The following is a 57,671-nucleotide window of genomic DNA, read 5'->3' on the forward strand; positions in this document are numbered from 1 at the left end:
TAACCTTACAACACCGAAGGTGTTTTAGAGACGAAGATATTCAGCTGGTTCCGAGATTGGTTCTGATGGCTTTACGTGAAGTGAAGCGGTTGGAATGAAACAGAATTTGCCTGGCGGCAATAGCGCGGTGGTCCCACCTGACCCCATGCCGAACTCAGAAGTGAAACGCCGTAGCGCCGATGGTAGTGTGGGGTCTCCCCATGCGAGAGTAGGACACTGCCAGGCATCAAATTAGTGTGCTGATATGGCTCAGTTGGTAGAGCGCACCCTTGGTAAGGGTGAGGTCCCCAGTTCGACTCTGGGTATCAGCACCACTTTATTTAAGTGGGTTGAGAAGTTCGGCAGAAAAAGAATTTGCTTGGCGGCAATAGCGCGGTGGTCCCACCTGACCCCATGCCGAACTCAGAAGTGAAACGCCGTAGCGCCGATGGTAGTGTGGGGTCTCCCCATGCGAGAGTAGGACACTGCCAGGCATCAAATAAAGCAACAAGCCCTACGTGAAAACGTAGGGCTTTTTGTTTTGTCTGTCAGTTGCTGTGCCGCCCAAGTATGGTATCCGTCTGGAACGGATGGGAACGCCGTAGGGGAGAATCTTCGCATGAAACGAATATTGCAGGACACGGGCAGGCATCCATTTCAACAGCCCCATGCGACAGCATGGGGCTTTTTCATATCTTTTTCCCGATATCTTATCGATTGACCTGTTCTATTTGCCTGTCTTTTGGTGTTTTACCGGTGGTTTGACCTTTATAGCCCACAGAGCGAGGAATTGAGTACAATTGCTGCTATTCCCTTAGGTATTTCAGGAGTAACTAATGAAACTAGGCAATATATTCACCGGCTGCGCCACCGTTCTGGCCCTGACTTGCAGTGTGCCCGCGGTGGCTGATTCGGGGTTGTTTTGCTATGGTGCGCAGGATGAACAACCGCAAGATACGGCACAACTGGCTGAAACAATAGTCAAAAGCGTCTTCTATGAATACCGCTATCCAAGCGATTGGAATGATAACCCCAACTTAGAAAATGGTCATTTCCAGCAAGGGCGTAATTACCTGGTGCCGGGCGATCGCTTGGTCGTCGGGCCAGAACAGCGGGGATATCGCTGTGGTTATTACATTAGCGCCAAAGGAATACAAACGGCGAATTGGATAAAGGCTGATTCGGTACGGTTATTGGACAATGTAGCGCCCACAGGCTGGCAGGGATCCTGGTCAAGCAATGATAGCCGGCGGCGGTTGATAGTGACCAAAACGCGGGCTGAATATCAGTTTGTCGGAGGGGGGCAAGATCCGAACCGTATCAGTTTTACCTTCCCGTTTACTGAGCCGGCAATGAACCAGGACGCGCGCTTAGTGGCCCAGCAACCGACGGATACCCCTTGTGAGCTTAAGCTGCATCGATTAGGTGAATACATGATCATTACCAATGGTGAAAGCTGCGGTATGGTAAATGCCAATCCAGACGGCGTACTGCGTAAGCGTTGATTTAGGCGTTGTCCGTGCCGGTAATGAAACATTTTCACCTTTCGGTTACAGGCTCGACATTACGCAGAAAAAACGTTATCTTCGGGCATCTAGAAGTCTAAACGTATAAACGGATGTGTGAGGGGTAAGTAATGCCGATTCGTGTTCCTGATGAGCTGCCTGCGGTAAGTTTCTTGCGAAATGAGAATGTCTTTGTCATGGCATCCTCACGAGCAAAAACACAGGAAATCAGGCCATTGAAAGTGCTGATCCTTAACCTGATGCCGAAAAAGATCGAGACGGAAAACCAGTTCCTGCGGCTGCTGTCCAATTCTCCGCTGCAAATCGACATTCAGTTGCTGCGTATCGACAGCCGCGAATCAAAGAACACCCCGGCCGAGCACCTGAATAACTTCTATTGTGATTTTGAAGACATACAAAACGAAAACTTTGACGGCCTGATCGTGACCGGCGCGCCATTAGGTCTGGTTGATTTCTGTGACGTCGCCTACTGGCCTCAGATTGAACGCGTTATCGATTGGGCGAAGAATCACGTGACCTCGACGCTGTTCGTGTGCTGGGCGGTACAGGCTGCGCTAAATATCCTGTACGGCATCCCCAAGATGACGCGCGATGTAAAGTTGTCCGGGGTGTACCAGCATCAAACGCTGCAACCGCACGCGTTATTGACCCGTGGTTTTGACGAAACCTTTTTGGCGCCGCACTCGCGTTATGCCGACTTCCCCACCGATATCATCCGTCAATATACCGATCTCGATATCTTGGCCGAGTCGGAGCAAACCGGCGCCTATCTGTTTGCCAGCAAAGACAAACGACTGGCGTTTGTTACCGGTCATCCAGAATACGATGCGTTGACGCTGGCGGGAGAGTATTGTCGGGATTATGATGCCGGCCTTAACCCCTCGGTTCCACTGAATTACTTCCCTGATGACAATCCTCAACTCGCACCAAAAGCTACCTGGCGCAGCCATGGCCATCTGCTGTTTACCAATTGGCTGAACTATTTTGTTTATCAGATCACCCCGTTCGATCTGCGCCATATGAATCCGACCCTCGAATAATCTTTCTCTGGTTTTGGCGGCTGAATCGAGGCCGCCCCGATGCTGATGTTCGTCTCCCCCGTTCCGCTCCTGCTTGTTTTAATCGTTAAAATCCTTCTATTACAACCTATTAGCTACAATTCCATATTAATATGGAAGCGCTTTCCTTATGTGCTTTATGCAATAACCTTGTTAACTACTTGATAAAAAACAACTAATAAAATATTTATTTTAAAAATGGAAATCGTTTTTGATTTTTAAATTTACTTGGTTATTCTTAGATCACGCGGAACCAGATCTGACCAGTTGGCGATGGTTTATATCCGCCCTGAAGCGCACGCATTTTGGTGCATGGGTACCGGCCGATTGCCAATGGCAAAGCGGCAAGATGGGAAGGAGCACGGTAATGACACAGCAGATGGTAGGCACGGAGTTAACCTTTACACAGGCTTTTGGCGCCGCTGAGCGCCAGGTTCTGACGGATGATGCGGTTGAGTTTTTGACAGAATTGGTCAGTAAATTTACCCCACAGCGTAACAAACTCTTGGCGGCGCGCAGCGCCTGGCAGGCAGATATCGATCGCGGTGCGCTGCCAGGATTTATTTCGGAAACCAGTTCCATTCGTGAAAGTGAATGGGTTATCCGTGGCATTCCGGCTGATTTACGTGACCGTCGGGTAGAAATTACCGGGCCGGTTGAGCGCAAAATGGTGATCAATGCGCTGAACGCCAACGTCAAGGTATTCATGGCCGACTTTGAAGATTCGCTGGCACCGAGCTGGGAAAAGGTCATCGATGGGCAAATCAATCTGCACGATGCGGTTAACGGCACCATTTCCTATACCAATGAAGCCGGTAAAATTTATCAACTGAAGCCCAATCCGGCGGTGCTGATTGCTCGCGTTCGTGGGCTGCATCTGCCGGAAAAACACGTGCAGTGGCATGGCGAAGCGATTCCTGGCGGCCTGTTCGATTTCGCACTCTATTTCTTCCATAACTATCGCCAGTTGCTGGCTAACGGCAGCGGCCCGTATTTTTACCTGCCGAAAACCCAATCCTGGCAGGAGGCTGCCTGGTGGAGCGAGGTCTTCAGCTTTGCCGAAGATCGTTTTGCTCTGCCGCGTGGCACCATCAAGGCCACGGTGTTGATTGAAACCTTACCGGCAGTCTTCCAGATGGACGAAATCCTCTATCACCTGCGCGATCATATCGTCGGGCTGAACTGCGGCCGCTGGGATTACATCTTCAGCTATATCAAAACGCTGAAGAACCATGGCGACCGGGTGCTGCCGGATCGCCAGTCGGTGACCATGAATAAACCGTTCCTCAGCGCCTATTCTCGGCTGCTGATTAAAACCTGCCACAGGCGCGGTGCGTTTGCCATGGGCGGCATGGCGGCATTTATCCCCAGCAAGGAGGCGGAGCAAAATGCCGTGGTATTGGATAAGGTGCGCGCCGACAAACAGCTGGAAGCCGACAATGGTCATGACGGCACCTGGGTAGCGCACCCCGGACTGGCGGATACCGTCATGGAGGTGTTTAACCACGCGCTGGGCGAACGCCAGAACCAATTGGCGGTGCTGCGTGAAAACGACGCGCCGATCACCGCCGAGCAACTGCTGGAGCCTTGTGAAGGCGAGCGTACCGCAGCGGGCATGCGTGCCAACATTCGCGTAGCGGTGCAATACATTGAGGCATGGATTTCCGGTAACGGCTGCGTACCGATTTACGGCCTGATGGAAGACGCCGCTACGGCGGAGATTTCCCGTACCTCGATTTGGCAATGGATCCACCACGAAAAATCCCTCAGCGACGGACTGCCGGTTACCAAGGCGCTGTTCTGCCAGATGCTGAAAGAAGAGATGTCGGTGATACGCGATGAAGTCGGCGAGACACGTTTTAACGCCGGCCGCTACCAAGAAGCGGCACGCCTGATGGAGCGTATTACCACCCAGGATGAATTAATCGATTTCCTGACCTTACCCGGTTATGAGCTCCTGGCCTGAACCGCTGCTGATAATTAACCCTACAACTCAAGGATAAAATTATGACTCTCTCTCGTACCCAACAGATTGAACAGCTGGAACAGGACTGGACATCGGCACGCTGGGAAGGCATTACCCGCCCGTACAGTGCGCAAGACGTAATCAACCTGCGTGGTTCGGTTAACCCGGCGTGTACGCTGGCGCAAAACGGTGCCGTCAAACTGTGGGAACTGCTGCATGGCAAATCGCGCAAGGGCTACGTCAACAGCCTGGGGGCGTTAACCGGTGGGCAGGCGCTGCAACAGGCCAAGGCCGGCGTCGAGGCGATCTATCTGTCAGGCTGGCAGGTAGCGGCTGACGCCAACAGCGCGTCGGCGATGTATCCTGACCAGTCGCTGTATCCGGTTGATTCGGTTCCGGCAGTGGTTGAGCGCATCAATAACAGCTTCCGCCGTGCCGATCAGATCCAGTGGGCGAATAAAATCGAGCCGGGCAGCCAGGGTTATACCGATTATTTCCTGCCGATCGTTGCCGATGCGGAGGCCGGTTTTGGCGGCGTACTGAATGCCTTTGAGCTGATGAAGGCGATGATTGAAGCCGGCGCGGCCGGCGTGCACTTTGAAGATCAATTGGCGGCGGTTAAAAAATGCGGCCATATGGGCGGCAAGGTATTGGTGCCAACGCAGGAAGCGATTCAGAAACTGGTCGCGGCGCGCTTGGCAGCCGATGTACTGGGCGTACCGACGCTGCTGATTGCCCGTACCGACGCCGACGCGGCCGATCTGCTGACCTCGGACTGTGACCCGTACGACAGCGCATTCATCAGCGGTGAGCGCACCGCCGAAGGCTTCTTCCGTACCCATGCCGGCATCGAGCAGGCGATCAGCCGTGGTCTGGCCTATGCACCTTATGCCGATCTGGTGTGGTGTGAAACCTCGACGCCGGATTTGGCGGCCGCCAAGCGCTTTGCCGATGCCATCCACGCCAAATTCCCGGGCAAGTTGCTGGCCTATAACTGTTCGCCGTCGTTCAACTGGAAAAAGAACCTCGACGATCAGACCATTGCCCGCTTCCAGGACGAACTGTCGGCGATGGGCTACAAATACCAGTTCATCACGCTGGCTGGCATACACAGCATGTGGTTCAACATGTTCGATCTGGCGCATGCCTATGCGCAGGGCGAAGGCATGAAGCACTACGTCGACAAAGTGCAGCAGCCGGAGTTTGATGCCGTCAGCCGTGGCTATACCTTTGCCTCGCACCAGCAGGAGGTGGGTACCGGTTATTTCGATAAGGTCACTACGGTGATCCAGGGAGGTGCCTCGTCCGTCACAGCACTGACCGGATCGACCGAAGAGCAGCAGTTCTAGCGCTGAGCCGACGGTTTGGGGTTGGCATGCTTAGAGGGCCGGCATCCCGGCCTCATCCGTTGGGGGGAGCACACGATGGCGGCAAAACTGGAATTGTTGATCGCGCAGACCATCCTGCAAGGTTTTGATGCACAGTATGGCCGCTTTCTGGAGGTCACCGCCGGGGCGCAACAGCGCTTTGAACGGGCCGACTGGCCGGCAGTGCAACAGGCGATGAAAAAACGTATCCATCTCTACGACCACCACGTGGGGTTGGTGGTGGAACAGCTTAAATGCATCACCGGGCAAAAGTACTTCGATGCGCTGTTCCCCAGCCGGGTGAAGGCGGTGTATACCGAGCTGTTGCCGGATTATCCGCGTTTTGAAATCGCCGAAAGCTTCTTCAATTCGGTCTATTGCCGCCTGTTCAAACACCGCGATCTTACGCCGGATAAACTGTTTGTCTTCAGTTCGCAGCCCGAACGGCGTTTTCGCGATATTCCGCGCCCGTTGGCGCGGGATTTCATGGCCAACGACTCATTACCGGCGATGCTGAATAATCTGTTAAGCGACTTGCCGTTGCGTCTGCCGTGGGAGGATTTGCCACGCGACATTGGTTACATCACGGCGGCGTTGCAGCAGGATTTCAGCGCCGCACAGCTGTCCGGTGCGACTTTCCACATTGCCAACGAGCTGTTTTACCGCAATAAGGCGGCCTGGCTGGTGGGTAAACTGCGCACCGCAGGCGGGGTATTCCCGTTTCTGCTGCCGATCCACCGTAGCGATGCGGGGGCGCTGTTTATCGATACCTGTCTGACCCGCAAGGAGGAGGCCAGCATCGTGTTTGGCTTCGCCCGTTCCTACTTTATGGTGTATGCACCGCTGCCGGCGGCGATGGTTGAATGGCTGCGTGAAATTTTGCCAGGTAAGACCACCGCCGAACTGTATATGGCGATTGGCTGCCAAAAACATGGTAAAACAGAATGTTACCGAGAATATCTGACGTTTATGTCCGCTTCGCAACAGCAGTTCATTATTGCGCCGGGGGTTAAGGGCATGGTGATGCTGGTATTTACCCTGCCGTCGTTCGATCGGGTATTCAAGGTGATCAAAGACCAGTTCGCACCGCAAAAAGAGGTTACCCAGGCGCAGGTGATGGCCTGCTATCAGTTGGTGAAAGAGCACGATCGCGTTGGGCGAATGGCGGATACGCAAGAGTATGAAAACTTCGTCATCGACAAGGCGCGCATCAGCCCGGAACTGATGGCGGAGTTACAGCGCGAAGTGCCGGAAAAACTGGTAGATCTGGGTGAGCAGATCGTTATCAGACATTTGTACATGGAGCGCCGCATGACGCCGCTCAACCTGTACCTTGAGCAGGCCAGCGATCGGCAGTTGCGTGATGCGATTGAAGAATACGGCAATGCGATAAAGCAGCTGGCGGCGGCCAATATTTTCCCGGGCGATATGCTGTTCAAGAATTTTGGCGTTACCCGCCATGGGCGGGTAGTGTTCTATGATTATGACGAAATCTGTTACATGACCGAAGTGAATTTTCGCGATATTCCGCCGCCACGTTACCCGGAAGACGAATTGGCCAGCGAACCGTGGTACAGCACGTCACCCAATGATGTGTTCCCGGAGGAGTTCCGCCACTTCCTGTGCAGCGATCGACGGATCCGCCAGGTGTTTGAAGAGTTGCACGGCGATTTATTTACCGCGCAATACTGGCGCGGTTTGCAGCAGCGCATTCGTCAGGGGCACGTTGAAGACGTGTTCGCCTACCGCAAAAAACGGCGTTTCAGCCAGCGCAGCGGCGCGGATCTGCCGGCAACCTCCGCGACGGTATAAGAGCGCAGCGGCCTGCGCTCTTATTACTGCTTATGCCTGCGCGCCGGCGACGGCTGCGCGAGCCAGCTCGGTAATACGCGCATAGTCGCCGCTTTCCAGCGCATCGGCAGGCACCAGCCAGGAACCACCGATGCACAGCACGCTGTTCAGCGCCAGATAGTCACGGTAGTTGCCAGGTGAAATACCGCCGGTTGGGCAGAAGCGCACCTGTGGGAACGGACCGCAGATGGCCTGCAGCGCTTTCACACCGCCGTTGGCTTCCGCCGGGAAGAACTTGAATTCACGCAGACCATGATCCATACCCAGCATCAGTTCAGACACGGTGCTGATACCCGGAATCAAGGGAATGCTGCCGGCGGTTGCGGCGCTCAGCAGCTCGGCGGTCAGGCCAGGACTGATGGCGAACTGCGCGCCAGCCTCGGTCACCTGTTGTAATTGCTTAGGATTAATGACGGTGCCGGCACCGATGATGGCGTCTGGTACCGCGTCGGCGATGGCGCGAATCGCGTCGATGGCACAGGCGGTACGCAGCGTCACTTCCAACACCCGTACGCCGCCGGCGACCAGCGCCTTCGCCAGCGGCACCGCATGCTCCAGTTTGTTAATGACAATCACCGGTACTACCGGGCCGGCGCTCAGAATCTGCTCGGCGCTCGTTTTCCAATTCTTCATTTACTCTCTCTTCAACGTTGGGGCGGGAAACCGACGGCCGATAACAGGATGACGCCCCCACGGCCGCGTTTCCCCGTCGATTAAAATTTGATGCAGCAGGCACCCTGTTCCGCGCCAGAAAGCTGGCTGCGCAGTGCGCCAAACAGTTCGCGCCCGCAGCCGATGTGCTCGGCGTTCAGATCTGGGAGATACGCTTCGCGCGCGGCCAGTTCGGCCGCATCAACCCGCAGTTCCAGTTCGCCGCTGTGGCCATTGACGCGGATGATGTCGCCGTTACGTACTTTCGCCAACATACCGCCGGTATAGGCTTCCGGCGTAACGTGGATGGCGGAGGGGACTTTGCCGGAAGCACCAGACAATCGACCATCGGTCACCAGCGCCACCTTGAAACCACGATCCATCAGCACGCCAAGCGGCGGCATCAACTTGTGCAGTTCTGGCATGCCATTGGCCTGCGGCCCCTGGAAACGCACCACCACCACGCAGTCTTTGTTCAGCAGTCCGGCTTCGAAGGCTGGAACGATGTCGTGCTGACTGTCAAACACCACCGCCGGTGCTTCGATAATCTGGTTATCCGCCGGCACGGCCGAGGTTTTCATCACCGCGCGACCAAGATTGCCGGACAGCACCTTGGTCCCGCCGTGGTGCTCGAACGGCTGGGCGATGCTGGCGATAACCTGAGGATCGAGCGAGCTTTCCGCGCCGTCGCGCCATGCCAGGTTGCCGTTGTCCAGCCACGGTTCCTGGGTGTAACGCTCAAGGCCAAATCCGGCGACGGTGTGTACGTCACGGTGCAGCAAGCCATGTTTCAACAGTTCGCGCACTACCAATTGCACGCCACCGGCGGCCTGGAACTGGTTGATATCGGCCGGGCCGTTGGGGTAAATGCGGCACAGTAGCGGCACGGCGTCCGACAACTCGGAAAAATCATCCCAGTTGATGATGATACCGGCGGCGCGCGCCATGGCCACCATATGCATGGTCAGGTTGGTGGAGCCGCCGGTGGCCAGCAGCGAAACGATGCCGTTGACCACCACTTTTTCGTCCATCAACTGGCCGATGGGCAGATAATTGCCGGCGGTTTCGGTCAGGCGAGTGACCTGGCGAGCGGCGGCATCGGTAAGCGCGGCGCGCAGCGGCGTATCCGGATGCACAAACGAGGCGCCCGGCAGGTGCAGGCCCATCACTTCCATGATCATCTGGTTGGTATTGGCTGTGCCGTAGAACGTACAGGTGCCAATGCTATGATACGAGGCGGCCTCCGCCTCCAGCAGTGCCTGGCGGTCTGCCTTGCCTTCGGCATACAGCTGGCGCACGCGGACTTTCTCTTTATTTGGCAGGCCGCTGCTCATCGGTCCGGCGGGCACGAACACCGCAGGCAAATGGCCGAACGACAGCGCGGACATCACCAGCCCCGGAACAATCTTGTCGCAGATGCCGAGGAACAGCGCGCCATCGAACATATTATGCGAAAGCCCGACCGCCGCCGACATGGCGATCACATCTCGGCTCATCAGCGACAGTTCCATGCCGTCCTGTCCCTGGGTCACACCGTCGCACATTGCCGGTACGCCACCGGCCACCTGACCGACCGCCCCGACGGCGTTCAACGCCTGTTTCAGCTTTTGCGGATAATCTTCGTAGGGCTGGTGGGCGGACAGCATATCGTTGTAGGCGGTGATGATGGCGATATCGCTGCGCACCATGTTTTTCAGCGCGTTTTTATCTTCCGGTTGGCAGGCGGCAAAGCCGTGTGCCAGATTACCGCAGGCCAGTTGGGCGCGATGCACGGTTTGGCTGCGGGCGGCGTCGATTCGTGCCAGATAGGCGGCGCGGCTGCCTTTGGAGCGTTCAATAATGCGCTGTGTTACACGGGATAGGGTTGAATTAATCATACCTTCCTCACATTGTCGTTATAGTTATCGCCAGTAATGGCGGGCCCGGTGATGCCAGGGCCAATCATGGTGTTGTTTTAAAGGTGTCGAATTTAACGAGGGCTCGCCGAGGTGATCCGCCGAGCCGGAGGCGCTATTTACTTACGCGCAGTCTTCCTGCGGCATAAAGCTTTGAATATGTTGCAAGGTATCGGCAATCACCCCTTCCAGCGGCTGGTTGATATCCACCGCCATCACATCACTTTCATCAATACCTGGCTGTTCCAGTGCGTCAAACTGCGATACCAGCATCTGTGGTTTGAAGAAGTGGCCTTTGCGGGCGCTGAGGCGCGCTTCGATCACCGGCAGGTCGCCGTGCAGATAAATAAACGACAGGTTGCCGTTACCGGCGCGCAGACGATCGCGGTAGTGCTTTTTCAGCGCGGAGCACACGATAATCGACACGTTATTGGTGCGTTGCATGGCGAACGCGGCGTCATTGAGCGCCGCCAGCCAGGGTGCGCGATCGTCGTCGTTCAGCGCCACGCCGTCGGCCATTTTCATGATATTGCTGCGTGGGTGCAGGAAGTCGCCATCCAGAAAACCGGCGGAAAGTTGGCGGGCAACGGCACCGGCGACGGCAGATTTGCCACTGCCGGAAACGCCCATGATGACGTAGATACGGTTTTGATTATTGGTCATGGCTTAGCTCCAAACGCGATGGGTATCGTTACCTTGCGGTGTCTTTGTTACCGGTAACATGTTATCGGTAACATTGTCGGTGCAAGCGGCGTCGGAGGCAATCAGCTTTACCTTTTGCCGTCATTAACTGTGATCGGAATCAAACTTTTCGTACAGGAATTATGCGGGTGGTGGTATCACGCGATAGGAGAGTGATGGAGGGGAGGCCCTTTCCCCACAAGGCCGGTACCGCAGGGAAAGGAGAGGCAAATCAGCGTACGCCGCCGTAGGCCAGGCTTATCTCTTTCGCCGCGTGGATCACCAGCGCGCCCAGTTCGATAACGCGGTTATCGGTAATGCGCGACACCGGCCCGGAAATGGAAATCGCCGCGAATGCTTCGCGATGCTCATCAAAAATACAGGCCGCAACGCAGCGTAGTCCCAGCGCATGTTCTTCATCATCAAAGGAAAACCCCTGCTTGCGGATCTGCGCCAGTCCTTCCTTCAGGTTATGCGGCGTCAGGGTATGCGGGGTATAGGTCTGCATGCCCTTCTGGTGCAACAGCCTGGTTACCTGCTCGTCGGACAGAGTGGAGAGAAACGCTTTGCCTGCGCCGGATGCGTGCATCGGCAATTTACCGCCGATGGGCGCCGACATGCGCATCAACGCGGTACATTGTACTTGATCGATAATAATCGCCTGATATTCACTGGTATCCAGCACCGCCAGATTGACGGTTTCACCGGACTCCTCCATCAAACGGCGCAGCGTCGGGTGCACCATCGCCAGCAGGTTGCGGCTTTGCAGGAAGCTGCTGCCGACCACAAACGCATGCGAGCCAATGGTCCACAGACCCAGATCGCCCACCTGGCGTACGAAACCTTGCTGCTGCATGGTAGTCAACAGGCGGTGGGTGGTGGAGTTCGGCAGGCCTGCCTGCTGAGCCAGATCGGTCAGCGCGACATTACCCTGTGCTTCGGCGATGTATTCCAGCAATTTCAGGCCGCGGGTCAGTGATTGCACCTGTCCGGTGGCGCTGCTGGTAGCCGCAGCGGTGGCGCGCGGTTTCTTGCCGCGTTTGGCAGGAACGGGTGTGGCCATGTTCAAGCTTCCTTTTTCCGTATTATGGAATTCATTTTCGTTTTTTGAGTATGAATTGCAATATGTGATTGCGCTCATCGGATGTGTTAAACCTCTATCCTGAAAAACTCTCAATTGGTGCTGCCCCCTCTGCCTCACTTTACTGTGCTAGGATGGTTCGTTTTTAGAACGATTGGCTGATGGCATTACAGGCCCGTAGGTTTTACGTTGCAGCAAGGCGCAGCCCGAACAATAAAGCCCGTCGTGGGCGAACAACGTCGCGCAGCTGGCGCCGGCGAGGCGTGGAATAGCGAGGGGAGAAGGGGTTACAGTGACGAATCGAGTAGAACAACTGCGTCAGCAGCTTGCGCAGCGCATTTTGCTGCTGGACGGCGGTATGGGCACCATGATCCAGAGCTATGGGCTGCTGGAAGAAGACTATCGCGGCGAACGTTTTGCCGACTGGCAGAGCGATCTGAAAGGCAACAACGACCTGCTGGTGTTGACCCGGCCGGAAATCATTACCGCCATACATGACGGCTACCTGGCCGCCGGCGCCGATATTCTCGAAACCAATACCTTTAACGCTACCCCGATCGCCATGGCCGATTACCATATGGAATCGCTGTCAGCCGAAATCAATTATCAGGCCGCCTGCCTGGCGCGCGCCTGCGCCGATGCGTGGACGGCGCGCACGCCGCAACGGCCGCGCTACGTGGCTGGGGTGCTCGGTCCAACCAACCGCACCGCGTCCATTTCGCCGAATGTCAACGATCCGGCTTTTCGTAATGTGTCGTTTGATGAGTTGGTCGCCGCCTATCGCGAGTCCACCCGCGCGCTGGTGGCCGGCGGTGTCGATCTGATCATGATCGAAACCATCTTTGATACCCTGAACGCCAAAGCCGCCGCATTTGCCGTTGAAACCGAATTCGAAGCGCTGGGGGTGACGCTGCCGATCATGATTTCCGGCACCATCACTGATGCTTCCGGCCGCACGCTCTCCGGCCAGACTACCGAAGCGTTCTACAACTCGTTGCGCCACGTCAAACCGCTGTCCTTTGGCCTCAACTGCGCATTGGGGCCGGACGAACTGCGCCAGTACGTGGCGGAGCTGGCGCGAATTAGTGAAAGTTACGTTACCGCACACCCCAACGCCGGCCTGCCGAACGCCTTTGGCGAATACGATCTCGATGCCGAAGAAATGGCGAAGCAGGTCAGCGAATGGGCGCATGCCGGTTTCCTGAATATTATCGGCGGTTGCTGCGGCACCACGCCGGCGCATATTGCGGCGATGGCCAAGGCGGTTGAGGGCGTGCCGCCGCGTCGACTGCCGGATATCCCGGTCGCCTGCCGACTTTCCGGCCTGGAGCCGCTGAACATTGACGCCAAATCGCTGTTCGTCAACGTCGGCGAGCGCACCAATGTCACCGGCTCAGCACGCTTCAAGCGCTTGATCAAAGAAGAAAAGTATAACGAAGCGCTGGACGTGGCGCGTCAGCAGGTGGAGAGCGGCGCGCAGATCATCGACATCAACATGGACGAGGGCATGCTCGACGCCGAAGCGGCGATGGTGCGCTTCCTCAACCTGATTGCCGGTGAGCCAGACATCGCCCGTGTGCCAATCATGATCGACTCCTCCAAATGGCAGGTGATCGAAAAAGGCCTGAAGTGCATTCAGGGCAAAGGCATCGTCAACTCGATTTCAATGAAAGAGGGCGAAGAGGCGTTTATTCACCACGCAAAACTGGTACGTCGCTACGGCGCAGCGGTGGTGGTGATGGCGTTTGACGAGGTTGGCCAGGCGGATACCCGCGAACGCAAGTTCGACATTTGCCGCCGCGCCTACAAGATCCTGACCGAACGCGTTGGCTTCCCGCCGGAAGACATCATTTTTGACCCCAACATTTTCGCCGTGGCAACCGGTATTGACGAGCATAACAACTACGCCGTCGACTTTATCGAAGCCTGCGCCGACATTAAAACTCATTTGCCGCATGCGATGATCTCCGGCGGTGTTTCCAACGTGTCGTTCTCGTTCCGTGGCAACGATCCGGTGCGCGAAGCGATCCACGCGGTGTTTCTCTATCACGCGATCCGCAACGGCATGGATATGGGCATCGTCAACGCTGGCCAGTTGGCGATTTACGACGACCTGTCCGCCGAGTTGCGCGACGCGGTGGAAGATGTGGTGCTCAACCGCCGGCCGGACGGCACTGAACGCCTGCTGGAGCTGGCGGAAAAATACCGTGGCAGCAAAGACAACGAGGTCGCGGTTCAGCAGGCGGAATGGCGTGGCTGGCCGGTGGCCAAACGGTTGGAATACTCGCTGGTGAAAGGCATCACCGAATTTATCGAACTGGATACCGAAGAAGCGCGCCAGCAGGCGACGCGGCCGATTGAGGTGATCGAAGGGCCGCTGATGGCCGGCATGAACGTGGTTGGTGACCTGTTCGGTGAAGGCAAAATGTTCCTGCCGCAGGTGGTGAAGTCCGCGCGGGTGATGAAGCAGGCGGTCGCCTATCTGGAACCGTACATTCAGGCCAGCAAGCAGCAGGGCAGCAGTGCCGGCAAGATCCTGCTGGCGACGGTGAAAGGGGATGTACACGACATCGGCAAGAATATCGTCGGTGTGGTACTGCAGTGCAACAACTATGAAATCATCGATCTCGGCGTAATGGTACCGACCGATAAAATTCTCAAGACGGCGCGCGACGAGAACGTTGATATTATTGGCCTGTCGGGGCTGATCACGCCCTCGCTGGACGAAATGGTCAACGTGGCAAAAGAAATGGAGCGTCAGGGTTTCACGCTACCGCTGCTGATTGGCGGCGCTACCACCTCCAAAGCCCATACCGCGGTGAAAATAGAACAGAACTACAGCGGGTCGACCACCTACGTGCAGAATGCCTCGCGCACCGTTGGCGTGGTGTCGGCGCTGCTGTCGGACACTCAGCGCGACGCGTTTGTCGCCCGGACGCGTAAAGAGTATGAAACCGTGCGTATCCAGCATGGGCGTAAAAAACCGCGAACCCCGCCGGTCAGCCTGGAAAAGGCGCGCGCCAACGCCATGGCGCTGGATTGGGACAGCTACAGCCCGCCGGTGCCGCGGCAATTGGGCGTGTTCCCGGTGGAGGCCGATATTGCCACGCTGCGCCATTACATCGACTGGACGCCGTTCTTCATGACCTGGTCGCTGGCGGGTAAATACCCGCGCATTCTGCAAGACGAGGTGGTGGGTGAAGAAGCCAAACGCCTGTTCGACGACGCCAATCAGATGCTGGATATGCTGGCGGCCAGGCATAGCCTGAACCCGCGCGGTGTCTACGGCCTGTTCCCGGCAAACAGCGTGGGCGATGACGTGGAAATCTATCGTGATGAACGGCGCGACGAGGTGCTGGTGGTCAGCCGTCATTTACGCCAGCAGACCGAAAAAACCGATTTCCCCAACTACTGTCTGGCGGATTTCGTTGCGCCGAAAAGCAGCGGCAAGGCCGATTACTTTGGCGCGTTTGCCGTGACCGGCGGGCTGGAAGAGGACGATCTGGCGGCAGCCTACGACGCACAGCACGATGACTACAACAAAATCATGGTGAAGGCGCTGTCAGACCGTCTGGCCGAGGCATTCGCCGAGTATCTGCATGAACAGGTACGCAAGCTGCACTGGGGGTTTGCGGCCGACGAAAACCTCAACAATGAAGAATTGATCCGCGAAAATTACCAGGGTATCCGTCCGGCACCGGGATATCCGGCCTGCCCGGAGCACACCGAGAAGGCCGAAATCTGGCAACTGTTGGACGTTAATCGCCATACCGGTATGGTGCTGACCGAATCCTTTGCCATGTGGCCTGGGGCGGCGGTGTCCGGGTGGTACTTCAGCCATCCGCAAAGCAAATATTTCGCCGTGGCACAGATCCAGCGCGATCAGGTTGAAGATTATGCGGCGCGCAAAGGCATGAGCGTCAGCGAGGTTGAGCGGTGGCTGGCCCCCAATCTGGGGTATGATGCCGATTGAGGCCCTACGCCTGGCGCGGCCTGAGTGGCGTCCGGCGTAGCGTGCGCTGTCAAAGCGCGCAGTAGCCGATTTCCCTACGGAGAGCAGTGAAATTGGGCTACACTTGGAAAGTGTTACATTACGGGCAGTTGCATGACAATGCCGGGCCGAATGGCGGGTTTTTCGCCCCTTGCGGCGGTCGGTGCCCGTAACTGCTGTCCTGCTCTTTTCACGCCCGGCAGGCAGGATAGCCAGCATGCCGGGCGTTAATGGAGCGTTCCTTCCGTGCTGACCCTTCTTCACCTGCTTTCTGCCGTTGCGCTGCTGGTGTGGGGTACCCACATTGTCCGCACCGGCATTATGCGGGTTTATGGCGCCAATTTGCGCCGCGTACTGAGCAACAGCGTCGAGAAAAAACCGCTGGCGTTTGCCTCCGGCATTGGTGTGACCGCGCTGGTGCAAAGCAGTAATGCCACCGCGCTGCTGGTCACTTCGTTTGTCGCGCAGGGGCTGGTGGGGCTGGCGCCCGCGCTGGTGATCATGCTCGGCGCCGACGTGGGTACCGCGCTGATGGCGCGGGTACTGACCTTCGATCTTTCCTGGCTTTCGCCGCTGCTGATTTTCGTCGGCGTTATTTTCTTCCTCAGTCGCAAGCAAACGCGTGCCGGCCAGATGGGGCGAGTATCAATTGGTCTTGGCCTGATCGTGCTGGCGTTGGAGCTGATTGTCGCTGCGGCGACGCCGATTACCCAGGCCGCCGGCGTCAAAGTGCTGTTTTCATCACTGACCGGCGACGTGATGCTCGATGCGCTAACCGGCGCGCTGTTCGCCATCATCAGTTACTCCAGCCTGGCGGCGGTGCTGCTGACCGCCACCCTGACCGCCTCCGGCGTGATTTCCCTGAAAGTGGCGCTGTGTCTGGTGATCGGCGCCAACCTGGGCAGTGGGTTGCTGGCAACCATCAATACCAGCGGGCAGAACGCTGCCGGCCGCCGCGTGGCGCTGGGCAGTCTGCTGTTCAAGCTGTTAGGCAGTGCGCTGGTGTTGCCGTTTGTGTCTTATCTGGCAGATGCGATGGAAAAATTACCGGGGCAGGGTGAAGAGCTGGTGATTTATTTCCACGTATTTTACAACCTGATCCGCTGTCTGATCTTCATCCCTCTGGCGGCTCCGATGGCACGTCTGTGCCAGATGCTGATTGCCGATGCCCCCGAAGACGATCCGCGCCTGCGGCCGCGGCATCTGGATCCCAGCGCGCTGGATACGCCGTCGCTGGCGTTGGCCAATGCGGCGCGGGAAACGCTGCGCATGGGCGACGTGGTGGAGCATATGCTGATATTGCATCACGAAGTGCTGCACGGCAAACTGGGGCAGGACAAGGAAGTACGCCGTCTGGACGACGATGTAGACGTATTGTACACCGCGATCAAACTGTATCTGGCGCAGATCCAGAAAGAAGATCTGGGCGAAGAAGATTCACGCCGCTGGGCGGAGATCATCGAAATGGCGCTTAACCTGGAGCAGGCCGGCGACATCATTGAACGTATGACCGGCGATGTGGCGGCCAAGTCGCATGCGGCACGGCGGGCATTTTCTCCCGAAGGGCTGACCGAACTGGATGCTTTGCACGAACGACTGGTGACCAACCTGCGGCTGAGCCTGTCGGTGTTTCTGTCCAGCGATTTGACCAGTGCCAAGCGGTTACGCCGTTCCAAACACCGTTTCCGCATTCTTGACCGGCGTTACGCCCATGCACACGTCGATCGCCTGCATCAGCAGAACGTGCAAAGCATGGAAACCAGCTCGCTGCATCTCGGCCTGTTGGGGGATATGAAACGTCTGAACTCGCTGTTTTGCGCGGTGGCGTATAACGTGCTGGATCAGGACCAGCGCGATGACGAGCGCGATTGGGAAGATACCCCGAGCACGCTGTAATGGGCCGGGCGCGAACGCGCCCGGCAAGCGTTTATTTTTTTTGCTTGCTAATCGGTCGTCCGGACCAATAGCCCGCCAGCAACGAGCCGGACAGGTTGTGCCAGACCGAGAACAGCGCGCCTGGCAATGCCGCCAGCGGTGAAAAGTAAATCTTGCCCAGCGTCGCCGCCAACCCGGAGTTCTGCATGCCGACTTCAATGGCCAGCGTACGGCAGGTGGATTCGTCAAAGCCAAACAGCTTACCGCCCCAGTAGCCCGACAGCAGACCAATGCCGTTATGCAGGATCACCGCGATAATCACCACCAGGCCGACCGAAGCGATATGCCCCTGGCTACCGGCGACCACCGCGCTGATGATGGCCAGGATGCACACCACCGACAGCGCCGGCAAGAGTGGCTCAACGCGTTTGACGGTTTTGCTGAACAGGTGGTGGACGATCAGCCCCAGACCGATGGGGATCACCACGATCTTCAGAATGCTGAGCAGCATGCCGAACACGTCAACGCTGATTTCGGCATCGACGTACAGCCGCGTCAACAGCGGGGTGGCAAACACGCCGACCAACGTCGATACCGCTGAAATGGTCACTGACAGCGCTACGTCACCCTTCGCCAGATAAATCATCACGTTGGATGCGGTACCGCTGGCTACGCTGCCCACCAGCACCATGCCGGCGGACAGATCCGGCGGCATATGGAACAGCATCGCCAGCAGCCAGGCCGCCAGCGGCATAATCAGATAATGCAGAAAAATGCCCGCCGCCACCGGCGCAGGGCGTGACAGCACGCGCTTGAAATCGTCCAGCCGCAGCGTAACGCCCATGGCGAACATGATCAGCATCAGCAACGTGCTGATATAGGGGCCGATGCCGGTAAAGGTGGTTGGCGTGAAGTAGGCGGCGACGGAAAGCGCCACCGCCCACAAGGGGAACAAACGAGTGAAAAGTGCCAGCATGGTTGATTTCCTTTGCCAAAGTGGAACGGGGGTATGGTTGTGTTTTTGCAGGTTCGGTTGAACCCCTACGTTTATGGACTGATTGTTAGATGTAGAGGCGCAGCGATGCTGCGCCCGCAATGAGGTAAAAGAGATTATTCGAACAGATTATGGTGCAGGGTGCGCACAACCTGCTCGGCGTCGTTGCCCGGAACCAGGAAGCACAGGTTATAGCTGCTGGCGCCGTAGCAGATCATGCGAATATTGAACGGATCCAGCACGCCAAACACTTCCTTGCCCACGCCGCAGGCCTGGGACAGCTTGTTGCCGATTAAGGCGATCAGCGCCAGGTTCTCTTCCACTTCGACTCGGCACAGCGACGACAGCTCGGTGAGCAACGAGGTGGTCAGCAGACTGCCGCTGGTGGAGGTCGAACCGGTGGTGTCCATGGTCAGGGCCACGCTGACTTCCGAGGTGGTGATCAGATCGACGGAAATATTATGGCGCGCCAGAATGTTGAACACCTCCGCCAGAAAACCGCGTGCGTGCAGCATGTTCAGGCTGTGTAGCGTCAGCAGGGTTTGCTTGCGGCGCAGCGCCAGCGCGCGGAACAGCGGTGGATTGTCGGTGGTATTGCACACCATGGTGCCACCGGCCGCCGGATCCTTGCTGGAGCCGACAAACACCGGAATATCACTGCGCACCGCCGGCAGCAGGGTCGCCGGGTGCAGCACTTTGGCGCCGAAGGTCGCCATTTCTGCGGCTTCTTCAAAGGTGATTTCATCGATGCGCTTGGCTGACGGCACCACGCGTGGGTCGGTGGTGTAGATGCCCGGTACGTCGGTCCAGATATCGACCTGGCTGGCATTCAGCGCTTCGCCCAGCAGTGCGGCGGTATAGTCGCTGCCGCCGCGGCCGAGCGTGGTAGTACGTCCCTTGGGTTCGCTGCCGATAAAACCCTGGGTAATGACCAGCGCCTGTTGCAGACGTGGCTGAAGCAGCGTCTGTGCCAGCTCCTTCAGTACCGCACTGTCCGGGGTGGCGCGGCCGAAATGGTCGTCGGTGTGCATCACCTTGCGAACGTCGAACCACTCCGCCGCAACCTGACGTTGGCGCAGGATTTCGACAAACAGCAGGGTGGACATCAGTTCGCCGTGGCTGACCAGCTCATCGGTCAATGCCGTTGACGTAGCCAGCGCCGCCGCTTCTGACAGCATGGCGATATTTTCCAGCATGCGGTCGATTTCTTCACGGATCACCGTCGGGTTGTCGAGACGGTCGAGAATAGCGTATTGAATGCGGCGAATTTCGTCGAGCTGCCATGAGCGTTTGTCGGCTTCGCTACCTTCAGCCAATGCCACCAACAGATTGGTCACGCCCGCAGAAGCGGAAAGCACCACCAGCCGAACGGCAGGGTTGCTCAGCACCACATCGGCGCTACGGTTCATGGCCTCAAAATCAGCGACGCTGGTGCCGCCGAATTTTGCCACCACGGTGGAGGATTGGGGTGCTGCTTGATTCATGTAAAAAACCTCGTGTCAGGGTTTGTTTGCCGTTTCGTACGGCAGGGTAATTCCAGAGCCTTGGCACAAGGGAAGAGCGGTAAACAGGGAGCAGGCGTAGAGGTTAATGCTACGATACACCCAGAAGCGCCCCACCTTGTTGACCGCCCCGAACAGGGCGACCATGGTGACAACCCAAGGGATTCAGCCCCTGTAGTCGATATACCGCATGCCGCGATGCAGCGTATCTCGGCGTCACTCCCCCTCCAGTGCCGTCTGTGGAAAACGGCTCCTCTGACACTCTACCTGGGTGACGCGCCTCTTCTGGCTTGCGCATCGGGTGCGCAAGTAGGCTGTTAGGAATAGCCGGTTTAACCGCTGCTGTCAACGGTCTGACGCTGAGGGATTTTCATCTTGTACCAGCGCAATCAGCGTACAGGGCATTGACGGCGTTGAACCGGCGCCGATCGGCTGCAAACTGCCGTCATCCCGTTGGCAAAATAGCGGGATAACGCCTCGATTTTTCTCGAGATATTCCAACCAGCCAAAGTTCTCGTTGAGCTTGGTGGCCTTGATGGTGCTGCCCTTGGCGATCAGGCTGCTTAAACGGCCATAGGTGGCTTCCTGATTGAACAGGATTTCATGGCGGCGAAAGCGCGAGCTTTCCGAACTGTTGTTGCGTCCCTTGAGCGGTGCGCCGGAGCGAATGGCGAACACCTGGTCTTCGCCAAACAGATGGCCAAAGTGATACACCGCCAGCGCGTTTTGATGCCGGTTGGGCGATAGCGCCAACACCTGTGCGGTATCGCTCAGATCGAGGGTGTTTTCGGCGTGTTCGGAATAGGCATGGCCATAATAGGCCGGGATGCCTTCCATGCGCGCCTGGCGGTAATATTCCCAACTGCTGTCGGTCACCATCACCGGAATGTTCATTTTCATCAGCGCCTGTGCCAGCGTTCGTGCGACGCTGTTGGCGCCGACGATCAGCACTCCGCGCGGCTTTTGCTGCTGAACCCGCAGCCAGCGCGCCATCATGCCGCTGGTCAGGCTTTGCAGCACCACGGTACCGATAATAATGGCAAATACCACCGTCACCAGCCGATCGGCGCCTTGGTAGCCGCTGCGTTGCAGGGTCAGCGCAAACAGCGAACTGACCGCTGCCGCCACAATGCCGCGCGGCGCAATCCAGCACAGCAGCAGACGGTCGCGCCAGTGCAGGGTCGAACGCCAGGTCGATACCGCGATGCACAGCGGGCGGGCGATAAACTGCACCACCAGCAGCAGGATCAGCAGCGGCCAGCCCATGCTCCACAACGCGTTGATATCCAGCCGCGCCGCCAGAATGATAAACAGCGCGGAAATCAGGATGGCCGACAGCTCTTCCTTGAACGCCAGAATATCGCTGGTATCGACGTCGCGCATATTGGCCAGCCAGATGCCCATCACCGTGACCGTCAGCAACCCGGATTCGTCGGCGATGGCGTTGGACAGGCCAAAGGCGGTGAGCATGATCGCCAGCACCGCCAGGTTTTGCAGGTAGCGCGGTAGCCAGACGCGGCGCAACGCCACGCCAAGCAGATAGCCGAACAGCGCACCGGCGATCAGTCCGACAGCGGCAGTGGTGCCCAGCGTCCAGAACAGATGGGTATAGGATTCGGCGTGCTGTTGCAGAGAGATAAACTCAAACACCAGCAATGTGAAAATTGCACCGACCGGATCGATGACGATCCCTTCCCAGCGCAGCACCTGGTTGATGTTGGCGTTTGGCCGCACCACGCGCATCAGCGGGGCGATCACCGTCGGGCCGGTTACTACCGTTACCGCGCCGATCAGCGCCGCCAGTTCCGGCGGAAAGTCCAGCAGCCACCAGCAGGCGACGCTGATAACCAAAAAGGTGACCAGCATGCCGATGGTCACCAGGTTGCGTACCACGCCGCCCAGGCCACGGATTTCGTCTACCCGCAGCGTCAACGCGCCTTCAAACAAGATGATCGCCACCGACAGCGACACCAGCGGGAACAGCAGGTCACCGAACAGCACGTCCGGCTGCACCGTGTGCATCACCGGCCCCAGTACAATCCCAAACAGTAACAGCGGCAGAATGGCCGGCAGGCGCAATAGCCAGGCGAGCCATTGCGCCAGTAACGAGCTCAAACCAATCACCACCAGCATCAACGGGGCAGATAATTCCATAACGGGTTCCCTTTCCTAAAAACGACCACCAACCGTCAATTCTGCCACATTCCGCTGACAGTTTGACAACCCAGCGCTATCCGCTGTTAGCTGAAGTATAGGGAGTTTGTTGTTAAAAAGTAAAAAGCGCGTGCGGCGTTTTGACAGTTAACGCCTATCGCAAGAAAAGAGATCGTAATCACAGTCGAACAGGCTACAATCGGGACATCACGTCATATTCATTCTCAAGCATAAGAGCGTTGCTATGAAAAATATCAATCCTAGTCAAACCGCTGCTTGGCAAGCCCTGCAGCAACATTTTGAACAAATGAAAGACGTACAGATCGCCGATCTGTTTGCGCAGGATAGCGAGCGTTTCTCCACGTTTTCCGCCACCTTTGACGATCAGATGCTGGTGGACTATTCCAAAAACCGCATCACCGCGGAAACGCTGGAAAAACTGCAGGCACTGGCGAAGGAAACGGATTTGCAAAGCGCCATCAAATCCATGTTCGCCGGCGAGAAGATTAACCGCACCGAAGACCGCGCGGTGCTGCACGTTGCTCTGCGCAACCGCAGTAACACGCCGATCATCGTTGACGGTAAAGACGTGATGCCGGAGGTCAATGCGGTCCTGGCGAAGATGAAACAGTTCTGCGATCGGGTGATCGGCGGCGAGTGGAAAGGCTACACCGGCAAGGCGATTACCGACGTGGTGAATATCGGTATCGGCGGCTCCGATCTCGGCCCGTATATGGTGACCGAAGCGCTGCGCCCGTACAAGAACCACCTCAACATGCACTTTGTGTCCAACGTTGACGGCACGCACATCGCCGAAACGCTCAAACCGCTAAGCCCGGAAACCACGCTGTTCCTGGTGGCCTCCAAAACCTTCACTACCCAGGAAACCATGACCAATGCCCATAGCGCGCGTGACTGGTTCCTGACGTTCGCCGGCGACCAGAAGCACGTGGCCAAGCATTTCGCCGCGCTGTCTACCAACGGCCAGGCGGTGGCGGAATTCGGCATTGATACCGCCAACATGTTCGAATTCTGGGACTGGGTCGGTGGTCGTTATTCCCTGTGGTCGGCGATCGGCCTGTCAATCGCGCTGTCGCTGGGCTTCGACAATTTCGAACAGCTGCTGAGCGGCGCCCATGCGATGGACAAGCACTTCGCAGAAACGCCGGCCGAGCAGAACCTGCCGGTACTGCTGGCGTTGATCGGCATCTGGTACAACAATTTCTTCGGTGCCGAAACCGAAGCGATTCTGCCGTATGACCAATACATGCACCGCTTTGCCGCGTATTTCCAGCAGGGCAATATGGAATCCAACGGCAAATATGTCGATCGCAACGGCAATCCGGTGGATTACCAGACCGGCCCGATTATCTGGGGCGAGCCGGGTACCAACGGCCAGCACGCGTTCTATCAGCTGATTCACCAGGGCACCAAACTGGTTCCTTGCGACTTTATTGCACCGGCCATCAGCCACAACCCGCTGAGCGACCATCATGCCAAGCTGCTGTCCAACTTCTTTGCGCAGACCGAAGCGCTGGCGTTTGGCAAATCGCTTGACGTGGTAGAAGAAGAGTTTGCTGCACAGGGCAAAAAGCCGGAACAGATCAAACACGTGGCGCCGTTCAAGGTGTTCGAAGGCAACCGCCCGACCAACTCGATCCTGCTGCGTGAAATCACCCCGTTCAGTCTGGGCAGTCTGATTGCGCTCTATGAGCACAAAATCTTCACCCAAGGCGCCATTTTGAACATTTTCACCTTCGACCAGTGGGGCGTGGAATTGGGCAAACAGCTGGCTAATCGCATTTTGCCAGAACTGGCAGGCGCAGAACCGGTTACCAGCCACGACAGTTCGACCAACGCGCTGATCAATCGCTTTAAAGCATGGCGTTAATCCAGGGGCTGGGGGCATAACCATGCGCCCACACCGAAACAATAAAAAACCCGCAGCGCGGGTTTTTTTATTGCCGTCGATCGGCTTCAGCGTGATGTGAAATCAATCACCATGCGGCCTTTGATTTTGCCGTGCTCCATTTCATGGAAGATATCATTGATGTCTTCTACCGGGCGCTTGGTTACCGCCGGTACCACTTTGCCCTCGGCGGCGAACTGGAAGGCTTCCTTCAGATCTTCACGCGTGCCGACCAGCGAGCCGACAACCTGAATGCCGTCCAGCACCAGCCGTGGGATATTCAGACTCATGGATTCCGGTGGCAGGCCAACGGCCACGATGCGGCCACCGGCGCGCATGGCGTCCACCGCGGAGTTAAACGCGACTTTGGCGACGGCGGTCACCACCGCGGCGTGTGCGCCGGCCATTTCGGTCTGAATAATCTTCGCCGCGTCCTCTTTCGATGAGTTGATCACCCGATCGGCACCCATTTCGCTGGCAAATTTCAGCTGTTCATCATTGACGTCGATGGCGATCACTTTGGCGTTAAACACGTTTTTAGCATATTGCAGCGCCAGATTGCCCAGCCCGCCCAGGCCGTAAATGGCGATCCACTGTCCAGGCGCCACGCCAGACACTTTCACTGCCTTATAGGTAGTGACGCCGGCGCAGGTAATGCTGCTGGCCGCCGCCGAATCGAGGCCATCCGGCACTTTCACCGCATAGTCAGCTACCACTATGCACTCTTCCGCCATGCCGCCGTCGACGGTGTAACCGGCATTTTTCACCTCGCGACACAGGGTTTCGTTGCCGGAGTTACAATATTCGCAGTGCCCGCAGCCCTGATAAAACCAGGCGACGCTGGCACGATCGCCGACCCGCAACGAGCTGACGCCCGGACCGACAGACTTGACGATACCAATGCCTTCATGCCCCAGAATAACCCCGGTTTTATCGCCGAAATCACCGTTTTTGACATGCAGATCGGTATGGCATACCCCGCAGCATTCCATACTGAGCAAGGCTTCGCCGTGTTGCAGCGGGCGGAGCTTTTTGTCGACGATAGCGATCGAATGATCCTGATTGACAACGGCTGCTTTCATCTTGTTCTGTCCCTCTTGATAACAAAATTAAAAGATAGCGTAGAATCGGGCAGGCGGTGGGGCATTGCGGCGAGATAGGGCAGATATTCGACGGCAAGGCACAAAAAAGCCAGTCGACATGTCATCCGACTGGCTGTATGCGTGCCCGCGTTAACCGTTACAGGTTGATTGGCACTTCAAGGCTGATGCCCGCGCCAACGTCGTCGGCGGTGCTGTGGTTATTATCGGTATACCACAGGCTGGTGTCGAACTTGACCTGAGAATCGAAGTTGTAGCCCCAACCCAGTTGGATGCCCTTGAGGGTATCAGAGCGTGGGAAGGCCTGGTTGATGCTCTGGTTGTTCGGGTTGACCTTGGCGTAGACCAGTCGGGTGCTCCAGCGTTGGCCATCATCCAGTACCATTTCTACCCGGCCGGACAGCATCTGACCGTCGCCGCCCATGGCGTGACCCAGCGGATAACCCTGCTGGTAGTAACCGCCGCGGTAAATGTAGTGGTTATACATCACGTTGTTGGCGTTGCCGTTCGAACGGGTATCACTGCCTTCGATATGCCAGTTGATGGTGGTAGGGCCCCACTCTGGGTGGCCTTCCAGACCCAACAGATAGGCATTGTGCGAGGGCAGCATGCCGGCTTCATCTTCGCCGGTGATCTGGCCATAGAAGCTGACAGGCAGGCCAACCAGCGGTTGCAGCTTCAGCTTGAAGTCAAAGCCACCCAACTGGTTGCCTGGATCGTTTTTCGGGTCGCCGGTATTGTCGTTGCCGGCAACTGCATCCCAGAATGAGCTCCAGCTTTGCGGACGGCCGTCGCCACCCCACATCATGATGCGCGATGCACCCAGTTCGAGGAAGTCGGTCGGCATCATGGTGAAGCGGCCGCCAATCAGTTTGGTGTCCGGCACCGCGCTGTATTGCGACAGCTGGCCGGCGGTCAGCTGGTACTGCCAGCGGCCAATCCACGACAGCCACGGCGTTTCAAACGGTGATTGATCGGCTCGCTGCATCATAAAGCCGGTTACCGGGCGGGCCGCGTCGGAACGAATCAGGCTGCCGTCATAACCCGGACCCCACCATTGCGATACTTCGCCAAAGGAGAGCCACTGGTTCCATACCTTGATCGCGCCGTAGGAGCCTTGCAGGTTGAATTTGGAGCTGTCGCCCACGCGCTGATCGCCTTCGACCGAGCCTTGCAGACGGACATCCCAGTAGTCGCCGCTGCCGCCGACGCCAACGGTCAGACGATCGTCGGCATATTCGTTTTGGCCAAAGCCCTGCGGGGTACCGGGCTTGTCGGTCGAGGCATAGCCGGTGATACGAATGTTGGATTTCAGTTCACCTACGCGACGCTGAACGCGTTCAATCACGTTTTTCTCGGTGTTGGTGACCGGCTTGGCCTGCGAAATCACCGAGCTGATCTCTTCTTGACTCAGTGGCCAGGTCGACAGGCTGACGTTAATTACGCCGCGATCGGATAACCAGGCAAGGTCGTTACGCAGGTCGTTATCAGGGGTAACCAGGCCGCTGGCATGGCCGGTTAACGCACAGGAAAACAGGCCAGCAGCGACCAATCCATTGAGTTTAGCGCGCATAGGAAGGATTCCTTTGAAGTTTGTGTTTTATGTAAATAATTTACGCACAATGATAGTTTGAATTGCTAATTGCAACAAACATACCACCGAGCATAATCATAACCTAAGTGTTATGCGATGCTTTATAAGGAATTTCCGATAATTGGACGGTAATTGTTCATTACTCCAATCGGATAGAAATAACGTATTTTTTTGAAAAACAAGGGAATTATAACATGGCAAAGACATCGCGTTCGATAACTATCGCCAAAGGGTTGCAACGGGTGCTCAACGTCGGTTTATTGCTGTTGGCGGCGATCCTGGTGGTGTTCTTGGTGAAAGAAACCATTCACCTGGCAAAAGTATTGTTTATCAATAGTGAGGAGTCCTCTTCGTACCTGCTGATCGAAGGGATTGTGATCTACTTTTTGTATTTTGAGTTTATCGCCTTGATCGTGAAGTACTTTGAATCGGGTTACCACTTCCCGCTACGTTATTTCATTTATATCGGCATCACGGCCATCATTCGTCTGATCATAGTGGATCATAAAAACCCATTCGATACGCTGATTTATTCAGGGGCGATATTGTTATTAGTGGTGACGCTGTTCCTGGCCAATAGCGATCGGCTGAAACGCGAATAGCAGAGATAAAAAAGGCGGCCCAGCGGGCCGCCGAAGACACAGGCTTAGAAATACATCAAGCATATCGCAGTGGCATAAATTACCCTTTGACCCCGCCGGCGGTCAGGCCGCCCACCAACCAGCGCTGTGCCAGCAGGAAGACGGCGGTGATTGGGATTGCCGACAGCACCGCTGCGGCGGCAAAGTCCCCCCACAAATAGTTCTGCGGGTTAAGATACTGTTGCATGCCGACCGCCAGCGTGTAGCTGTTGACGTCGCGCAGCAGCAATGACGCCACCGGCACTTCGGTGATGGCGGCGATAAACGACAGAATGAACACCACCGCCAGAATCGGCACCGACAGCGGCAACAGCACCAGGCGGAACGCCTGCCACGGGCTGGCGCCGTCCAGCGCGGCGGCCTCCTCCAGCGAGTTGTCGATGGTTTCGAAATAACCCTTGATGGTCCAGACGTGCAGCGCGATGCCGCCCATATAGGCGAAGATCACCCCGCCGTGGGTATTGAGACCAATGAACGGCAGATATTGCCCCAGCCGATCGAACAGCGCGTACAGCGCTACCAGCGACAGCACCGCCGGGAACATCTGGAAAATCAGCATGCTTTTCAGCAGGGTGCTTTTGCCGCGAAAACGCATGCGCGCGAAGGCATAGGCACAGGTAGTGGACAGCGTGACAATGCCGATGGCGGTAATCACCGCCACTTTAATCGAGTTCCACAGCCACAGCAGCACCGGGAACGGCGGCGGCGTCACGCTGCCGTCAGCGTGGGTGACGCTGAGGCCGAGCGCCAGCCGCCAGTGTTCGAACGAGATCTCCTCGGGGATCAGGCTGCCGGTGGCAAAGTTGCCGGAGCGCAGCGAGATGGCGATCACCATCAGCAGCGGGAACATGATCAGTGCGATAAAGCACAGCATCAGTAGGTGAGTCAGCAACAGGCGTATGCGTTGAGACTTGGGTTGAACCATCGCCATTTTTTTCTCCTAGTCGAAGTTCATCTTGCTGGCTTTCAGATTCAAAATCGCCAACGCGCCGACCAACAGGAAGATCAGCGTGGCGATCGCCGCCGCCAGGCCGAAGTCTTGGCCGCCGCCGCCCTCAAAGGCGATGCGATAGGTATAACTGACCAGCAGGTCGGTGTAGCCGGCCGGGGTGGTGGTGCCAATCATGTCCGGTCCGCCATTGGTCAACAGCTGGATCAGCACGAAGTTGTTAAAGTTAAAGGCAAAACTGGCGATCATCAACGGTGTCAGCGGCTTGATCAGCAACGGTAAGGTGATACGGAAGAAATTCTGCAACGGGCTGGCGCCGTCCATCGCCGACGCTTCATACAGGTCGTCCGGAATGGCTTTCAGCAGGCCCATGCACAGGATCATCATGTATGGGTAGCCCAGCCAGGTATTGACGATGATAATCATACTCTTGGCGGTGAGCGGATCGCTGAACCAGGCCGGTTTGATGCCAAACAGCGCGCTGAGCATCAGGTTGATTTCGCCGAAGCTCTGGTTGAACAGCCCCTTGAAAATCAGGATCGATATGAACGACGGCACCGCGTACGGCAGGATCAGCAACACGCGGTAAACCGCTTTGCCTTTCAGCGCTTCCCACTGCACCACACAGGCCAGCACCATGCCGACGGCAACGGTCAGGAAAACCGTCAACACCGAAAACACGATGGTCCAGACAAAAATCGAGATAAACGGTTTTTTGATACCTTCATCCTGCAATACGCGCAGGAAATTCTTCCAGCCGGTGGTAACGGTATAGCCCGGGCTGAGGGTTTCCTTTGCCCAACTGCCGTCGGCGTTCACCGCCTGGTAAAAACCGATCTCCTGATTTGGCCGATACTGCACCTGGGTTTGGTTGTTGGTCAGCGTTTTACCGTCGTCGGCGACGTGATACAGCGGGCTGGTGCCGGCAAACTGGCGCAGTGAGCTCATGCGCAGTTCACCGCCGTCCGGCAGCTGCGCTACCAGGTGGCTCAGGGCCTGACGATGTTGGGTAATGACGCGCAGCGTGGCGCGTTCGGTGGTGGGCTCGCCGGCGGCCGCGGTTAATTTCACCGGTTCCGCCATATTGGCGTCAAGGCTGAACGGCTCTGACATCAGCCGTTCACCGCTGTCCGGATGAGTCAATTGCAACTGCCATTGCTGGTTGGCTGCGGCATACAGACTGAAGGTAAAGGTCTTGCCGGTCTGGAACTGGCGTTGCATCAATACCGACTGGGCACGTTCAAACGTCAGCTGATTGGTACTGCTGTAGTTGGTGAAGGCGATGGCAATGGTGCAAATCAGCGGGAACAGCACAAACAGCCCCATACCCGCAACGCCCGGATATACGTAGCGCCAGGCATAGGCGCGACGGTTGGCGAAGACGTACAGCCCGGCGCTGATCAGGATCAGCGTCATAATGGCGAACAGATATTCACCCTGTGCATACATCAACACAATCAGATAGCAGGTCATCAGGCTGAGCAGGCCGATACACAGCCATTTCACTACCTCACTCTGCCACCACTTCGATTTTTTTCGCGCAGGCGAACCGGCGTGAGCTAATTGCATAGGGCGTTCCTTTCTCTGCAGCAACGGCGGGGCGCTCGTCCCCTTCATTCTTGACGCTACACCTTGGTTGGCTGTGTCCGCTTACCCCGGTCAGATAGCTCGCTATGCTGCCGGGGATAGGCGTACTTGCCGTCGCGGTGTAACGCCAATTAGTTGGGGAGGTTAATCCCGCACAACGACATTACTTGGTGATGCGGGTTTGCGCATCGTCCAGCGCGGCCTTAACCGTTTGACGACCGCTGACGGCGTTAATCACCGCGCTGCGCATCGCATACCAGAAGGCGCTCATTTGCGGGATATTCGGCATGATTTCGCCATTCTGCGAGTTCTGCATGGTGGCGGCTATCTTCGGATCCTTTTCCAACTGCGCCTGGAACGACTTCAGCGCCACGGCGCCCAGCGGTTTATCCTTGTTGACGTCAGCCAGACCCTGATCGGTTAACAGGTAGTTTTCCAGAAACTCGGTCGCCAGTTCCTTGTTCGGACTGGCAGCATTGATGCCGGCAGTCAGCACGCCAACGAAGGCTTTGGACGGCTTGCCATTGAAGCTGGGCAGCAGTGCTACGCCGTAGTTGATGTTGCTCTTGTCGATATTGGTCCACGCCCACGGGCCGTTGATGGTCATCGCCGTCTGGCCCTTGTTGAATGCGGCTTCGGCAATGGAGTAGTCGGTATCGGCATTGATGTGCTTGTTTTTCACCAGGTCGACGATAAATTGCAGACCGGCTTGCGAACCGGTGTTGGCCACGCCGACGTTCTTGACGTCATATTTGCCGTTTTCCATCTTGAAGGCATAACCGCCGTCGGCGGCAATAATTGGCCAGGTAAAGTACGGTTCCTGCAGGTTCCACATGATGGCGCTCTTACCCTGGGCGCGCAGCGTTTTGTCCAGCGCCGGGATCTCTTCCCAGGTTTTTGGCGCTTCCTTGATCAGATCCTTGTTGTAAATCAGCGACAGCGCTTCCACCGCCACCGGGTAGCCAATCAGCTTGCCGTCGTAGCGTACTGCGTCCCAGGTGAAGGGATAGATTTTGTCCTGGAAGGCCTTGGACGGATGGATTTCTGCCAGCAGACCGGACTGCGCGTAACCGCCAAAACGATCGTGCGCCCAGAAGATGATATCCGGGCCGTCACCGGTGGCGGCGACCTGCGGGTACTTTTCTTCCAGCTTGTCCGGATGCTCAATGGTGACCTTGATGCCGGTGTCTTTTTCAAATTTTTTGCCGACTTCAGCCAGGCCGTTATAGCCTTTATCGCCGTTGATCCAGATAACCAGTTTGCCTTCTTCGATCTTGGCAAACGCCGACGAAGAAAGCACCAGCGTCGTCAATGCTGACAGCGCCAGAGTGCGAGCGGTGGTGGTAATTCTGCGAGTCATAGTCCAATCCTTCTGTGGGCACTGCGGTAAGGAGAGTGATTTCGTTGCTTATAGTGGGTGGCAAAGCGACATGGATTCATCCTCCCCCCGTCTACGCCCCATCGCCAGGTAGTGTGATCCAGCTAACATTACGCCCTATTCTGTGGGGTTAGACACAAAAAATGCCGACGATTTTTGCCAGATAGATCACAGATTTGTCTTAGGTGTCGAACCTGTGACCATCCGGGTCGTTCTCTCATCCTCCCGTCTCCTCCCCCATGAAAAACCCGCTTACGGATGATTACCGTTTCCTGTGGTTCGCGCACTATCGGCAGCATCACTTTTATCCCCGTTGCAGCAGGAAATCGTACCTATGTCGTTAATGCATAGCGCCACTCACCCGACGTTGTACCGGATTCATCCGGTGAGTTTCCGTGATGGCAACGGCGACGGCGTCGGTGACGTTGAGGGACTGCTGAGTACGTTGCCGTATTTTGACGCGCTGTCGGTGGATGGCCTGGTGGTACCGCAAGTGTGGCTGGCGGATGCCAGTGGCGCAGCGGCGGCGCGAGGCTTGACCCTGTGGCACGGCGATGACACGGGCCATCTGTATCAGGACGACCAGCCATATGCCAGCAGCCCGCTGGCGCAGCAGGTGGTGCCGTTTAGTGCGGAAAAACTGGTTGAGGTGCTTAATGCCCGTCGCCATCGACTGGCGGACAGCGTATGGAGCACCGGCGATGCCAATCAGCCGCGAGTGGTCAGCCACTGGGGGCAGGGAGATTTACGTTCCGCCGACGCCTTTCTGACACTGTTGGCGCTGCTGCCAGCCCCGATTTGCCTGTATCAGGGCGAAGAACTGGGTTTGCCACACGCCGCCGATCTGCACGATCCGCTGGGGGCACAAACGCCGATGCCGTGGCATGAAGCGCCGGAACAGGTTACCGCGGGGGAGATTCACTGGTATCAGCAGGTGGCTATTGAGCATCGAGCCCTGGCGATCAGCCGCCAGCAGCACGATGGCCAATCCACGTTGCAGTATTGCCGCTCATTGCTGGCGCTGCGTCGGTTGCCGGTGATTCAACACGGCGAATTGCAGGCGGTCAGCCAGCAAAATGGCCTGGTTCGCTTACTTATTACCCATCAGGATCAATGCCTTGAAGCGCTGATTAATTTGCAGCCGTATACTCAGGCGGCTGCGCCGTCTGAGGCGACCATGCCATGGGCATGGCAGACGGCGCAGGGCCAAGAGGGTCATCAATGGGTTTTGGCGGGGTTTGCCTCCGCCATTTTCACTAGGAATGTTAACTGCGAAAGCAGGGGAGTAACGCATGGCTAGCGTCACACTGCGCAGCGTTTATAAGGCCTTTGGCGAGGCCGTGATATCCAGAGACGTCAACCTGACTATCGACGACGGGGAGTTTGTAGTGTTTGTCGGGCCGTCAGGCTGCGGAAAATCGACGCTGCTGCGCATGATCGCCGGGTTGGAGGACATTACGTCGGGCGATTTGTTTATCGGCGAAACCCGCATGAACGAGGTGCCGCCGTCCGAACGCGGTATCGGCATGGTATTCCAGTCCTACGCGCTGTATCCGCACTTGTCGGTGGCGGACAACATGTCGTTTGGCCTCAAGCTGGCCGGCGCGAAAAAGGCGGACATCAAGGCGCGGGTAAATCAGGTTTCCGAAGTATTGCAACTGGCGCACTTGCTCGATCGGCGGCCGAAAGCGCTGTCCGGGGGGCAGCGTCAGCGGGTAGCGATTGGCCGTACGCTGGTGGCCGAGCCGGATGTGTTCCTGCTCGATGAGCCGCTTTCCAACCTTGATGCCGCGCTACGTGTACAGATGCGCATCGAAATATCCCGTCTGCACAAGCGCTTGCAGCGCACCATGATTTACGTCACCCACGATCAGGTGGAGGCGATGACGCTGGCCGACAAGATCGTGGTGCTCGACGCCGGGCGCGTTGCGCAGGTCGGCAAGCCGCTGGAGCTGTATCACTACCCGGCCAATCGCTTCGTCGCCGGTTTTATCGGTTCGCCGAAGATGAACTTCCTGCCGGTCAAGGTGACCGCGGCAGAGCCGCAGCAGGTGCAGATCGAGCTGCCGAACCGCCAACTGGTCTGGCTGCCGGTGGACGGCAGCGGGGTCGTGGCCGGCGCCAACATGTCGTTGGGCATTCGGCCGGAACATCTGCTGCCGAGCAACGCCTCGGAAGTGACGTTGGAAGGTGACGTACAGGTGGTGGAGCAACTCGGCAACGAGACGCAAATCCACATTCAAATCCCGGCAATCCGTCAGAACCTGGTTTACCGCCAGAACGACGTGGTGCTGGTAGAAGAAGGTGCCACATTCGCCATCGGCTTGCCGCCGCAGCGTTGCCACCTGTTCCGCGAGGATGGAACGGCGTGTAAACGGCTGCATCAGGAGCTGGGCGTTTAAAGCACCACAACCCGGCGCCTTTCGCGCTGCGGCAGCGTTGGCTGCGAGATCTTCCTACGGTCGCCTGCTTGTGCGGCCAGCGGGGAATCCGCATCCCGGCGCTCATGCCGCCGTGTGAAATCCATTGGGTAACGGTCTGTATAACTGGAGAATAATGATGACTACTCTGCGCAAACTCCCTCTGGCACTGGCTGTCGCCGCTGGTGTTCTCTCTTCATCAGCGATGGCGGTGGATTTTCATGGCTATGCACGTTCCGGCATTGGCTGGACTGGCAGCGGCGGTGAGCAGCAATGCTTCCAGGCTACCGGCGCCGGCAGCAAATACCGTCTTGGCAACGAATGTGAAACCTACGCGGAATTAAAGCTGGGCCAGGAAGTCTGGAAAGACGGTGACAAGAGCTTCTACTTCGATACCAACCTGGCGTACTCGGTTTCACAGCGTTCCGACTGGGAAGACACCACGCCGGGGTTCCGTGAAGTGAATGTGCAGGGTAAAAACCTGATCGAATGGTTGCCTGGCTCCACGCTGTGGGCCGGTAAGCGCTTCTATCAGCGTCATGATGTCCACATGATCGACTTCTACTACTGGGATATCTCCGGCCCGGGCGCGGGTCTGGAAAATGTGGATCTCGGTTTCGGCAAATTGTCGATGGCGGTAACCCGTAACGGCGAATCCGGCGGCTCTTACGGTTATCTGTATAACGAATGGGACGAGCGCCCAACCGTCAATGACGTGTTTGACGTCCGTCTGGCCGGTCTGGAAACCAATCCGGGTGGTACGCTGGAGTTCGGCGTCGATTACGGTCGTGCCAACGTGCAGGACGGTTACCATCTGGCCGACGGTGCCTCCAAGGACGGTTGGATGTTCACCGCGGAACATACGCAAAGCATCCTCAACGGCTACAACAAATTTGTGCTGCAATACGCCTCTGACTCGATGACCTCACAGAATAATGGTCGTAACCAGGGCTCCAGCGTCGATAACAACGGCAATATGTTCCGCGTACTGGATCACGGCGCAATTGATTTCAATGATAAATGGGCGCTGATGTACGTGGCGATGTATCAGGACATCGACCGAGACAATGATAACGGCAGCACCTGGTACACCGTGGGCGTGCGACCAATGTACAAATGGACGCCGATCATGAGCACCTTGCTGGAAGCGGGTTATGACAATGTCAAGTCTCAGCGCACCGGCGATCGCAACGGTCAGTACAAAGTGACGCTGGCGCAGCAATGGCAGGCCGGCGACAGCATCTGGTCACGTCCGGCAATCCGCCTGTTCGCCACCTACGCCAAGTGGGATGAGAAGTGGGGTTACGCCAACAGCGATTCCGGTTCGGCATATACCACCGGCACCGCCTACAGCGACAGCAGCGCCCACACCTTCAGCCGTGGCAATGACGATGAAGTCACCTTCGGCGCACAGATGGAAATCTGGTGGTAATACCGGCACGGTGGGAAGACGCCTGCGCCTCTTCCCGTCACTGATTACCGGCAGCGTGGCGCTTGCCTGCCCGCTGCCGGCATGAATGGGGATATAACAATGAAAAAAAATCTGTTGTCACTCTGCCTGTCCGTGGCGCTGTCGATCGGTATGCCGCTGATGGCCAACGCCGCTACCCCGGCCAATGTCTCCGTGGCACCGGCGATTGGCGCCGCTACGTTGCAAAGCCTGCCCTGGCAACCGCTGGTACCGCCTGTCAGCCAGGATGTGAAGCTGGATAGCGTCAGCCCGCAAATCAATCAGGGCGATATTCAAGGGGCGGTGGCGGCCTATACGCTGCCGGCCGACCGTGGATCGCTGGAAATCACCCTGAGCAGCATTGCCAAAGACAATGCGCTTTATGCGCCGAGCGTGCTGGTGCTGGATGAGCATCAGCGACCGGCCGCCTATTACCCAAGCAGTTATTTCGCGTATCAACCGCCGGGCGTGATGTCAGCCGATCGGTTGGAAGGCACCCTGAAGCTGACGCCGGCGCTGGGTCAGAAGCAAATCTATCTGCTGGTGTATACCACCCGCCAGGATTTGAGCAAAACCACGCAACTGACCAACCCGGCGAAGGCGTATGCGCGCGGCGTGGGTAATGCGGTGCCGGATATTCCCGATCCTATTGCCCGTCACACCACCTCCGGTCAGTTGAAACTGAAAGTCACCGCCGAGCAGGGGACCGGCAACGTGATGATCGGCATGCTGCAATCTGCGCCGGCAGCGGCGCCGGTGGTGGTGGGCACCAACGTCCCTGCGGCCAGTGCGCCTGCGAAACCGGCCGAGCCGATGCTGAATGATACCGAAAGTTACTTTAACAACGGTATTCGCCAGGCGGTGAAGGCGGGGGATATCGACAAGGCGCTAAAACTGATGAATGAAGCTGAAAAACTGGGTTCGTCCACCGCGCGTGAAACCTTTATCAGCAGCGTGAAAGGCAAGGGGTAGTACCCCACGCTGTCGATGCTGGCTCGATGACTGGTGCGCCTCGGCGCACCTTTTTTCGTCGCTGCCGGTTGACCGTCACCGGCGCGGTTATACTGCGCCTTCCCATGCCCTGCATGGCGATAACCCGCCGTCCCCTCATTGAATCACCCTGCCGCTTTTGCTTTTCTGCGTTACAATGGTCTCCTGTTAACAGTTTGTATAGTCTGGCGCGCGCGGCCGGTTTCGCGCGCTGCTGATGTGGAGTAGATCAATGTCTGGCACTAGCGAATCCATCCTGCCTCCGCTGGAATGGCTCACCGCACCGCACTCTGAGGTTCCCGCCGCGGTTAATGATTGGTTAATGGAGCTGGGCTCGATGACCCGACGCTTCGAACGGCATTGCCAACGGGTGCATGTTGAACCGCAGCGCGAAGGCTTTATCAGCCGCGCCGAACTGGGTGACGAAGCGGAACACCTGCCGGAAAGCCCTCGTTATTGGCTGCGTGAAATCGTCCTGCTGGGCGACAACCAACCCTGGCTGTTGGGGCGCACGGTGATCCCACTGGAAACGCTGACCGGTCCCGATCAGGCGCTGGTCGATCTGGGCACCGTGCCGTTGGGGCGCTACCTGTTCAGCAGTGACGCGCTGACGCGTGATTATATTCATATCGGTCGGCAAGACGATTTGTGGGCGCGTCGCTCGCGGCTGCGTCTGGCGGGCAAACCGCTGCTGCTGACCGAGCTGTTTTTACCCGCATCGCCGATTTATACGGTGAACCGCGTCGATCCGGCGTGACGAGGAGAGCAGAGAACGTGGAAGGAAGCGTGAAGCAAAGTAAATGGCAGGCATACTGCCATCTGATGCGCATTGACAAGCCGATCGGTACCCTGCTGTTGCTGTGGCCGACGTTATGGGCGCTGTGGCTGGCGGGACAAGGTATTCCACCGGTATCCATTCTGCTGGTATTTGTATTGGGCGTGTTTCTGATGCGGGCGGCCGGCTGCGTGGTGAATGATTTTGCCGATCGAGATTTCGACGGTCATGTCAAACGTACCGCCAAACGGCCGTTACCGAGCGGCCGCGTCAGCGTAAAAGAGGCCAAAATCCTGTTCGTAACGCTGGTGCTGGTGTCCTTTGCCCTGGTGCTGACGCTGAACGCCATGACCATCTGGCTGTCGTTGGCGGCGCTGGCGCTGGCCTGGATTTATCCGTTTATGAAACGGGTCAGCAACCTGCCGCAGGTGGTGCTGGGCGCGGCGTTCGGCTGGGGGATCCCAATGGCCTTTGCGGCGGTCAGCGAAGCCTTGCCGCTGAGCTGCTGGCTGTTGCTGTTGGCGAATATCTGCTGGACGGTAGCGTACGATACGCTGTATGCGATGGTCGATCGTGACGACGACCTGAAAATCGGCATCAAGTCCACTGCCGTGCTGTTTGGCCGCCATGACAAGCTGATCGTCGGCCTGTTGCAGTTCGCCACGCTGTTACTGTTGCTGTCGGTCGGCTATCTGTCACAGTTGGGTGGCGCGTTTTATTGGTCGCTGCTGCTGGCGGGGGCGCTGTTTATTCATCAGCAACGGCAGATCGCCACGCGCGATCGCGATGCCTGCTTCCGGGCGTTTTTGCATAACAACTACGTTGGGTTGGTGGTGTTTATCGGTATCGCGCTGAGCTATATCTGACGCGCTGACGCCATAAACGATGCAGATAAAAAAGGCACCCGCGTGGGTGCCTTCTTCGTGGTAACGACTGATTACTCGTCTTCTTTGGGCTCTTCCACCGCTGGCGGCAAGGCGTTTCCGTCCGCTGGCAGGCTGACGCTCTCAATGGTCAACTTGATTTCCGGCGTGATCAGATCGCTCAACATGCTGTAAACCTCCATGGTGTGCTCACGGATCGCATCGCCGATATCATTGATATAGCCTTCGGCGCGCAGCGTGGCCACCAGGGTGGAAAATACCGCCTTGTCGAAGAACTCCGGGGCGTTGATGCCGTGCAGTACCGACAGACGCTGCGCCATGATACGGCTCTCTTTCTCCAGCGCGCCACGGTTGATGCTCGGGTTGGCGCTCAGGATCGACAGCGTGATGGCGTAGCGTTGCAGCGTTTCACGCACGCCGGCAGCCAGCAATTGCAGCGGACGAATGCGTGCCGAGTTGAGCACCAGCTCCTCGCCCTGGTCGCAGATCAACCGCTGGCGAGCCAGTTCGTCGACCAACGTATTCAACACCGCCGGCAATTGGTCGGTATCGTAATGCAGGAACAGTTCAGCTTTCAGCATCGGATAAATCAGGCTGATTTGGCGTAACAGTTCGCTGCGCGAGACGCGGCGATGGTGCATCACGATAGAGGCGATCAGCGACGGCAATACCAGCAAATGATGGATATTGTTGCGGTAATAGGTCATCAACACCGCCTGCTCGCGTGGCAGAATGATGATATCGCCGATGTTGTCCTTCTCTACCTCGAACTTGTTCATGTTGAGCGCGTGATCCAGCAACGCCTCTGCCGACTGCTGCGGCACGGTGACATCACTGGCGTAAGGCACATTGCGCATCAGCTGCAGGTAGCACTCCAGTTGCTCAATCAACTGCTCGCGTGTCAGCGAACGCTGGCGTGAAGCCAGCAGTGCAGTGGAGCACAGATTCATGGCGTTGGCGGCGGCGGCATTGTTGATACGTACCATGATCTTGCCAGCCAGATCGTTGACCGTTGGTGTCAGCCAGCTTGGACGCTGTGCTTCGATCGGGTCGATCGACTCCCGCCACTGCGGCACGTGCTGATTGAGGTACGAGGTCAACGGCAATGGATCGCCAAAGTTGACGTAACCCTGGCCGAGGTTGCGCAGTTTACGCAGACCGCGCAGCATCTGCAGCAGGCTTTCTTTTTCTTTGGTGGCGCCACGCAGTTCTTTGGCGTAGGTACCGACTTCCATCACGTGTTCGTAACCGATGTAGATCGGCACCAGGGTAATCGGGCGGGTGCCGCCGCGCAGCATCGCCTGGATGGTCATCGACAGGGTGCCGGTTTTGGGTTCCAGCAGGCGTCCGGTACGCGAACGACCGCCTTCAACGAAGTATTCCACCGAGTAGCCGCGGGTGAACAGTTCGCCGAGGTACTCGCGAAACACCGTCGAGTAGAGCTTGTTGCCCTTGAAGGTGCGGCGAATAAAGAACGCGCCCAGACGGCGGAAGATCGGCCCGGCCGGCCAGAAGTTAAGATTGATACCGGCGGCAATGTGCGGCGGTACCAGCCCCTGGTGGTACAGCACGTAAGACAGCAGCAGGTAATCCATATGGCTGCGGTGGCATGGCACATAGACGATTTCATGCCCGTCCTGCGCCAGCTGGCGCACGCGTTCGGCGTTGGTGACGTTGAGGCCCTGATACAAGCGGTTCCAGGTCCAGCTCAGCACGCGATCCGACAGGCGCACCGTTTCGTAAGAGAAGTCTGCCGCGATCTCTTCCATCAGCGCAATGGCGTTCTGCTGGGCCTTCTCGTGCGAAATCTTTTTGTTGCGTGCTTCGTCTTCTACCGCTTTTTCAATCGCTTTGGACGCCAGCAGCTTGTTGAACAGATCCTGACGTGCAGGCAGGCTAGGCCCGACTGCCGCCAGACGCTGCCGTGAAAAGTGCATGCGCGCCACGCGCGCCAGCTTTTGCGCGATAATCTTGTCGGTACCGTGCTCGGTCGCCATGCGGCGCAGAGACACCGTATTGGAGAAACGCACAAAACTGTCGCGTCCCAGCCACAGTACGGCAAAGAACTTCTGCACACCGTTCAGTAGACGCAGATGCGGCGTACCGTGGCTTTCGCGCCCCGGCGAACGGCCAAACATCACCGAAACCGGCAGCATCTGAATATCGAGATCCGGATTGTTGCGGTGCAGGTCGAGATAATCGTGGAACAGTTTTACCGACTCTTCTTTCGGCGTGTAGTAGCGGAATACGCGCGGGCCATCGTGGATAAACACGTAGCTCGGCAGTACGGCGCCGTCGATCTCCAACGGAGTGAGCGGATCGGGCAGATCCTGCGCCAGGCACTGGGTGCGCAGCGTCAGTAAATCCGCCTTGGAATTATAAGGTAAAACATACAAAATCGGCCGTGAGGGATCCAACCCTAACTCCGTGACCGGATCTGAAGGGATAACCTTACTTCTTACCAACAGTTTTAGTGGTAAATTCAATAATTTATAATAAATTTTACGCCAACCTGACATAACAACGTGAAGCCTCTTGTTAGCAATGCGCCGCAAGCATACCAGAAACCGGGTAGCAGATCTGTGGTGTTAAAAAAACCAGAGCCGTTAAGATTATGACTTATCACTTATAAAAGGCACACCGCAACATGGCAAATCAAGCAACCGGTTTGACTCGCGTCATCAAAGCTTTCGGATATTCCTATAAGGGATTGACCGCCGCCTGGCAGCATGAAGCCGCGTTTCGCCAGGAACTGGTGGCGACCGTGCTGGCCATCATACTGGCGATTTGGCTGGATGTGGGTGCGATAGCGCGCATTTTATTGATCGGTTCGGTGGTACTGGTGATGATTGTCGAAATGCTCAACAGTGCGATTGAGGCGATCGTCGATCGCATCGGCACTGAACACCACGAGCTTTCCGGCCGCGCCAAGGACATGGGCTCGGCGGCGGTGTCGCTGGCGATTGCACTGGCGCTGTTTGTCTGGGTCAGCGTACTGTGGCAATACCTGGTTTGAGCGGCAGGCAATCGATGTTGCGCAGCACCTCGCTAATCCCTGATTTTTATTCATTCTCCAGTTCCCAATCCACGTTCACCTGTATATACTCACAGCAAGACTGTATAAACAAACAGGGGGCGGAATGAAAGCATTAACTACCAGACAGCAAGAGGTCTACGACCTGATTCGCGATCATATTTCGCAGACGGGCATGCCGCCAACGCGTGCCGAGATCGCGCTGCGTCTGGGGTTCCGCTCGCCTAATGCCGCTGAAGAACACCTCAAGGCCCTGGCGCGCAAAGGCGTCATCGAAATCGTCTCCGGCGCCTCGCGCGGCATTCGTCTGCTGATGGAAGATGAAGACGGCCTGCCGCTGATTGGCCGGGTGGCCGCCGGTGAGCCACTGCTGGCGCAGCAGCATATCGAAGGGCACTACAAGGTCGATCCTTCGCTCTTCAAGCCAAACGCAGACTTCCTGCTGCGGGTCAACGGCATGTCGATGCGCGATATCGGCATTCTCGACGGCGACTTGCTGGCGGTGCATAAAACCCAGGACGTGCGTAACGGCCAGGTGGTGGTGGCGCGCATTGAAGACGAAGTCACCGTCAAACGCCTGAAAAAACACGGTAATGTGGTAGAGTTATTACCGGAAAACAGTGAGTTTCAACCGATTGTGGTCGATCTTCGTCAGCAGAACTTCACCATTGAAGGCCTGGCCGTCGGCGTCATTCGCAACGGTGATTGGATCTAACTCGCAGTCCCCCGAACCTAATCGCCTCAGCCCGTTCTGGGGCGATGCCATCGTCAAAACATCACCATACCCAAGAGCTTTCAAGGCGTAGCCGGTAAATCGCTCCCCTTGCCAGAGCGTGGGTACCTACGGGAACATGTTACTATGCGCCTGCTTGCCACTTTCACCAGCGATACCGACAAAGCCCTGTGGCGTCTGGCGCTGCCGATGATCTTTTCCAATATCACCGTACCGCTGCTGGGGTTGGTGGATACGGCGGTGATTGGTCATCTCGACAGCCCGAACTATCTGGGGGGCGTGGCGATCGGTTCGATGGCAACCAGCTTCCTGTTCATGCTGTTACTGTTCCTGCGCATGAGTACCACCGGGCTGGCCGCGCAGGCGCTGGGGGCGCAAAATCCCCTGGCACTGGCGCGCGCCTTCATGCAACCGCTGATGCTGGCGCTACTGGCTGGTTTGGCCATTGTGCTGCTGCGTCATCCGTTGATCGACCTGGCGTTGAGCATCGTCGGTGGCGACGCCGAGGTGTTGGCGCAGGCCCGGCTGTTCCTGGAAATCCGCTGGCTGAGCGCGCCGGCCGCCTTGGCAAACCTGGTATTACTGGGCTGGCTGCTGGGCGTGCAGTACGTGCGCGCGCCGGTGATCCTGCTGATCGTCGGCAACCTGCTGAATATCGTACTGGATATCTGGTTGGTGATGGGGCTGGGCTGGAACGTGCAGGGCGCAGCCACCGCCACCGCCATTGCCGAATATGCCACGCTGCTACTGGGGGTGTGGCTCAGTTGGCGGGTGATGCGCCTGCGTGGTATTACACCGGCAATGCTGCGCCACGCCTGGCGTGGCAATCTGCGTCGCCTGCTGGCGCTCAACCGCGACATCATGCTGCGATCGCTATTGCTGCAGCTGTGCTTTGCCTCGTTGACCATCTTTGGCGCACGTCTCGGCAGCGAGGTGGTGGCGGTAAATGCGGTACTGATGAACCTGCTGACCTTTACCGCCTATGCGCTGGACGGTTTTGCCTATGCCGTTGAGGCGCATTCCGGCCATGCTTATGGGGCAAGGGACGATCGACAGCTGCGACGCATCTGGCGTGCGGCATGTCGGCAGGCATGTATGGTGGCGCTGGGCTTCGCGCTGATTTATGCCGTCGCCGGCCAGCACATCGTTGCTGCGCTGACGTCGTTGCCGGAGCTGCGCGCCCTGGCCAACCTCTATCTGCCGTGGCAGGTGCTATTGCCGCTGGCGGGCGTGTGGTGTTATTTGCTGGATGGTATGTTTATCGGCGCCACGCGCGGCGCGGAGATGCGTAATAGTATGGCGGTCGCCGCCGCCGGGTATGGCCTGACGCTGTTCACCCTGCCATGGTTGGGTAACCACGGTTTGTGGCTGGCCTTGGCGGTGTTTCTCGGCCTGCGTGGCCTGGCATTAGGCTGGGTTTGGCACCGGCACAGCGTGAATGGCACCTGGTTTGCCCACGCCGGTAGCCACTGACTTTGGCTATTCATTAGTTTCTTTGCTGTATTTTTTGCTTTTTGTTTATATCTGGTTACATTCCACCTTGATGCTGGAGCGGCGTTTAGTTACTGTTTTGTCGATTTTTTATCTGTAATTTGGTTTGTTAATGGTTTTTTGAACTGGTATTTTCCGTAGTTTGGTTGTCGGTGACTATAATTAGTCACGTGGCTGGCGAGTTATACGGTGATTTTATATTGCTGAGATAGCGTTAAATGGCCATAAATTTTAATCAGTTGGCGCCAGCCCGATTTATCTAAAACTGACTAACCACAGGTAACGGAGAGATTATGAACACAGATCAAGCCGACGGTAACTGGAAGCAGTTTAAAGGTAAAGTGAAGGAACAGTGGGGCAAGCTGACCGATGACGATCTGACGGTCATTGAAGGGAAACGTGAACAGCTTGTCGGTAAAATACAGGAACGTTACGGCTACCAGAGGGCGGCGGCCGAAGAAGAAGTCAAAGCCTGGGAAGATCAGAACAAGTATCGCTGGTAATCCGATCCGCCCGCGGTTGAACGCGGCGCTTTGACACCCCTTGGGCCAGCGTTCCCCCTAGACGTCTTGGCCCATAGGTACAGGGACGTACCTGCCTGACTATTTCTTTTTAATCACGATGCTGTGGTCATGATTGCAATCGTGCTTACTGTCGCAAGACTCTACTTCAACACAGCCTGAGCACAGTCCATGGGCTTCCACCACGCTGTGGCGCAGGGCAAAACCGGACTCTTTTGCCAATTTTTGCAATGTTTCCTCTACCCCAGCGGTGGTGCGCTCGGTTACCTGCCCGCAACGATCGCAGATGAAAAGCGCGGAGGTGTGCATTGGCTGCTCAAAATGATGGCACAGCACGTAGCTGTTAGCCGATTCAACGCGGTGAATAAAGCCTTGTTCCAGCAGAAAGTCCAGTGCGCGGTAGACCGTTGGCGGCTTGGCCTGCGGTTCGGCGACACGCAATAAATCGAGCAGATCATAGGCGCTGATCGCACCGGGCTGTTGAGCCATCAGGCGTAACACTTCCAGCCGTTGCGGCGTCAGGCGCACATTGCGTTGCTGACAGAGTTGTTCTGCCTGCGCGAGCAGCTTTTCCTGGTTGGTTGGGTTCATGGCAAATATTCCCGGTACGTAAAAAAGGCGATTTTAACATGTATCGGCCAATTCGCCGAGAGTTGAGCCATTTTCTCCCGTTAATCACGCCGGCAGCGGCACATTCACGCCTGCGGATTGGCAAAACGTGAATCGACTCACAACTTCTGCGGCGTGCTGGCGCTGAGATCAACGCCGTGGCGTTTTCGTCTGGGCATTGCCCGCACGTGGCGTTATAACGCCTGACAACACCTTGGCTTAAGGAACACGCGATGACCGAAAGAGAAAAGTTGCTGCGCGGTGAGATCTATAACAGCCGCGATGCGGAACTGATAGGCCTGTATCACCGGGCACGGGCGCTTAGCAAGCAGTTGGGCGCGCTGGATTCTCAGAAGATGGACGAAAAAAATCGTCTGCTGAGCCAGCTGTTCGCGCATTGGGGGCAACAGAGCTGGATTGAAACGCCATTCTGGTGTGATTATGGCCAGCACATCAGTATCGGCAACAACTGTTTTATCAACGTCAATGCGGTATTCCTCGACTGTAATACCATTACCATTGGCGATAACACGCTGATCGGCCCCAACCTGCAGGTTTATACGCCGAGCCATCCGCTGAAAGCCAGCGAACGTCTGACCGGTGATGCCGACTTTCCCTTCCAGACCTCCGCCAGGCCGGTGACTATCGGCAGCAATGTGTGGATTGGCGGCAATGTGCTGATCTTGCCGGGCGTGACCATTGGTGATGGCAGCACCATCGGTGCCGGCAGCATCGTCACCGGCGATATTCCGACCAACGTTTTGGCGATGGGACAGCCATGTAAAGTGATTCGCGTATTGGAATAGCTTTACTTTCAACACGATAGTGTTGCAGGGTACGGTGGTTTCGCCCCGACGGCAGTTTACGTTATAATCAGCGATTACTTTTTTGACCGCCAGACCCTGAATAGAGCCGTAATGACTGATTCGCTGAAAACTGATATTCCACTGCTTGCCGGCCAAACCGGCGTTGAACGGCCGTTCCCTGCGAGCCGTTTTTCCGTTGCGCCGATGCTTGACTGGACCGATCGTCATTGCCGCTATTTTCACCGCCTGCTGAGCAAGGAAACGCTGCTGTACACCGAAATGGTGACTACCGGCGCGATCGTGCATGGCAAAGGCGATTATCTGGCGTACAGCGAAGAAGAGCACCCGATCGCATTGCAACTGGGCGGCAGCGATCCGGCGGCGCTGGCGCACTGCGCCAAACTGGCGGAGCAGCGCGGCTATGACGAAATCAACCTTAACGTCGGTTGCCCGTCCGATCGGGTGCAGAATGGCATGTTCGGCGCCTGCCTGATGGGGCAGGCAACGTTAGTGGCGGATTGCATCAAGGCAATGCGCGACGTGGTGTCGATTCCGGTCACGGTGAAAACGCGGATTGGCATTGACGAGCAGGACAGCTACGCCTTTCTGTGCGATTTTATCGAAACCGTTGCTGGCCGCGGCGAATGCGAGATGTTCACCATCCATGCGCGCAAAGCCTGGCTTTCCGGTTTGAGTCCGAAGCAAAATCGCGAAGTGCCACCGCTGGATTACCCGCGGGTGTATCAGCTCAAGCGTGATTTTCCTGCGCTGACCATCGCCATTAACGGCGGCGTTAAAACGCTGGACGAAGCCAGGCAGCATTTGCAGCATCTGGATGGCGTAATGATGGGGCGCGAGGCCTACCAGAATCCGGGCATTTTGCTGCAGGTGGATCGCGAGCTGTTCGGTTCGCAGGCACCATTGCAAGACAGCGTGGCGGCGATCGAAGCGCTCTATCCATACATTGAACGCGAACTGGCCAACGGCACCTATCTGGGGCATATCACCCGTCATATTCTTGGTTTGTTCCAGGGCATTCCGGGGGCGCGCCAATGGCGTCGCCACCTGAGCGAAAACGCCCACAAGCCGGGAGCCGACGTGCGTGTCGTCGAGCAGGCGCTGAGCCTGGTACGTCAACCGCATTGCGAAATGGCGTAATTGATTAAATATTTCCCTAAAAGTTAGTGTATTTCACCAAGCACGTTGCGGCCTGCAACGTGCTACCTACGCGATTTCAGCAACTTGGCGCGTTTGCCGACTTGGCATGCTTCTTGTAAGACTCTCCGCAGTCTATTTCTGTCAAAACAACCTGCAGAAACCCGTTTTGCCGAGGAGCAATCATGTTGGAACTTTTCTTTTTTGTCGGCTTTGTGTTGATGTTGCTGGTCACCGGCGTTTCGCTGTTGGGGGTCTTTGCTGCCTTGCTGGTTGCGGCGGCCTTCATGCTGATTGGCGGCCTGTTCGCCATGGTGATCAAGCTGTTGCCGTGGCTGATTCTGGCGGTGGTGGGGGTGTGGATCTACCGTTCACTACAGAAGCCGCAGATTCGCCGTTATTGATTTTCTGCTGATTAATCAAACTGTCAGCATGAAAATTGAGTAACGGCTTGGCGTTTGAATGCGGCAGCGATCACAGCTTGGAGCATTAATCGCGATTAGGGACCATTTCGCATTTTTTTTGCTTTTAGGGGCTGTTAGGATGTCCGACCAAGCAGTGATGCCCGGTTTTCATCACCGCACGAGGCCAGTCATAAAATAACAGTGTTGCATCAGCGACCAGCTGTCTCGGGCGGACTCTGCTCTACCCCTACAAAACGCAGTACCAGAAAGGGCTCCTTATGGAGCCCTTTTCTATTGCCTAACGACCGGGGATCAGCAGGCTTGAGCCGCTGGTTTTGCGGCTCTCGAGGACCTGGTGCGCGCGCTGCGCGTCACCCAGGGCGAAAATCTGCTCATCATGCACCTCAACTTTGATCGCGCCGCTGCCAATCAGCGAAAACAGCTCATTGCTGGCGTACTGTAATTCTTCGCGATTGGTGATGTAGCCGTTGAGCGAAGGGCGAGTGACGTACAACGAACCTTTCTGGTTGAGTACCGCCAGATCGATACCGGTTACCGGGCCGGAGGCGTTGCCGAAGCTGACCATCAGGCCTCGCCGTTTCAAGCTGTTAAGTGAATCCAGCCAGGTATTCTTGCCGACCGAATCATACACCACGCCCACTTTTTTGCCGTCGGTCAGTTCTGCCACGCGTTCGGCGATGTTTTCCTTACGGTAGTTAATGGTGGCCCAGGCGCCGGCCTGTTTGGCGCGTTCGGCCTTTTCGTCGGAGCCGACGCTGCCAATCAGTCGGGCTCCCAGCGCTTTGGCCCATTGGCAGGCTATCAGCCCTACGCCACCAGCCGCGGCATGAAACAGAAAGATTTCCCCCGGCTGTACGTCATAGGTCTGACGCAGTAGGTAATGTACCGTCAGACCTTTGAGGAAGGAGGCCGCGCCCTGTTCGAAACTGAGGTTGGGCGGCAGCAGCGCCACCTTTTGCAACGGCACGTTATGCACCTCGCTGTAGGCGCCGAGCGCCGCCTGCGCATACACCACGCGGTCGCCCGGTTTCACCGCATCGACGCCGGCACCGACCTTGGTGACCACACCCGCCGCTTCGGTTCCCAGCCCGCTTGGCAGCGAGGCTGGGGCATACAACCCGCTGCGTACGTAGGTATCGATATAGTTGATGCCGATGGCCCGGTTTTCGATCTGCACCTCGCCGGCGGCTGGATCGAGCGGTGTGAAATCAACGTATTGCAGCACTTCTGGCCCGCCGGTGGCGGAAAATTGAATGCGTTTGGCCATGACTCCTCCTCGTTTACGGTGTTCCGCGCTTGCCCTAATTTTAGGACATTGGTATTTATCATTATGTATACTGACGCGTCGTCACTTCATAACAGGTATTGCATCCCCACTATGGCAGGAAAGAAACCCACCAACAAATCTAACGAAGCTCAGGCACCGCGCGATCGCCAGATGGAAGGGCTGAAAATGCCGCCGCATTCGCTGGAGGCGGAGCAGTCCGTGTTGGGCGGTTTAATGCTGGATAACGAGCGCTGGGACAACGTGGCGGAACGCGTGGTCGCCAATGATTTCTTTAGCCGTCCGCACCGCCTGATCTTTACCGAGATGCAGCGCCTGCTGGAAATGAGTAAACCGATCGACCTGATCACCCTGTCCGAATCGTTGGAGCAGAAGGGTGAGCTGGACTCCGTCGGCGGTTTTGCCTATCTGGCCGAACTGTCCAAAAATACCCCTAGCGCCGCCAACATCAGCGCCTATGCCGATATCGTGCGTGAGCGCGCGGTGGTGCGTGAAATGATCTCGGTAGCGAACGAGATCGCCGACGCCGGTTACGATCCGCAAGGGCGTAGCAGCGAGGATCTGCTCGATCTGGCGGAATCACGGGTGTTCCAGATTGCAGAAAACCGAGCCAATAAAGACGAAGGGCCAAAAAGCATCGACCAGATCCTTGAAGCCACCGTTTCGCGCATCGAATCGCTGTACCAAACGCCGCATGACGGCGTGACCGGCGTGGATACCGGCTATCAGGATCTGAACAAGAAAACCGCGGGTCTGCAAAAGTCGGATCTGATCATCGTGGCGGCGCGTCCGTCGATGGGCAAAACCACCTTTGCCATGAACCTGTGTGAAAACGCCGCGATGCTGCAAGAAAAACCGGTGTTGATCTTCAGCCTCGAAATGCCCGGCGAACAGATCATGATGCGTATGCTGGCTTCGCTATCACGCGTTGACCAGACGCGTATCCGTACCGGTCAGCTCGATGACGAGGATTGGGCGCGTATTTCCAGCACCATGGGCATTCTGCTGGAAAAGCGCAACATGTACATCGACGACTCCTCGGGTCTGACGCCAACCGAAGTGCGTTCGCGCGCGCGCCGCATCTTCCGCGAGCATAACGGCCTTAGCCTGATCATGATCGACTACCTGCAATTGATGCGCGTGCCTGCGCTATCCGATAACCGTACGCTGGAAATCGCCGAAATTTCACGCTCGCTGAAGGCATTGGCGAAAGAACTGCAGGTGCCGGTAGTGGCGCTGTCGCAGTTGAACCGCTCACTGGAACAGCGCGCCGACAAACGCCCGGTCAACTCCGACCTGCGTGAGTCTGGCTCGATTGAGCAGGATGCCGACTTGATCATGTTTATCTATCGTGACGAGGTCTATCACGAGAACAGCGACCTGAAGGGCGTGGCGGAAATCATTCTCGGCAAGCAGCGTAACGGCCCGATCGGTACGGTACGCTTGACCTTTAACGGCCAATGGTCGCGTTTCGACAATTACGCCGGCCCGCAATATGATGACGAATAACCCGGTCTGAGCGACTGGCGGTATTATTTCCAGTCAGCGTACCTCCGTCGCCCAGCCTCTCTATGGTTCCAGTGGGTGCGCTGCGAGTTCACGCCGCGCAACCCCACGCTTCTTGGCATTGGTCTTATTAAGGAATTGAAATGAAAGCGGCAACCGCTGTAATCGACCGCCGCGCTCTGCGACACAACCTGCAACAGGTACGCCGTCAGGCGCCACAAAGCCGCCTGATCGCGGTAGTGAAAGCAAACGCTTATGGGCATGGCCTGCTGGAAACGGCCCACACCTTGCAAGATGCCGACTGCTACGGCGTGGCGCGCATCGGCGAGGCGCTGATGCTGCGTTCTGGCGGTATCGTCAAACCGATTTTACTGCTGGAAGGCTTCTTTGCCGCCGAGGATCTGCCGGTTCTGGTCGCCAACAACATTGAAACCGCAGTACACAGCATTGAACAGCTCGAGGCGCTGGAGCAGGCCGAGCTGGCGCGGCCGGTGCCGGTATGGATGAAGATCGACACCGGCATGCACCGTCTGGGAGTGCGGCCTGAACAGGCAGAGGCGTTTTACCAGCGCCTGTGCGCCTGCCGCAACGTGGCGCAGCCGGTGAATATCATGAGCCACTTCAGCCGCGCCGACGAGCCGAACAGTGACGCGACGCAGCAGCAGATCGCCTGTTTTAGCGCCTTCGCCCACGGCAAACCGGGGCAGCGTTCTATTGCCGCTTCCGGCGGTACGCTGCTGTGGCCGGATGCGCACAACGAGTGGGTGCGGCCGGGCATTATTCTCTATGGCGTTTCACCGATTGAACAGCGCCACGGCGGGCAGTTTGATCTGCAACCGGCGATGACGCTGAAGTCATGCCTGATTGCGGTTCGCGAACATAAAGCCGGTGAAGCGGTGGGCTATGGCGGCACCTGGGTCAGCCCACGGGATACGCGCCTGGGGGTGGTGGCGATGGGCTACGGCGATGGCTACCCGCGCAGTGCGCCAACCGGTACGCCGATATGGCTTAACGGACGCGAGGTGCCGATTGTCGGCCGGGTTTCCATGGACATGATTTCGGTCGATCTCGGACCGGACGCCAGCGATCGGGTCGGTGATGAGGTGGTGCTATGGGGTGCGCCGCTGCCGGTGGAACGCATCGCCGAGGTGACCGGCATCAGTGCCTACGAGCTGATCACCAAACTGACCCAACGGGTGGCAATGGAATATATCGGCGAATGATGGCTCCGTTCCCTGGCCCGGCAGTTTATGACCGGACCGGGGAATGTCGATCACTTCTTCACGGCCAGCCAGCTGTCGATAATCGTCTGGTATTCACCGGTGGCCTTCGCCAGATGCAACCATTGGTCGACATACAGTTTCCAGCTCAGATCGTCACGCGGCAGCATGTAGGCTTTTTCGCCGTACTGCATGGGTTTTTTCGGGTTCACCGCGCACAGTTTCGGATAGCGTTTTTGCTGATACAGCGCTTCTGACGCGTCGGTAATCATCACGTCCGCCTTGCGATCGACCAACTGCTGGAAAATCGCCATATTGTCATGCGACAGGGTCAGGTTGACCTTTGGCAAGTGAGCGCGGACAAAGGCTTCATTGGTGCCGCCAGCCGGTTCTATCACGCGCACCGACGGTTTGTTAATCTGTGCGATAGTGCGGTATTTCTTCACGTCGGTGCAGCGCACCAGCGGGATCTTGCCGTCGGTATCCAGCTTGTCAGCGAAGAACGCCTGTTTTTGCCGCTCCAGGGTGACGGAAATACCGCCCATGGCGATATCGCATTTACCGGCGTTGAAATCCTGCATCAGGGTTTTCCAACTGGTTTTCACCCATTTCACTTCCGCACCCAGGCTTTTCGCCAGCGACTGCGCCATAGCGATATCGATCCCCTCGTAATTGCCTTCCTGCGTCAGGAAGGTGTACGGCTTGTAGTCGCCGGTGGTGCACACTTCGAGTTTTTTCTGTTGGCTAACCTTATCCAGGTGAGATTGGGCGCTGGCGCTGCCGGCAGCGATCAGCAAGGCAAGAGGCAGTAATTTATTCATCGTTTCCCTTGGTATCAATAGAGGTTTGCATACGCCGGATGGCAATTTTTGTTGTTGGTCGGGTTAAATTACCCGTTTTTTATGTCGCAGATAAATGCTTATGTGTCAATTTGCTGGCTGCTCTGCAGCGGATCGATGCGTTAAAGACGGGTGTGCAGGGGGGAGCAGGAAGCCTTACAAGGAGATTCTGCGCCGTGCGCAGCGTCGACAGAGTGAGGGCAGCACAACCTGAGAGACAGGTTCGTTGCCCGATGCTGGAGGGCGTCAGTCGCTTTAAATCACCCCTTTCTGGCGAAAGGTGACCCGCGTCGCCTCGTTTAAGTCGAGATTCTTTATCGCCGCCGGCGGTAGCCAGATGATTTCCTGAAACTCTTGATTGAAGGTAATCGTACGATTGGCACTGACACAGTCAAAGATAAGATAAATCATGTAAATTTCTTCGCTAGTGCCATCCGGATAGGTTTTTGTGCGGATATCATCACGAAACGCCCACGGCTTAATCTCGGCGATCTGCAGTTGCTCGCCTAATTCCTCCCTGATCTCGCGCCTTAGCGCGCTCTCCATCGTTTCACCGGGTTCCATTCCGCCACCAGGCAGCGCCCATTGTCCGGGGAAAACCCCGCGATCGGCAGCCATTTTACACAGCAGAAACTCGCCGTCATTCTGTATAACAGGACATACGATCGTTCTGTGGCGCATTTCATCTCCTCGAAATCATTTGCAGTAAATCGCAAATTTCGGCGCTTTCGCTACAGATCACCATAACAACGGCAAAAAAGCTGATAGTCTGTAGCGTCAACATTTCTTAACACAGTTTACAGGTGGCTATGTACAACATTGACGATTTTGATATGAAAATCCTGACGCTGTTACAGGCCAACGGCCGCTTGACCAACCAGGAGCTGAGCGACCTGGTGGGGCTTTCCGCCTCCCAGTGTTCGCGGCGGCGCATCAGTCTGGAACAGGCGCAGTTGATCCGCGGCTACCACGCGCGATTGGCGCCGGAGGCGGTGGGCCTTGGGCTGGTGGGGCTGATCGAAGTCAGTCTGGTGACCCATGCCCAGCAGCATATCGACAGCTTTCACCAGATGCTGGAGGAGGTGGACGCGATCATTGATGCTTATAAAACCACCGGTGACGCGGATTATCTGCTGAAAGTCGCGGTGGCGGATCTGCCGGCGCTTAGCGACTTTATCAGCCAGACGCTGTCGAGCCACCAAAGCGTGGCGCATATCAAAACCGCCGTGGTGCTGAACCGCATCAAGGAAAATGGCCTGTTGCCGGTTGCGCGTTAAGAAAAGTTGCCAGACTGACACGGTGAGCAGCAGCGCGCGCGAGGCGGGCGTTTCCCCGTTGAATGCGTCTATAGTAGATAGGCTTGCCGTACCCCACATAACAAAATCAAGGAGAACACCTGTGTTCCAGAATGTTGATGCCTATGCCGGTGACCCGATCCTGTCGCTGATGGAAAAATTCAAAAAAGATCCGCGTGCGCACAAGGTCAACCTGAGCATCGGCCTTTATTACAACGAGCAGGGTATTATTCCGCAGCTGCGGGCGGTTAGCGCCGCAGAGGCGCAGTTGAACAGCCTCGAGCAGAGCGCTTCGGTCTACCTGCCGATGGAAGGGCTGCAACCTTACCGTCATGCCATTCAGCAGTTGCTGTTTGGTGCCGAGCATCCGATGCTGCAACAGCAGCGCATCGCCACGGTACAAACCGTTGGTGGCTCTGGCGCCTTGAAGGTAGGCGCCGACTTCCTGCACGACTACTTCCCGGAATCCCAGGTCTGGGTCAGCGATCCGACCTGGGAAAACCACGTCGCCATCTTCAGTGGTGCCGGTTTCAAGGTGAATACCTATCCGTACTTTGACGGCGATAGCCTGGGCGTGAAGTTCGACGCCATGCTGACGACGCTGCAACAGTTGCCGGCCAGGAGCATTGTGCTGCTGCATCCCTGCTGCCATAACCCGACCGGTTCCGATCTGGGCAATGAGCAGTGGGACGAGGTAGTGAAGGTGCTGGCCGAACGTGAGCTGATCCCGTTCCTCGATATTGCCTATCAGGGCTTTGGCGACGGTATGGAACAGGATGCCTACGCCATTCGTGCGATTGCCGCCGCCGGTCTGCCGTGCCTGGTCAGTAATTCGTTCTCGAAAATTTTCTCGTTGTACGGCGAGCGGGTAGGTGGGCTTTCCGTGGTGTGCGAAAGCAGCGAGGCGGCCGAGCGGGTGTTGGGGCAGTTGAAAGCAACGGTGCGCCGCAACTACTCCAGCCCGCCGAACTTCGGTGCGCAGGTGGTGGCCAAAGTACTGAACGACGCGCAGCTGAAGCAGCAATGGCTGGACGAGGTAGAAACCATGCGCACCCGCATCCTCGAGATGCGCCACACGCTGGTGGCTGCGCTGAAAATCGCGTTGCCGCAGCGTAATTTCGACTACCTGCTCAAGCAGCGCGGCATGTTCAGCTACACCGGTTTTAGCGCGGCGCAGGTTGATCGGCTGCGCGAGGAGTTTGGCGTATACCTGATTCACAGCGGCCGCATGTGCGTCGCCGGTTTGAACCACCGCAATGTGCAGCAGGTCGCCGAGGCATTTGCGGCGGTGCAGTAATTGCTGTTAGGGTAAAACCACGTTCAGGTTATCGGGGCGATGCGATTATCGCCCCTTTTTGTTGTCGGTTTGTCGCGCGAGTTGCCGCCAACCGGATAAAGAATATACTCAATGAGGGGCGCTCACGTATGTGGCATCAGCAAACGCTTATCCTCAGCGCAAAAGCGCGTGGTTTCCACCTGGTTACTGAAGAAATTACCGATCAGCTAACCGATTTGCACCGTCTGCAAACTGGCCTGCTGCACCTGTTGTTGCAGCATACCTCTGCCTCGCTGACGCTTAACGAGAATTGCGATCCCACGGTGCGATCCGATATGGAGCAGCATTTTCTGCGGCAGGTGCCGGAAAGTGCGCCTTATCAGCATGACTATGAAGGGCCGGACGATATGCCGGCGCACATCAAATCCTCGTTGCTGGGCGTGTCGTTGTCGCTACCGGTCAGCCATGGGCGACTGATGTTGGGCACATGGCAGGGAATTTGGCTGGGAGAGCACCGCATTGACGGCGGTTCACGCCGTATTGTGGCCACCTTACAGGGGGAGTAACTCAATGAATCAGTCGGCATTACTGCAATACTGCATGGCCAAGCCGGGCGCGGAACAGAGCGATCGGAACCAGTGGCAGGCCAGTCAGGTCAAAGTGGGCGAGGTGATGTTCGCCATGGTACTGGATCTCGATGGTCGTCCGGCGCTGGCGGTCAAGTCCAGCCCCGAGCAGGCCGAAAGCCTGCGTGAAAAACACCCTGAAATTGTCCCGTGCGAACATTTGAACAAAGCGCATTGGAATGCGGTGTTCCTTGACGGCAAGCTGCCGGATTCCCAGTTCTACACGTTGATCGACGGTTCTTACCAGTTGGCGCTGGAAGGGCTGTCCGACCAGGTACGACAGGAACTGCGTGCCTGACTGCTACGGCAGGCGTTGACGCTCTGCCTCTCACTCAATACCCAATGTTCGCATGTTGTGATCGTCGTCGCGAGATGGGAACGTTCCCTTTTTATTGTGCGGCGGAAACCATTAGGCTGTCCGCCTGATACTTTTTTGCCAGAAAAGGATGCTGCCCATGGCCATGAGTGAAGAGAAACGCAAGATGATCGCCGGCGAGCTGTATGATGCCGGGGACGAACTGCTACGCAGCGAGCGTAAACGCGCGCGTCAGTTGATCCACCATTATAACCATTCGTCACCTGACGAGGGTGCGCTGCGCAAGCAATGGCTGTCGACGCTGCTGGGTCAATACCAGGGTGGCACCATCGAACCCAGTTTCCGCTGTGACTACGGTTATAATATCTATCTGGGCAAGAATTTTTACGCCAATTTCGACTGCGTCATACTCGACGTGTGCGAAGTGCGCATCGGCGATAACTGCATGCTGGCCCCAGGGGTACACATCTATACCGCAACCCATCCGCTGGACGCGGCGACCCGAGTCGGCGGCGACGAATTCGGCAAGCCGGTGACCATTGGCCACAACGTGTGGATCGGCGGGCGAGCGGTGATCAATCCCGGCGTAACGCTGGGCGATAACGTGGTGGTGGCATCCGGTGCGGTGGTGACCAAAGACGTGCCGGACAATGCGGTGGTGGGCGGCAATCCGGCGCGCATCCTGAAAATGCTGTAGCGGAAAAATGCGGGCACCGCCAGGGTGCCCGGAGTGATTATTTCTTGGCCAGCAACGGCTGCAAGAAGCGTGCGGTGTGCGATGCCTTGCATTTGGCCACGGTGTCTGGCGTGCCGGACACCAGGATCTCGCCGCCGCCGCTGCCGCCTTCTGGTCCCAGGTCGACAATCCAGTCCGCGGTTTTTATCACGTCGAGGTTGTGCTCAATCACCACGATGGTGTTGCCCTGATCGCGCAATTGGTGCAGTACCGCCAGCAGTTGCTGGATATCGGCGAAATGCAGCCCGGTGGTCGGTTCATCGAGAATATACAGCGTCTGGCCGGTGCCGCGTTTCGACAGTTCACGTGCCAGCTTGACGCGCTGCGCTTCGCCACCGGACAGCGTGGTGGCCGACTGGCCGAGACGAATGTAAGACAGGCCGACGTCCATCAGGGTTTGCAGCTTGCGCGCCAGTGCCGGCACCGCGTCGAAGAAGTCACGCGCTTCTTCGATGGTCATTTCCAGCACTTCGTGGATGCTTTTACCTTTGTATTTGATCTCCAGCGTTTCGCGGTTATAGCGTTTGCCTTTGCACTGATCGCACGGCACGTAGATATCCGGCAGGAAGTGCATTTCCACCTTGATCACGCCGTCGCCCTGACAGGCTTCGCAGCGCCCGCCCTTGACATTAAAACTGAAACGGCCAGGGTTATAGCCGCGGCTGCGCGATTCCGGCACGCCGGCGAACAGCTCGCGCACCGGGGTAAAAATACCGGTGTAGGTCGCCGGGTTGGAGCGCGGGGTTCGGCCGATCGGACTTTGATCGATGTCGATCACCTTGTCGAAATGCTCCAGACCGCTGACGTCGCGGTAAGGCGCCGGTTCGGCAATGGTCGCGCCATTCAACTGGCGTTGGGCGATCGGGAACAGCGTGTCGTTGATCAGCGTCGACTTACCCGAACCGGATACGCCGGTAATACAGGTGAACAGTCCCACCGGCAGCGTCAGCGTCACGTCTTTCAGGTTGTTGCCGCGTGCACCGCTCAGTTTCAGCACCTTGGCCGGATCGGCTGGCACGCGCTGTTGCGGGATGGCAATTTCGCGCTTGCCGCTGAGGAACTGGCCGGTAAGCGACTCCGGCTGCGCCATGATGTCGTCGACGGTGCCTTCCGCCACCACCTGACCGCCGTGTACGCCGGCACCGGGGCCGATGTCGATCACATGATCGGCGGCGCGGATTGCGTCTTCGTCATGCTCAACCACGATCACCGTGTTGCCGAGATTGCGCAGATGGATCAGCGTTTCCAGCAGCCGTTCGTTATCGCGCTGGTGCAAACCGATCGACGGTTCGTCCAGCACGTACATCACGCCCACCAGCCCGGCGCCAATCTGGCTGGCCAGACGAATGCGCTGGGCTTCGCCGCCTGACAGGGTTTCGGCCGAGCGTGACAGGGATAGATAATTCAAGCCGACGTTGACCAGGAATTTCAGGCGATCGCCGATTTCCTTCAGCACCTTTTCGGCAATTTTGGCGCGTTGGCCGCTCAGCTTCATGTTCTGGAAGAAATCCATCGCATGACCAATGCTCAGCTCGGAGATCTCCGGCAAC

Annotated in this window: 47 protein-coding genes, 1 tRNA gene, 2 rRNA genes and 1 riboswitch (1 of these 51 running past the window's edge); of the genes, 32 read left to right on the forward strand and 18 right to left on the reverse strand. The window is 57.1% G+C overall.

Annotated elements, in window-relative coordinates; translation table 11 throughout:
* Positions 1-109: 109 nt before the first annotated feature.
* The 8 genes from rrf (ACCC84_RS10475) to aceK all read left to right on the forward strand — a co-directional run bounded on the left by rrf (ACCC84_RS10475) (position 110) and on the right by aceK (position 7,708).
* Positions 110-225, forward strand: a 5S ribosomal RNA gene (rrf, locus tag ACCC84_RS10475).
* A 13-nt stretch (positions 226-238) separates the two neighbouring features.
* A tRNA-Thr gene (locus ACCC84_RS10480) sits at positions 239-314 on the forward strand.
* Between the two features lie 43 nt (positions 315-357).
* Positions 358-473: ribosomal RNA gene (rrf, locus tag ACCC84_RS10485) — 5S ribosomal RNA — on the forward strand.
* 342 nt (positions 474-815) lie between these two features.
* A complete protein-coding gene (locus ACCC84_RS10490) occupies positions 816-1,484 on the forward strand; it encodes a hypothetical protein (protein ID WP_004957797.1) in 669 nt (222 codons plus the stop codon).
* A 131-nt stretch (positions 1,485-1,615) separates the two neighbouring features.
* The gene (gene metA, locus ACCC84_RS10495; protein ID WP_004957799.1) at positions 1,616-2,545 is read left to right on the forward strand and encodes a homoserine O-acetyltransferase MetA; all 930 of its coding nucleotides are present in this window, start codon (positions 1,616-1,618) and stop codon (positions 2,543-2,545) included.
* Between the two features lie 385 nt (positions 2,546-2,930).
* The gene (aceB, locus tag ACCC84_RS10500) at positions 2,931-4,529 is read left to right on the forward strand and encodes a malate synthase A (protein ID WP_004957802.1); all 1,599 of its coding nucleotides are present in this window, start codon (positions 2,931-2,933) and stop codon (positions 4,527-4,529) included.
* Positions 4,530-4,570: 41 nt separating this feature from the next.
* A complete protein-coding gene (gene aceA / locus ACCC84_RS10505) occupies positions 4,571-5,878 on the forward strand; it encodes an isocitrate lyase (RefSeq protein ID WP_004957805.1) in 1,308 nt (435 codons plus the stop codon).
* A gap of 75 nt (positions 5,879-5,953) precedes the next feature.
* Positions 5,954-7,708, forward strand: a complete 1,755-nt coding sequence (gene aceK, locus ACCC84_RS10510; protein WP_371901903.1) for a bifunctional isocitrate dehydrogenase kinase/phosphatase — start codon at positions 5,954-5,956, stop codon at positions 7,706-7,708.
* Between the two features lie 30 nt (positions 7,709-7,738).
* Here the strand turns inward: aceK and ACCC84_RS10515 are convergent, their stop codons facing one another.
* From ACCC84_RS10515 to iclR, 4 genes are all read right to left on the reverse strand, one after another.
* Positions 7,739-8,380, reverse strand: coding sequence for a bifunctional 4-hydroxy-2-oxoglutarate aldolase/2-dehydro-3-deoxy-phosphogluconate aldolase (locus tag ACCC84_RS10515; RefSeq protein ID WP_004957809.1), 642 nt, complete (start codon positions 8,378-8,380; stop codon positions 7,739-7,741).
* A gap of 80 nt (positions 8,381-8,460) precedes the next feature.
* Entirely contained in the window at positions 8,461-10,275 is a 1,815-nt protein-coding gene (gene edd, locus ACCC84_RS10520; RefSeq protein ID WP_371901904.1) for a phosphogluconate dehydratase, read from the reverse strand.
* Positions 10,276-10,416: 141 nt separating this feature from the next.
* On the reverse strand, positions 10,417-10,956 hold the full coding sequence (gntK, locus tag ACCC84_RS10525; RefSeq protein ID WP_004957818.1) for a gluconokinase: 540 nt from the start codon (positions 10,954-10,956) through the stop codon (positions 10,417-10,419).
* Between the two features lie 250 nt (positions 10,957-11,206).
* A complete protein-coding gene (iclR, locus tag ACCC84_RS10530; protein WP_004957820.1) occupies positions 11,207-12,037 on the reverse strand; it encodes a glyoxylate bypass operon transcriptional repressor IclR in 831 nt (276 codons plus the stop codon).
* Between the two features lie 310 nt (positions 12,038-12,347).
* Here iclR and metH point away from each other — a divergent pair, with 310 nt between their 5' ends.
* Positions 12,348-16,028 (forward strand): methionine synthase, encoded by a 3,681-nt coding sequence (gene metH, locus ACCC84_RS10535; RefSeq protein ID WP_004957823.1) that lies wholly within the window; start codon positions 12,348-12,350, stop codon positions 16,026-16,028.
* Positions 16,029-16,292: 264 nt separating this feature from the next.
* Entirely contained in the window at positions 16,293-17,942 is a 1,650-nt protein-coding gene (locus tag ACCC84_RS10540) for a Na/Pi cotransporter family protein (RefSeq protein ID WP_004957826.1), read from the forward strand.
* Positions 17,943-17,973: 31 nt separating this feature from the next.
* On the opposite strand, the gene panS is transcribed toward ACCC84_RS10540, so the two are convergent.
* The 3 genes from panS to ACCC84_RS10555 all read right to left on the reverse strand — a co-directional run bounded on the left by panS (position 17,974) and on the right by ACCC84_RS10555 (position 22,571).
* A complete protein-coding gene (gene panS, locus ACCC84_RS10545; protein WP_088499808.1) occupies positions 17,974-18,897 on the reverse strand; it encodes a ketopantoate/pantoate/pantothenate transporter PanS in 924 nt (307 codons plus the stop codon).
* A gap of 134 nt (positions 18,898-19,031) precedes the next feature.
* On the reverse strand, positions 19,032-20,399 hold the full coding sequence (lysC, locus tag ACCC84_RS10550; RefSeq protein ID WP_004957828.1) for a lysine-sensitive aspartokinase 3: 1,368 nt from the start codon (positions 20,397-20,399) through the stop codon (positions 19,032-19,034).
* A 116-nt stretch (positions 20,400-20,515) separates the two neighbouring features.
* A riboswitch (Lysine riboswitch) is annotated at positions 20,516-20,710 on the reverse strand.
* Positions 20,711-20,762: 52 nt separating this feature from the next.
* Positions 20,763-22,571, reverse strand: coding sequence for a cation:proton antiporter (locus ACCC84_RS10555; RefSeq protein WP_004957831.1), 1,809 nt, complete (start codon positions 22,569-22,571; stop codon positions 20,763-20,765).
* 244 nt (positions 22,572-22,815) lie between these two features.
* On the opposite strand from ACCC84_RS10555, the gene pgi reads away from it, so the two are divergent.
* The gene (pgi, locus tag ACCC84_RS10560; RefSeq protein WP_273869395.1) at positions 22,816-24,462 is read left to right on the forward strand and encodes a glucose-6-phosphate isomerase; all 1,647 of its coding nucleotides are present in this window, start codon (positions 22,816-22,818) and stop codon (positions 24,460-24,462) included.
* Between the two features lie 86 nt (positions 24,463-24,548).
* On the opposite strand, the gene adhP is transcribed toward pgi, so the two are convergent.
* Complete coding sequence (gene adhP / locus ACCC84_RS10565) at positions 24,549-25,562, reverse strand: alcohol dehydrogenase AdhP (protein WP_039991585.1); 1,014 nt, start codon at positions 25,560-25,562, stop codon at positions 24,549-24,551.
* Positions 25,563-25,719: 157 nt separating this feature from the next.
* Entirely contained in the window at positions 25,720-27,153 is a 1,434-nt protein-coding gene (locus ACCC84_RS10570) for a capsule assembly Wzi family protein (RefSeq protein WP_004957837.1), read from the reverse strand.
* Between the two features lie 215 nt (positions 27,154-27,368).
* Here ACCC84_RS10570 and psiE point away from each other — a divergent pair, with 215 nt between their 5' ends.
* Positions 27,369-27,776, forward strand: a complete 408-nt coding sequence (psiE, locus tag ACCC84_RS10575) for a phosphate-starvation-inducible protein PsiE (RefSeq protein WP_004957839.1) — start codon at positions 27,369-27,371, stop codon at positions 27,774-27,776.
* A gap of 79 nt (positions 27,777-27,855) precedes the next feature.
* On the opposite strand, the gene malG is transcribed toward psiE, so the two are convergent.
* The 3 genes from malG to malE all read right to left on the reverse strand — a co-directional run bounded on the left by malG (position 27,856) and on the right by malE (position 31,711).
* Positions 27,856-28,746: a maltose ABC transporter permease MalG gene (malG, locus tag ACCC84_RS10580; protein ID WP_004957842.1), complete on the reverse strand. Its 891-nt coding sequence runs from the start codon at positions 28,744-28,746 to the stop codon at positions 27,856-27,858.
* 9 nt (positions 28,747-28,755) lie between these two features.
* Complete coding sequence (gene malF / locus ACCC84_RS10585) at positions 28,756-30,333, reverse strand: maltose ABC transporter permease MalF (protein WP_198773860.1); 1,578 nt, start codon at positions 30,331-30,333, stop codon at positions 28,756-28,758.
* A 181-nt stretch (positions 30,334-30,514) separates the two neighbouring features.
* Positions 30,515-31,711, reverse strand: coding sequence for a maltose/maltodextrin ABC transporter substrate-binding protein MalE (gene malE / locus ACCC84_RS10590; protein ID WP_004957845.1), 1,197 nt, complete (start codon positions 31,709-31,711; stop codon positions 30,515-30,517).
* A gap of 352 nt (positions 31,712-32,063) precedes the next feature.
* Between malE and ACCC84_RS10595 the strand changes: the two genes are divergently transcribed.
* From ACCC84_RS10595 to ubiA, 6 genes are all read left to right on the forward strand, one after another.
* Positions 32,064-33,029, forward strand: a complete 966-nt coding sequence (locus ACCC84_RS10595; protein ID WP_004957847.1) for an alpha-amylase family glycosyl hydrolase — start codon at positions 32,064-32,066, stop codon at positions 33,027-33,029.
* Positions 33,022-34,131 (forward strand): maltose/maltodextrin ABC transporter ATP-binding protein MalK, encoded by a 1,110-nt coding sequence (malK, locus tag ACCC84_RS10600; RefSeq protein ID WP_198773861.1) that lies wholly within the window; start codon positions 33,022-33,024, stop codon positions 34,129-34,131. Before ACCC84_RS10595 ends, malK begins: the two co-directional genes overlap by 8 nt.
* Before the next feature lie 157 nt (positions 34,132-34,288).
* A complete protein-coding gene (locus ACCC84_RS10605) occupies positions 34,289-35,581 on the forward strand; it encodes a maltoporin (RefSeq protein ID WP_039991589.1) in 1,293 nt (430 codons plus the stop codon).
* 99 nt (positions 35,582-35,680) lie between these two features.
* Positions 35,681-36,571, forward strand: coding sequence for a maltose operon protein MalM (malM, locus tag ACCC84_RS10610; RefSeq protein WP_371901905.1), 891 nt, complete (start codon positions 35,681-35,683; stop codon positions 36,569-36,571).
* A 250-nt stretch (positions 36,572-36,821) separates the two neighbouring features.
* Positions 36,822-37,346, forward strand: coding sequence for a chorismate lyase (gene ubiC / locus ACCC84_RS10615; RefSeq protein WP_004957855.1), 525 nt, complete (start codon positions 36,822-36,824; stop codon positions 37,344-37,346).
* Positions 37,347-37,363: 17 nt separating this feature from the next.
* Positions 37,364-38,230: a 4-hydroxybenzoate octaprenyltransferase gene (ubiA, locus tag ACCC84_RS10620; protein WP_039991590.1), complete on the forward strand. Its 867-nt coding sequence runs from the start codon at positions 37,364-37,366 to the stop codon at positions 38,228-38,230.
* A gap of 71 nt (positions 38,231-38,301) precedes the next feature.
* Here ubiA and plsB read toward each other — a convergent pair whose 3' ends face one another.
* A complete protein-coding gene (plsB, locus tag ACCC84_RS10625; RefSeq protein WP_004957858.1) occupies positions 38,302-40,767 on the reverse strand; it encodes a glycerol-3-phosphate 1-O-acyltransferase PlsB in 2,466 nt (821 codons plus the stop codon).
* Between the two features lie 128 nt (positions 40,768-40,895).
* On the opposite strand from plsB, the gene ACCC84_RS10630 reads away from it, so the two are divergent.
* The 4 genes from ACCC84_RS10630 (at position 40,896) to ACCC84_RS10645 (ending at position 44,009) form a co-directional block, all read left to right on the forward strand.
* A complete protein-coding gene (locus ACCC84_RS10630; protein WP_004957859.1) occupies positions 40,896-41,264 on the forward strand; it encodes a diacylglycerol kinase in 369 nt (122 codons plus the stop codon).
* Between the two features lie 124 nt (positions 41,265-41,388).
* The gene (gene lexA, locus ACCC84_RS10635) at positions 41,389-41,997 is read left to right on the forward strand and encodes a transcriptional repressor LexA (protein WP_004957863.1); all 609 of its coding nucleotides are present in this window, start codon (positions 41,389-41,391) and stop codon (positions 41,995-41,997) included.
* A gap of 144 nt (positions 41,998-42,141) precedes the next feature.
* Complete coding sequence (gene dinF / locus ACCC84_RS10640; RefSeq protein ID WP_371901906.1) at positions 42,142-43,488, forward strand: MATE family efflux transporter DinF; 1,347 nt, start codon at positions 42,142-42,144, stop codon at positions 43,486-43,488.
* A 311-nt stretch (positions 43,489-43,799) separates the two neighbouring features.
* Positions 43,800-44,009 (forward strand): CsbD family protein, encoded by a 210-nt coding sequence (locus tag ACCC84_RS10645; protein ID WP_004957869.1) that lies wholly within the window; start codon positions 43,800-43,802, stop codon positions 44,007-44,009.
* A gap of 99 nt (positions 44,010-44,108) precedes the next feature.
* Here the strand turns inward: ACCC84_RS10645 and zur are convergent, their stop codons facing one another.
* Positions 44,109-44,618 carry a zinc uptake transcriptional repressor Zur gene (zur, locus tag ACCC84_RS10650; RefSeq protein ID WP_004957872.1) on the reverse strand — a complete coding sequence of 170 codons (510 nt, stop codon included), beginning with the start codon at positions 44,616-44,618 and terminating at the stop codon, positions 44,109-44,111.
* A gap of 251 nt (positions 44,619-44,869) precedes the next feature.
* On the opposite strand from zur, the gene ACCC84_RS10655 reads away from it, so the two are divergent.
* The 3 genes from ACCC84_RS10655 to pspG all read left to right on the forward strand — a co-directional run bounded on the left by ACCC84_RS10655 (position 44,870) and on the right by pspG (position 47,001).
* A complete protein-coding gene (locus ACCC84_RS10655; RefSeq protein ID WP_371901907.1) occupies positions 44,870-45,442 on the forward strand; it encodes a sugar O-acetyltransferase in 573 nt (190 codons plus the stop codon).
* Positions 45,443-45,553: 111 nt separating this feature from the next.
* On the forward strand, positions 45,554-46,600 hold the full coding sequence (dusA, locus tag ACCC84_RS10660; RefSeq protein ID WP_273869377.1) for a tRNA dihydrouridine(20/20a) synthase DusA: 1,047 nt from the start codon (positions 45,554-45,556) through the stop codon (positions 46,598-46,600).
* A 182-nt stretch (positions 46,601-46,782) separates the two neighbouring features.
* Positions 46,783-47,001, forward strand: a complete 219-nt coding sequence (gene pspG, locus ACCC84_RS10665) for an envelope stress response protein PspG (protein WP_004957989.1) — start codon at positions 46,783-46,785, stop codon at positions 46,999-47,001.
* Positions 47,002-47,299: 298 nt separating this feature from the next.
* Here the strand turns inward: pspG and ACCC84_RS10670 are convergent, their stop codons facing one another.
* On the reverse strand, positions 47,300-48,289 hold the full coding sequence (locus ACCC84_RS10670; protein ID WP_004957991.1) for a quinone oxidoreductase: 990 nt from the start codon (positions 48,287-48,289) through the stop codon (positions 47,300-47,302).
* 111 nt (positions 48,290-48,400) lie between these two features.
* Here ACCC84_RS10670 and dnaB point away from each other — a divergent pair, with 111 nt between their 5' ends.
* The gene (dnaB, locus tag ACCC84_RS10675; protein WP_004957993.1) at positions 48,401-49,816 is read left to right on the forward strand and encodes a replicative DNA helicase; all 1,416 of its coding nucleotides are present in this window, start codon (positions 48,401-48,403) and stop codon (positions 49,814-49,816) included.
* Positions 49,817-49,956: 140 nt separating this feature from the next.
* A complete protein-coding gene (alr, locus tag ACCC84_RS10680) occupies positions 49,957-51,036 on the forward strand; it encodes an alanine racemase (protein WP_273869374.1) in 1,080 nt (359 codons plus the stop codon).
* 50 nt (positions 51,037-51,086) lie between these two features.
* On the opposite strand, the gene ACCC84_RS10685 is transcribed toward alr, so the two are convergent.
* Complete coding sequence (locus ACCC84_RS10685) at positions 51,087-51,854, reverse strand: transporter substrate-binding domain-containing protein (RefSeq protein ID WP_004957997.1); 768 nt, start codon at positions 51,852-51,854, stop codon at positions 51,087-51,089.
* Positions 51,855-52,127: 273 nt separating this feature from the next.
* Entirely contained in the window at positions 52,128-52,553 is a 426-nt protein-coding gene (gene nudI, locus ACCC84_RS10690; protein WP_004958000.1) for a nucleoside triphosphatase NudI, read from the reverse strand.
* Between the two features lie 128 nt (positions 52,554-52,681).
* Between nudI and ACCC84_RS10695 the strand changes: the two genes are divergently transcribed.
* The 5 genes from ACCC84_RS10695 to maa all read left to right on the forward strand — a co-directional run bounded on the left by ACCC84_RS10695 (position 52,682) and on the right by maa (position 56,082).
* Complete coding sequence (locus ACCC84_RS10695) at positions 52,682-53,149, forward strand: Lrp/AsnC family transcriptional regulator (protein ID WP_004958001.1); 468 nt, start codon at positions 52,682-52,684, stop codon at positions 53,147-53,149.
* Positions 53,150-53,270: 121 nt separating this feature from the next.
* Positions 53,271-54,464, forward strand: a complete 1,194-nt coding sequence (locus ACCC84_RS10700) for an amino acid aminotransferase (protein WP_004958004.1) — start codon at positions 53,271-53,273, stop codon at positions 54,462-54,464.
* Between the two features lie 128 nt (positions 54,465-54,592).
* Positions 54,593-55,009, forward strand: a complete 417-nt coding sequence (locus ACCC84_RS10705) for a secondary thiamine-phosphate synthase enzyme YjbQ (protein ID WP_004958005.1) — start codon at positions 54,593-54,595, stop codon at positions 55,007-55,009.
* 4 nt (positions 55,010-55,013) lie between these two features.
* Complete coding sequence (locus ACCC84_RS10710) at positions 55,014-55,367, forward strand: MmcQ/YjbR family DNA-binding protein (RefSeq protein ID WP_004958006.1); 354 nt, start codon at positions 55,014-55,016, stop codon at positions 55,365-55,367.
* Between the two features lie 157 nt (positions 55,368-55,524).
* Entirely contained in the window at positions 55,525-56,082 is a 558-nt protein-coding gene (gene maa, locus ACCC84_RS10715) for a maltose O-acetyltransferase (protein ID WP_039991607.1), read from the forward strand.
* A gap of 37 nt (positions 56,083-56,119) precedes the next feature.
* On the opposite strand, the gene uvrA is transcribed toward maa, so the two are convergent.
* Positions 56,120-57,671 carry the 3' portion of an excinuclease ABC subunit UvrA gene (gene uvrA / locus ACCC84_RS10720; protein WP_004958008.1) on the reverse strand. It continues 1,280 nt past the right edge of the window, so the window shows 1,552 of its 2,832 coding nt (coding positions 1,281-2,832); its start codon lies beyond the right edge, outside the window; it ends in the stop codon at positions 56,120-56,122.

Origin of the sequence: Serratia odorifera, from assembly GCF_041448735.1 — a bacterium.
In the GTDB taxonomy this organism is placed as follows: Bacteria; Pseudomonadota; Gammaproteobacteria; order Enterobacterales; family Enterobacteriaceae; genus Serratia_F; species Serratia_F odorifera.

Coding starts and splice junctions, on each gene's coding strand:
- ACCC84_RS10490 (WP_004957797.1), top strand. CDS start 816: ATGAAACTAGGCAATATATTCACCGGCTGCGCCACCGTTCTGGCCCTG.
- metA (WP_004957799.1), top strand. CDS start 1,616: ATGCCGATTCGTGTTCCTGATGAGCTGCCTGCGGTAAGTTTCTTGCGA.
- aceB (WP_004957802.1), top strand. CDS start 2,931: ATGACACAGCAGATGGTAGGCACGGAGTTAACCTTTACACAGGCTTTT.
- aceA (WP_004957805.1), top strand. CDS start 4,571: ATGACTCTCTCTCGTACCCAACAGATTGAACAGCTGGAACAGGACTGG.
- aceK (WP_371901903.1), top strand. CDS start 5,954: ATGGCGGCAAAACTGGAATTGTTGATCGCGCAGACCATCCTGCAAGGT.
- ACCC84_RS10515 (WP_004957809.1), bottom strand. CDS start 8,380: ATGAAGAATTGGAAAACGAGCGCCGAGCAGATTCTGAGCGCCGGCCCG.
- edd (WP_371901904.1), bottom strand. CDS start 10,275: ATGATTAATTCAACCCTATCCCGTGTAACACAGCGCATTATTGAACGC.
- gntK (WP_004957818.1), bottom strand. CDS start 10,956: ATGACCAATAATCAAAACCGTATCTACGTCATCATGGGCGTTTCCGGC.
- iclR (WP_004957820.1), bottom strand. CDS start 12,037: ATGGCCACACCCGTTCCTGCCAAACGCGGCAAGAAACCGCGCGCCACC.
- panS (WP_088499808.1), bottom strand. CDS start 18,897: ATGCTGGCACTTTTCACTCGTTTGTTCCCCTTGTGGGCGGTGGCGCTT.
- lysC (WP_004957828.1), bottom strand. CDS start 20,399: ATGAATCAAGCAGCACCCCAATCCTCCACCGTGGTGGCAAAATTCGGC.
- ACCC84_RS10555 (WP_004957831.1), bottom strand. CDS start 22,571: ATGGAATTATCTGCCCCGTTGATGCTGGTGGTGATTGGTTTGAGCTCG.
- pgi (WP_273869395.1), top strand. CDS start 22,816: ATGAAAAATATCAATCCTAGTCAAACCGCTGCTTGGCAAGCCCTGCAG.
- adhP (WP_039991585.1), bottom strand. CDS start 25,562: ATGAAAGCAGCCGTTGTCAATCAGGATCATTCGATCGCTATCGTCGAC.
- ACCC84_RS10570 (WP_004957837.1), bottom strand. CDS start 27,153: ATGCGCGCTAAACTCAATGGATTGGTCGCTGCTGGCCTGTTTTCCTGT.
- psiE (WP_004957839.1), top strand. CDS start 27,369: ATGGCAAAGACATCGCGTTCGATAACTATCGCCAAAGGGTTGCAACGG.
- malG (WP_004957842.1), bottom strand. CDS start 28,746: ATGGCGATGGTTCAACCCAAGTCTCAACGCATACGCCTGTTGCTGACT.
- malF (WP_198773860.1), bottom strand. CDS start 30,333: ATGCAATTAGCTCACGCCGGTTCGCCTGCGCGAAAAAAATCGAAGTGG.
- malE (WP_004957845.1), bottom strand. CDS start 31,711: ATGACTCGCAGAATTACCACCACCGCTCGCACTCTGGCGCTGTCAGCA.
- ACCC84_RS10595 (WP_004957847.1), top strand. CDS start 32,064: ATGTCGTTAATGCATAGCGCCACTCACCCGACGTTGTACCGGATTCAT.
- malK (WP_198773861.1), top strand. CDS start 33,022: ATGGCTAGCGTCACACTGCGCAGCGTTTATAAGGCCTTTGGCGAGGCC.
- ACCC84_RS10605 (WP_039991589.1), top strand. CDS start 34,289: ATGACTACTCTGCGCAAACTCCCTCTGGCACTGGCTGTCGCCGCTGGT.
- malM (WP_371901905.1), top strand. CDS start 35,681: ATGAAAAAAAATCTGTTGTCACTCTGCCTGTCCGTGGCGCTGTCGATC.
- ubiC (WP_004957855.1), top strand. CDS start 36,822: ATGTCTGGCACTAGCGAATCCATCCTGCCTCCGCTGGAATGGCTCACC.
- plsB (WP_004957858.1), bottom strand. CDS start 40,767: ATGTCAGGTTGGCGTAAAATTTATTATAAATTATTGAATTTACCACTA.
- ACCC84_RS10630 (WP_004957859.1), top strand. CDS start 40,896: ATGGCAAATCAAGCAACCGGTTTGACTCGCGTCATCAAAGCTTTCGGA.
- lexA (WP_004957863.1), top strand. CDS start 41,389: ATGAAAGCATTAACTACCAGACAGCAAGAGGTCTACGACCTGATTCGC.
- dinF (WP_371901906.1), top strand. CDS start 42,142: ATGCGCCTGCTTGCCACTTTCACCAGCGATACCGACAAAGCCCTGTGG.
- ACCC84_RS10645 (WP_004957869.1), top strand. CDS start 43,800: ATGAACACAGATCAAGCCGACGGTAACTGGAAGCAGTTTAAAGGTAAA.
- zur (WP_004957872.1), bottom strand. CDS start 44,618: ATGAACCCAACCAACCAGGAAAAGCTGCTCGCGCAGGCAGAACAACTC.
- ACCC84_RS10655 (WP_371901907.1), top strand. CDS start 44,870: ATGACCGAAAGAGAAAAGTTGCTGCGCGGTGAGATCTATAACAGCCGC.
- dusA (WP_273869377.1), top strand. CDS start 45,554: ATGACTGATTCGCTGAAAACTGATATTCCACTGCTTGCCGGCCAAACC.
- pspG (WP_004957989.1), top strand. CDS start 46,783: ATGTTGGAACTTTTCTTTTTTGTCGGCTTTGTGTTGATGTTGCTGGTC.
- ACCC84_RS10670 (WP_004957991.1), bottom strand. CDS start 48,289: ATGGCCAAACGCATTCAATTTTCCGCCACCGGCGGGCCAGAAGTGCTG.
- dnaB (WP_004957993.1), top strand. CDS start 48,401: ATGGCAGGAAAGAAACCCACCAACAAATCTAACGAAGCTCAGGCACCG.
- alr (WP_273869374.1), top strand. CDS start 49,957: ATGAAAGCGGCAACCGCTGTAATCGACCGCCGCGCTCTGCGACACAAC.
- ACCC84_RS10685 (WP_004957997.1), bottom strand. CDS start 51,854: ATGAATAAATTACTGCCTCTTGCCTTGCTGATCGCTGCCGGCAGCGCC.
- nudI (WP_004958000.1), bottom strand. CDS start 52,553: ATGCGCCACAGAACGATCGTATGTCCTGTTATACAGAATGACGGCGAG.
- ACCC84_RS10695 (WP_004958001.1), top strand. CDS start 52,682: ATGTACAACATTGACGATTTTGATATGAAAATCCTGACGCTGTTACAG.
- ACCC84_RS10705 (WP_004958005.1), top strand. CDS start 54,593: ATGTGGCATCAGCAAACGCTTATCCTCAGCGCAAAAGCGCGTGGTTTC.
- ACCC84_RS10710 (WP_004958006.1), top strand. CDS start 55,014: ATGAATCAGTCGGCATTACTGCAATACTGCATGGCCAAGCCGGGCGCG.
- maa (WP_039991607.1), top strand. CDS start 55,525: ATGGCCATGAGTGAAGAGAAACGCAAGATGATCGCCGGCGAGCTGTAT.